Source organism: Lentzea albida (assembly GCF_900111005.1).
Taxonomy (GTDB): Bacteria; Actinomycetota; Actinomycetes; order Mycobacteriales; family Pseudonocardiaceae; genus Lentzea; species Lentzea albida.
Map to the genome: position 1 here is coordinate 1 of NZ_FOFV01000010.1, position 57671 is coordinate 57671.

Annotated in this window: 48 protein-coding genes and 1 pseudogene (1 of these 49 running past the window's edge); 29 read left to right on the plus strand and 20 right to left on the minus strand. The window is 70.8% G+C overall.

Annotation, left to right across the window (positions count from 1 at the left end):
• Window positions 1-154 precede the first annotated feature (154 nt).
• Window positions 155-1507: a gamma-glutamyltransferase family protein gene (locus BMY74_RS23890; protein WP_089919721.1), complete on the plus strand. Its 1353-nt coding sequence runs from the start codon at window positions 155-157 to the stop codon at window positions 1505-1507.
• A 64-nt stretch (window positions 1508-1571) separates the two neighbouring features.
• On the plus strand, window positions 1572-2756 hold the full coding sequence (locus tag BMY74_RS23895; RefSeq protein ID WP_245786323.1) for an MFS transporter: 1185 nt from the start codon (window positions 1572-1574) through the stop codon (window positions 2754-2756).
• Window positions 2757-2937: 181 nt separating this feature from the next.
• On the opposite strand, the gene BMY74_RS23900 is transcribed toward BMY74_RS23895, so the two are convergent.
• On the minus strand, window positions 2938-3300 hold the full coding sequence (locus tag BMY74_RS23900; RefSeq protein WP_089919723.1) for a hypothetical protein: 363 nt from the start codon (window positions 3298-3300) through the stop codon (window positions 2938-2940).
• 38 nt (window positions 3301-3338) lie between these two features.
• Between BMY74_RS23900 and BMY74_RS45180 the strand changes: the two genes are divergently transcribed.
• From BMY74_RS45180 to BMY74_RS23905, 3 genes are all read left to right on the plus strand, one after another.
• Complete coding sequence (locus BMY74_RS45180) at window positions 3339-3515, plus strand: hypothetical protein (RefSeq protein ID WP_177229890.1); 177 nt, start codon at window positions 3339-3341, stop codon at window positions 3513-3515.
• A 341-nt stretch (window positions 3516-3856) separates the two neighbouring features.
• On the plus strand, window positions 3857-4771 hold the full coding sequence (locus BMY74_RS44300; protein WP_143091688.1) for a hypothetical protein: 915 nt from the start codon (window positions 3857-3859) through the stop codon (window positions 4769-4771).
• Complete coding sequence (locus BMY74_RS23905; protein WP_218159718.1) at window positions 4768-5313, plus strand: histidine phosphatase family protein; 546 nt, start codon at window positions 4768-4770, stop codon at window positions 5311-5313. Before BMY74_RS44300 ends, BMY74_RS23905 begins: the two co-directional genes overlap by 4 nt.
• Here BMY74_RS23905 and BMY74_RS23910 read toward each other — a convergent pair.
• On the minus strand, window positions 5300-6454 hold the full coding sequence (locus tag BMY74_RS23910; RefSeq protein ID WP_089919725.1) for a metallophosphoesterase: 1155 nt from the start codon (window positions 6452-6454) through the stop codon (window positions 5300-5302). The genes BMY74_RS23905 and BMY74_RS23910 overlap by 14 nt on opposite strands.
• Window positions 6455-6643: 189 nt before the next feature.
• On the opposite strand from BMY74_RS23910, the gene BMY74_RS23915 reads away from it, so the two are divergent.
• The 3 genes from BMY74_RS23915 (at window position 6644) to BMY74_RS23925 (ending at window position 11473) form a co-directional block, all read left to right on the plus strand.
• Window positions 6644-7033: a hypothetical protein gene (locus BMY74_RS23915; RefSeq protein ID WP_089919727.1), complete on the plus strand. Its 390-nt coding sequence runs from the start codon at window positions 6644-6646 to the stop codon at window positions 7031-7033.
• A gap of 73 nt (window positions 7034-7106) precedes the next feature.
• Complete coding sequence (locus BMY74_RS45185; RefSeq protein ID WP_089919729.1) at window positions 7107-8360, plus strand: PIN-like domain-containing protein; 1254 nt, start codon at window positions 7107-7109, stop codon at window positions 8358-8360.
• Between the two features lie 107 nt (window positions 8361-8467).
• Window positions 8468-11473 (plus strand): amidohydrolase family protein, encoded by a 3006-nt coding sequence (locus BMY74_RS23925; protein ID WP_089919731.1) that lies wholly within the window; start codon window positions 8468-8470, stop codon window positions 11471-11473.
• Here the strand turns inward: BMY74_RS23925 and BMY74_RS23930 are convergent.
• The 5 genes from BMY74_RS23930 to BMY74_RS23950 form a co-directional block, all read right to left on the minus strand.
• Complete coding sequence (locus BMY74_RS23930; RefSeq protein WP_089919733.1) at window positions 11467-12342, minus strand: dioxygenase family protein; 876 nt, start codon at window positions 12340-12342, stop codon at window positions 11467-11469. The genes BMY74_RS23925 and BMY74_RS23930 overlap by 7 nt on opposite strands.
• The gene (locus tag BMY74_RS23935; protein WP_089919735.1) at window positions 12339-13343 is read right to left on the minus strand and encodes a maleylacetate reductase; all 1005 of its coding nucleotides are present in this window, start codon (window positions 13341-13343) and stop codon (window positions 12339-12341) included. Before BMY74_RS23935 ends, BMY74_RS23930 begins: the two co-directional genes overlap by 4 nt.
• Entirely contained in the window at window positions 13340-15100 is a 1761-nt protein-coding gene (locus tag BMY74_RS23940) for an FAD-dependent oxidoreductase (RefSeq protein WP_089920232.1), read from the minus strand. The genes BMY74_RS23935 and BMY74_RS23940 overlap by 4 nt, the downstream gene beginning before the upstream one ends.
• Before the next feature lie 72 nt (window positions 15101-15172).
• Window positions 15173-16060 carry an AraC family transcriptional regulator gene (locus BMY74_RS23945; protein WP_177229891.1) on the minus strand — a complete coding sequence of 296 codons (888 nt, stop codon included), beginning with the start codon at window positions 16058-16060 and terminating at the stop codon, window positions 15173-15175.
• Between the two features lie 368 nt (window positions 16061-16428).
• Window positions 16429-16863 carry an NUDIX hydrolase gene (locus tag BMY74_RS23950; RefSeq protein WP_089919738.1) on the minus strand — a complete coding sequence of 145 codons (435 nt, stop codon included), beginning with the start codon at window positions 16861-16863 and terminating at the stop codon, window positions 16429-16431.
• Window positions 16864-16917: 54 nt separating this feature from the next.
• On the opposite strand from BMY74_RS23950, the gene BMY74_RS23955 reads away from it, so the two are divergent.
• Window positions 16918-17853, plus strand: a complete 936-nt coding sequence (locus tag BMY74_RS23955; RefSeq protein ID WP_089919739.1) for a phosphotransferase — start codon at window positions 16918-16920, stop codon at window positions 17851-17853.
• Here BMY74_RS23955 and BMY74_RS23960 read toward each other — a convergent pair.
• The 3 genes from BMY74_RS23960 to metH form a co-directional block, all read right to left on the minus strand.
• On the minus strand, window positions 17844-19766 hold the full coding sequence (locus tag BMY74_RS23960; protein ID WP_089919741.1) for a putative bifunctional diguanylate cyclase/phosphodiesterase: 1923 nt from the start codon (window positions 19764-19766) through the stop codon (window positions 17844-17846). The two genes, BMY74_RS23955 and BMY74_RS23960, sit on opposite strands and share 10 nt — an antisense overlap.
• The gene (locus tag BMY74_RS23965; protein WP_089919743.1) at window positions 19763-20797 is read right to left on the minus strand and encodes a sugar ABC transporter substrate-binding protein; all 1035 of its coding nucleotides are present in this window, start codon (window positions 20795-20797) and stop codon (window positions 19763-19765) included. Before BMY74_RS23965 ends, BMY74_RS23960 begins: the two co-directional genes overlap by 4 nt.
• Window positions 20798-20922: 125 nt before the next feature.
• Window positions 20923-24495, minus strand: a complete 3573-nt coding sequence (gene metH, locus BMY74_RS23970) for a methionine synthase (RefSeq protein WP_177229892.1) — start codon at window positions 24493-24495, stop codon at window positions 20923-20925.
• 160 nt (window positions 24496-24655) lie between these two features.
• Here metH and BMY74_RS23975 point away from each other — a divergent pair, with 160 nt between their 5' ends.
• From BMY74_RS23975 to BMY74_RS24005, 7 genes are all read left to right on the plus strand, one after another.
• Entirely contained in the window at window positions 24656-25486 is an 831-nt protein-coding gene (locus tag BMY74_RS23975) for a patatin-like phospholipase family protein (RefSeq protein ID WP_245786324.1), read from the plus strand.
• Between the two features lie 162 nt (window positions 25487-25648).
• The gene (locus BMY74_RS23980) at window positions 25649-27319 is read left to right on the plus strand and encodes a glycosyl hydrolase family 8 (protein WP_089920238.1); all 1671 of its coding nucleotides are present in this window, start codon (window positions 25649-25651) and stop codon (window positions 27317-27319) included.
• 51 nt (window positions 27320-27370) lie between these two features.
• Window positions 27371-28666: a serine hydrolase domain-containing protein gene (locus BMY74_RS23985; RefSeq protein WP_089920240.1), complete on the plus strand. Its 1296-nt coding sequence runs from the start codon at window positions 27371-27373 to the stop codon at window positions 28664-28666.
• Between the two features lie 7 nt (window positions 28667-28673).
• Window positions 28674-29366 (plus strand): MerR family transcriptional regulator, encoded by a 693-nt coding sequence (locus BMY74_RS23990; RefSeq protein WP_089919747.1) that lies wholly within the window; start codon window positions 28674-28676, stop codon window positions 29364-29366.
• A gap of 155 nt (window positions 29367-29521) precedes the next feature.
• Window positions 29522-30406 (plus strand): DUF5829 family protein, encoded by an 885-nt coding sequence (locus tag BMY74_RS23995; protein ID WP_177229893.1) that lies wholly within the window; start codon window positions 29522-29524, stop codon window positions 30404-30406.
• Window positions 30407-30435: 29 nt separating this feature from the next.
• The gene (locus tag BMY74_RS45190; RefSeq protein WP_245786325.1) at window positions 30436-33075 is read left to right on the plus strand and encodes a helix-turn-helix transcriptional regulator; all 2640 of its coding nucleotides are present in this window, start codon (window positions 30436-30438) and stop codon (window positions 33073-33075) included.
• Between the two features lie 63 nt (window positions 33076-33138).
• Complete coding sequence (locus tag BMY74_RS24005; RefSeq protein WP_089919751.1) at window positions 33139-34128, plus strand: alpha/beta fold hydrolase; 990 nt, start codon at window positions 33139-33141, stop codon at window positions 34126-34128.
• On the opposite strand, the pseudogene BMY74_RS24010 reads toward BMY74_RS24005, so the two are convergent.
• Both BMY74_RS24010 and BMY74_RS24015 read right to left on the minus strand, forming a co-directional pair.
• Window positions 34115-35534, minus strand: a pseudogene (locus tag BMY74_RS24010) (amidohydrolase family protein). The gene BMY74_RS24005 and the pseudogene BMY74_RS24010 sit on opposite strands and share 14 nt — an antisense overlap.
• Before the next feature lie 42 nt (window positions 35535-35576).
• The gene (locus BMY74_RS24015) at window positions 35577-36632 is read right to left on the minus strand and encodes a sugar ABC transporter substrate-binding protein (protein ID WP_089919753.1); all 1056 of its coding nucleotides are present in this window, start codon (window positions 36630-36632) and stop codon (window positions 35577-35579) included.
• Between the two features lie 139 nt (window positions 36633-36771).
• Between BMY74_RS24015 and BMY74_RS24020 the strand changes: the two genes are divergently transcribed.
• On the plus strand, window positions 36772-38748 hold the full coding sequence (locus BMY74_RS24020; RefSeq protein WP_089919756.1) for a putative bifunctional diguanylate cyclase/phosphodiesterase: 1977 nt from the start codon (window positions 36772-36774) through the stop codon (window positions 38746-38748).
• Window positions 38749-38803: 55 nt separating this feature from the next.
• On the opposite strand, the gene BMY74_RS24025 is transcribed toward BMY74_RS24020, so the two are convergent.
• The gene (locus BMY74_RS24025; RefSeq protein ID WP_089919758.1) at window positions 38804-40135 is read right to left on the minus strand and encodes a M28 family peptidase; all 1332 of its coding nucleotides are present in this window, start codon (window positions 40133-40135) and stop codon (window positions 38804-38806) included.
• A 53-nt stretch (window positions 40136-40188) separates the two neighbouring features.
• Window positions 40189-41208, minus strand: coding sequence for a YbaB/EbfC family nucleoid-associated protein (locus BMY74_RS24030; RefSeq protein ID WP_089919760.1), 1020 nt, complete (start codon window positions 41206-41208; stop codon window positions 40189-40191).
• Window positions 41209-41424: 216 nt separating this feature from the next.
• On the opposite strand from BMY74_RS24030, the gene BMY74_RS24035 reads away from it, so the two are divergent.
• Window positions 41425-41871 (plus strand): GNAT family N-acetyltransferase, encoded by a 447-nt coding sequence (locus BMY74_RS24035; RefSeq protein WP_089919762.1) that lies wholly within the window; start codon window positions 41425-41427, stop codon window positions 41869-41871.
• On the opposite strand, the gene BMY74_RS24040 is transcribed toward BMY74_RS24035, so the two are convergent.
• Together BMY74_RS24040 and BMY74_RS24045 are read right to left on the minus strand one after the other, a co-directional pair.
• A complete protein-coding gene (locus tag BMY74_RS24040; protein ID WP_089919765.1) occupies window positions 41825-42133 on the minus strand; it encodes a hypothetical protein in 309 nt (102 codons plus the stop codon). The genes BMY74_RS24035 and BMY74_RS24040 overlap by 47 nt on opposite strands.
• Before the next feature lie 15 nt (window positions 42134-42148).
• A complete protein-coding gene (locus tag BMY74_RS24045; RefSeq protein ID WP_089919767.1) occupies window positions 42149-42721 on the minus strand; it encodes a PadR family transcriptional regulator in 573 nt (190 codons plus the stop codon).
• Window positions 42722-42778: 57 nt separating this feature from the next.
• On the opposite strand from BMY74_RS24045, the gene BMY74_RS24050 reads away from it, so the two are divergent.
• Window positions 42779-43174 (plus strand): nuclear transport factor 2 family protein, encoded by a 396-nt coding sequence (locus BMY74_RS24050; protein ID WP_089919769.1) that lies wholly within the window; start codon window positions 42779-42781, stop codon window positions 43172-43174.
• Here BMY74_RS24050 and BMY74_RS24055 read toward each other — a convergent pair.
• On the minus strand, window positions 43164-43886 hold the full coding sequence (locus tag BMY74_RS24055) for a class I SAM-dependent DNA methyltransferase (protein ID WP_089919770.1): 723 nt from the start codon (window positions 43884-43886) through the stop codon (window positions 43164-43166). The two genes, BMY74_RS24050 and BMY74_RS24055, sit on opposite strands and share 11 nt — an antisense overlap.
• A 10-nt stretch (window positions 43887-43896) precedes the next feature.
• Window positions 43897-44379: a nucleotidyltransferase domain-containing protein gene (locus BMY74_RS24060; RefSeq protein ID WP_089919772.1), complete on the minus strand. Its 483-nt coding sequence runs from the start codon at window positions 44377-44379 to the stop codon at window positions 43897-43899.
• A gap of 189 nt (window positions 44380-44568) precedes the next feature.
• Between BMY74_RS24060 and add the strand changes: the two genes are divergently transcribed.
• From add to BMY74_RS24085, 5 genes are all read left to right on the plus strand, one after another.
• Window positions 44569-45564 (plus strand): adenosine deaminase, encoded by a 996-nt coding sequence (gene add / locus BMY74_RS24065; protein WP_089919775.1) that lies wholly within the window; start codon window positions 44569-44571, stop codon window positions 45562-45564.
• A gap of 61 nt (window positions 45565-45625) precedes the next feature.
• Entirely contained in the window at window positions 45626-46534 is a 909-nt protein-coding gene (locus BMY74_RS24070) for a helix-turn-helix transcriptional regulator (protein ID WP_089919777.1), read from the plus strand.
• A 70-nt stretch (window positions 46535-46604) separates the two neighbouring features.
• Window positions 46605-46973 (plus strand): STAS domain-containing protein, encoded by a 369-nt coding sequence (locus BMY74_RS24075; protein WP_177229894.1) that lies wholly within the window; start codon window positions 46605-46607, stop codon window positions 46971-46973.
• Window positions 46974-46984: 11 nt separating this feature from the next.
• Window positions 46985-48250 carry a tannase/feruloyl esterase family alpha/beta hydrolase gene (locus BMY74_RS24080; protein ID WP_089919781.1) on the plus strand — a complete coding sequence of 422 codons (1266 nt, stop codon included), beginning with the start codon at window positions 46985-46987 and terminating at the stop codon, window positions 48248-48250.
• Between the two features lie 349 nt (window positions 48251-48599).
• Window positions 48600-49106 carry an O-acetyl-ADP-ribose deacetylase gene (locus tag BMY74_RS24085; RefSeq protein ID WP_218159734.1) on the plus strand — a complete coding sequence of 169 codons (507 nt, stop codon included), beginning with the start codon at window positions 48600-48602 and terminating at the stop codon, window positions 49104-49106.
• Here the strand turns inward: BMY74_RS24085 and BMY74_RS24090 are convergent.
• The gene (locus BMY74_RS24090; protein ID WP_089919783.1) at window positions 49082-49636 is read right to left on the minus strand and encodes a hypothetical protein; all 555 of its coding nucleotides are present in this window, start codon (window positions 49634-49636) and stop codon (window positions 49082-49084) included. The two genes, BMY74_RS24085 and BMY74_RS24090, sit on opposite strands and share 25 nt — an antisense overlap.
• Window positions 49633-50622, minus strand: coding sequence for a LacI family DNA-binding transcriptional regulator (locus BMY74_RS24095; protein WP_089920249.1), 990 nt, complete (start codon window positions 50620-50622; stop codon window positions 49633-49635). The genes BMY74_RS24090 and BMY74_RS24095 overlap by 4 nt, the downstream gene beginning before the upstream one ends.
• Before the next feature lie 125 nt (window positions 50623-50747).
• Between BMY74_RS24095 and BMY74_RS24100 the strand changes: the two genes are divergently transcribed.
• The 5 genes in view from BMY74_RS24100 to BMY74_RS24120 are tightly spaced (at most 7 nt apart) and all read left to right on the plus strand, a layout consistent with a single transcriptional unit that may run on beyond the window.
• Window positions 50748-51788, plus strand: a complete 1041-nt coding sequence (locus BMY74_RS24100; protein ID WP_089919785.1) for an ABC transporter substrate-binding protein — start codon at window positions 50748-50750, stop codon at window positions 51786-51788.
• The gene (locus BMY74_RS24105; protein WP_089919787.1) at window positions 51778-53304 is read left to right on the plus strand and encodes a sugar ABC transporter ATP-binding protein; all 1527 of its coding nucleotides are present in this window, start codon (window positions 51778-51780) and stop codon (window positions 53302-53304) included. Before BMY74_RS24100 ends, BMY74_RS24105 begins: the two co-directional genes overlap by 11 nt.
• Window positions 53261-54232 (plus strand): ABC transporter permease, encoded by a 972-nt coding sequence (locus tag BMY74_RS24110; protein ID WP_089919789.1) that lies wholly within the window; start codon window positions 53261-53263, stop codon window positions 54230-54232. The genes BMY74_RS24105 and BMY74_RS24110 overlap by 44 nt, the downstream gene beginning before the upstream one ends.
• Window positions 54229-55197, plus strand: a complete 969-nt coding sequence (locus BMY74_RS24115; RefSeq protein WP_089919792.1) for an ABC transporter permease — start codon at window positions 54229-54231, stop codon at window positions 55195-55197. Before BMY74_RS24110 ends, BMY74_RS24115 begins: the two co-directional genes overlap by 4 nt.
• A gap of 7 nt (window positions 55198-55204) precedes the next feature.
• Window positions 55205-57671, plus strand: the 5' portion of a protein-coding gene (locus tag BMY74_RS24120; RefSeq protein WP_089919795.1) for an AbfB domain-containing protein. It continues 248 nt past the right edge of the window; 2467 of the gene's 2715 nt are visible here — the first part of the coding sequence; its start codon is at window positions 55205-55207; its stop codon lies beyond the right edge, outside the window.

The following is a 57671-nucleotide window of genomic DNA, read 5'->3' on the forward strand; positions in this document are numbered from 1 at the left end:
CCACCACCACCACCACCACCACCACCCCGCCCGGCCACCCCGCCCGGCCGCCGACCCCGGCCCGTCACCACCGCCGCACCCCCGCGCGGGCCGGGTGGCCGCCCCCTCCCGCGCAGGTCTACCGTTGTTCGCCTTCCCTTCATGGAGGTAGACCGTGCGAGGCGCGATCGCGGCGGGCCACCCGCTCACCGCACAGGCGGGCGCGGCGATGCTGCGCGCCGGTGGGAACGCCGTGGACGCGGCCGTCGCGGCAATGCTCACGTCGTGCGTCACCGAACCGCTGCTGACCGGGCTCGGGTCGGCCGGGTACATGATGATCGCGCCGGCGGGGGAAACGCCTGTGCTGCTGGACTTCTCGGCCGTGGCGCCGGGGCGCGGGCGCACAGGCGACCGGGCCCCGCTCGACCCCATCACCGTCCACTTCGGAGACGCGCAGCAGGAGTTCCACGTGGGACCGTCGTCGGTCGCCGCGTTCGGGATGCCCGCCGGCGCGGCGAAAGCCACCGCCTACGGGCGGGCGCCGTTGCACGAGCTGGTGGCCGCCGCGGTCACGCACGCCCGTGAAGGCCATCGGGTGAACCGGTACCAGGCGTACGTCACGTCGTTGCTGCTGCCGCTCGCCCGCAGCGCGAAGCTCAACGCCCTCGACGAAGGTGAGCTCCTCGTGCAGCCCGAGCTCGCCGAGGCCCTCGAACGGCTCGGCACCGACGGCGCGGAGCCGTTCTACCGGGGCGACATCGCGGCAGCGGTCACCGACTGGATCGGCCGCAACGGCGGTGACCTCACGCGAGAAGACCTCGCAGCTTACGAAGCCGTTCAACGCGAGCCGTTGCACGTGCGGCATCGCGGCCGTGACATCCACACGAACCCGCCGCCCGCAGCTGGTGGGGCGTTGCTGACGCAGATGCTCGAAGCGTTGCCGGACGACCCCTCACAGCAGGACCTCCTCCGGGCGCTGGCCACGCCGAAGGCGCACCTGAACCGGCTCGGCTCCACCACGCACATCTCCGTGCTCGACGCGGACGGCACCGCGTGCAGCGTCACGACCACGAACGGCGCGGGGTCCGGGATCTCGATCGCCGGGGTGCACCTGAACAACATGATGGGGGAGGAGGACCTGTCGCCCGACGGGTTCTTCAGCCACGCGCCCGGTGACCGGCTGCCGTCGATGATGGCGCCGACGGTCGTCACGAACGACGGCCAGGCGGAGCTCGTGCTCGGCAGCGCCGGGTCGAGCCGGATCTGCGGCGCGATCCTGCAGGTGCTGGTGAACGTCCTGGACCGCGGCATGGCCGCCCAGGAGGCCGTCGACGCGCCCCGCATGCACCTGAGCGGCGACCACCTCCACGTCGAGCCGGGAATTCGACCGGAAAGTGAATTGCCGGTCACGCGGTTCCGTGCGCCGAACATGTTCTTCGGCGGCTGCCAGGTGGTCGAAATGACCGGATCCGGGCTGCTCAGGGGTGGTGCAGATCACCGTCGTGACGGTGCGATCGTCGTCGTGTGAGATGTTGCCCGCATAATGGGATATCGAGTTTCCTGATTCACGGGTCAACGCGCACGATGAACGGGTGACGGCACTCAGCGAGAGAAGATCCTCGCCGCTCCTGTCCCGTACGTTCCTCCAACTCTCCGTCATCAGCGTCGTGTCCGGCGTGTCGATGGCGTTCGCCCTGCCGTTCGGTTCCTTGTTCCTGACGCAGGAGATCAAGGTCTCGCCGTTCCAGCTCGGCTTCTTCCTGATCGTGAGCCCGCTCGCGCAGGTCGTGGCGAGCACGGTCATGGGCAGGCTCTCGGACGGCCGGGTGCAGCGCCGGTACCTGCTCGCCGCAGGTGGTGTCGCGGGCGCGGTCGGGTACGGCCTGTTCGCCGTGCTGCGCGACTACTGGTTCCTGCTCGGGACGTCCGTGGTGTTCATCGCGCTCACGGGGGCGTTGCTGCCGCAGCTCTTCGCGTACGGCCGGCAGGTCTCCCGGGGACCGTCGATGGTCGTCAGCGTTCTGCGGACGCTGCTGTCGGTCGCGTGGGTCGCCGGTCCGCCGGTGGCCGCGCTGCTCGTCGCGAAGACGGGGTGGGTCGGTCTCTTCGCCTCCACCGCGATCCTCCAGCTCGGGGTCGCCGCCCTCGCCCTCGCGCTTCCGGTTCCTCCCGCCCGGACCGAGGAGGAGGCGGCGGAGGAGGAAGAGGCCGCGGGACCCGCGCGCGGCAACATGGTGGTCGTGTCGGCGGCTTTCCTGTTCCTGCAAGGAGCTGTGGCACTCGCGGTGAGTGGCCTGCCGCTGTTCATCACGACCGAGCTGCGCGGCACGGCCGGGGACGCCGGGCTCGCGATGGGCCTGTGCGCGGCGCTGGAGATCCCGATGATGCTGTGGTTCGGCTCGCTGGCGAACCGGATGTCGCAGCACCGGCTCGTGGTCATCGGCGCGGTGATCTCGTTGAGCTACCACGGTTTGATGCTGTTCACCGACTCCGTCTGGCACGTCATGGCCGCGCAGGTCCTGCACGCCACGGTCATCTCGCTGATCATGGGCGTCGGCATCACGTACTTCCAGAGCCTCGACCCCGGCCGGCCCGGCCACGCGACGACGATGTTCAGCAACACCCAGATCGTCGGCGGCATGGTCGCGGGCGCGTTGCTCGGCGTCTCGCAGGGACTGGGTTTCCGCTGGGTCTACGGCTTCAGCCTGGCGATGTGCGTGTGCGGGCTGGTGCTGCTGCTGGTCGCGGGCAGGCTCACCGCACCGTCGAGGCGGTGATCCTCGGCTGCTCGCCGGCGCGTGGAGCTCTCGACGGACATCGAACCCGACCTGTCGTTGCTGACGAAGAACACCGCGCCACCGCCCGGCGTGCCCCCGCGGGCGGGGTTGGCGCCCCGGCCGACGGCCTTGTTGTTCCTCATCAGGCTGTTGAGCACGACCCACGACGCGCCGATGCTGCTCAACGCCCCGCCGTTGGAGCAGACACCGCCCTCGAACGTGCTGTCCGTGACGTGGACGGGCACGTCGTCGGCTGCCGAGGCCACGCGGATCGCGGCGCCGCACTCCCGTCGGTCTCGTCGCCGGTCGAGTCGCCGTCGGCGAGGGTGATGTTCTGGACCACCAGCCGCGGCCCGCCCTGGTCGAGCACGCGGTGCTGTCCCCTGCCGCTCAACGTGATCAGCCCACCGCCGTCGAGGACGGCCTGCGACGTGCAGCTCGCAGGCGTGCCGGTGCCGATGACGCGGGCGTGCCTCGAGGTGTCCTCCGCGGCGGCCTCGGCCGGGACCGCGGCGGTGCCCGCCGGGGTGCCGAACTTCGCCACGGGCGGGGGGAGCGGCGCTGCTCGGTGCCGGAGTCACGATGGTGAGGGTCTGGGACCTCGACGTGACCGGTGTCCGCGGCGCGGCGGCGGGGGAACCGGGGATCGCCGTGCCGCAGCCCGCCACGAGGACGGCGAGCAGCACGACGGCCGGTCTGGCGGAGGGCATGGCGGGCACCCGAGGGCGTGCCAGGACGGCTTGGCCACCACCGTTCTGACCGGTGGGATCGCGCGGTGCAACGGCGTCGACACGCCGGTTCCGCCGCCCGGAAGCGCCGCGATACCAAGGCGTTCCGCAGGTGTTTCCTCCTCGTGACACGGGGGACCGTGACAAGATCGGGGTGTGCGCGCTCCCACGATCGGTGCCCGCAGGTGCGGGACGGTGCTTAGCCTGACTCACGAGTCAGTTATCGGCGCCCGCCCGGACCACCGAGAATGACGCTGTGTGGACGAAATAGGCCGTTGACGGTCACGGTGTGCGTTCCGTTGAGTGCAAACGACCCGATCGTGAAAGAACCACACGTTCGAGTGGCCCTGTGCTCCTGGCACACTGCGCTCCGTGCCCACCCAGTTCCCCGACGAACCACCGACCGAGCGCCACTTCGCGCCCGACCCGGCGTTGATGCAGGCAGCCCGCGCCAGGGGAGCCGCGCGCTGGGCCGCGGCCGGCGACCAGCGCGCGCCGCAGGAGAAGCCGCCGGGCGGCCCGATCAAGCCGCGCACCGCCGCCATCGTCGCGATCGCCGCCCTGCTCGTGCTGGCGACGGTCGCGGTCGTGACGTTCGACGGCGGTTCGGGTGAGGGGAACACGAACGTCGCGCAGCCCTCGCACAGCTACGTCCCCGGCCTGATCACCCCGCCGGAGGAACTGCCGGAGGAGTCCACGTCGCACAGCCTCGACCCGACGCTGGCCTCGTCCGCCCTGGGCCTGATGCCCACGAGCACGCAGAACGCCGTGCCACCGCCCGCCGGTGACACGGGCAGGGCCCCCGGTGGCGCCAAGTCGTTCACGACGGGGCCCGGCTGCGGCGGCTACACCAGCGTCGGTTCGTACCGCGACGGCCGCAAGGGCTGGGTCGACCACGGCGACGGCCGATGCGGCACGTCGTTCGTGTCGATCCCGATGTCGGGCGACGCCCGCCGCGACGACGCCACGGCCTACGGCATGTGGACGTTCGCGGTCACCGGCACTTGCGAGGTCTCCGTGCACGTGCCGAACGGCAGCCTGGAACAGGTCGGGGGTAACCCGACCGTGTACTACGTGTTCGACCGCAACGGTGTCGGCGGCACCCCGATGGCGTCGTTCGCGATCAAGCAGGTCGACAAGCGCGGCCAGTGGGTCGTCGCCGGGAAGTTCAAGGCCAGCGGAAACCTGACCGTCCAGCTGCTCAGCCGAGGTCAGGACTGGAACGGCTCCGGACCGACCTACGCCCATCACGCCGCCAGCGCGGTCAAGGCAGACTGCACGGCGTGACGAGAGAACTGCACCTGGTCCGCCACGGCGAAGCGACGAAGGACGGGTCCCGGCTGACGGCGCGCGGCCGCAAGCAGGCCGAGGCGGTCGCGGAACGGTTGCGGGGCAAGGGTTTCGCGGCCGTGCACCACGGACCGGCGGCGCGTGCCGCGGAGACCGCGGCGATCATCGCCGGCGTGCTGCGCGTGCCCTGCCGGGTCGAGGCGGCGGCGGACGACTACGTGCCGCACTTCGTCCCCGACCACGACGAGTTCTTCGACCGGTTCCCCGAGTCGGAGCGCACGCGCGGCCCGGCACTCGCGCACGAGGCCGAGACGCGGTTCGCGCGCCCCGGCGACGGCCCGGTGCTGGTCGTGACCCACGCGTTCCTGATCGGCTGGCTCGTGCGGGACGCGCTCGACGCCCCGCCCGAGAGCTGGCTGACGCTGAACCACGACAACGCGGCCCTCACGGTCATCCGCTACACGACCGGCGAGTCACCCCGCCTGATCAGGTTCAACGACAGCGGCCATCTTCCGGGCGAACAGCTCAGCTCGACCTGAGGGTGAGCAGTGTGATCTCGCTCGGCGCGAAGACGCGCATCGGCGGGCCCCAGAAGCCGGAGCCGCGGCTCGTGTAGAGCTGGGTGCGGTCGCTGTGCCTCGACAGGCCCGCGACCACCGGCTGCTGCAGCCGCACCAGGTAGTGGAACGGCCAGATCTGCCCACCGTGCGTGTGCCCGGACAGCTGCAGGTCCACGCCCGCCTCGACGGCCTTGCGGATCTCCGACGGCTGGTGCGCGAGCAGCACGACCGGCGCGGTGGGGTCGGCGCCGCGCAGGGCGTGGCCGAGGTCCGCGGCGTGGCCGGGCTCGCCGGAGTGGCTCGCCGTGATGTCGTCGGTGCCCGCGAACACGAGCTTGGCGCCCCCGCGTTCGAGCGTCTCGTGCTCGTTGCGCAGCGCCTTCCAGCCGAGACGGGTCATGAGGTCGACCCAGCCCTGGCCGTTCGAGTAGTACTCGTGGTTGCCGGTGATGTAGAAGCGGTGCTCGGTGTTGACGTCGCCGAGCGGCCTGGCCTGCTCGAGGCGCTGTTCGGCGGTGCCGTCCGCGATGTCACCGACGTGCACGGCGACGTCGGCGTTGAGGCCGTTGACGGCGTCGACCATGCCGCGCGACCACTTGGCGCGGTTGATGGCGCCGTAGTGCGTGTCGGTGATGACGGCGACGGTCAGGCCGTCGAACGCCGGGTCGAGCCTCGGGAGGGTCACGTCCTGCCGCTTGATCCGCGGCACGCGCATGGCCTCGTACACGCCGTAGACCGTCACGGTGACGATGAGGACCGCGAGCAGCACGGCGATGAAACGGGAGCGGAACGGGTTCTCGACGCCCGCGAGCGCCATGCCGAGCCGGACGACGTCGGAGATCAGCGTCCACACGAACGCGATCCACACGAAGCCGAGCAGGAACTGGGAGATCCGCGCCGCGCGGTCGCTACCGCGCTGGGTGAACAGCACGATCATCGTGATGGCCGCGGCGGCGAACACGACCGCGGCGATCGGCCGCACCGGATCGGGCCACTCCGCGCTGGCGGCGAAGAGCCCCTCGAACGGCACCCAGAACAGCAGTGTCGTCACGGTGAGGAGGACGAGCGTGAACACCACCCGCCGAACCGTGACGCGGGGCCGGGTAGCGGTGGTCGTCATGCCTGCATCCTCCTGGGCCGAGAAGTCTCAACCCATCTCAACGCACAAACCATCCAGTTTGTTCGCGTCGGCTCCGGTAGACCTCCGTCACAGGCGTTCTCCCAGTTGGGGAGCAACCGCGTGAGCGCTCGGGAGTCCTCTTAACAACACCGGAACAACCGGCTGACCCGACGACCTAGAGTGAGCGACATGATCTTCTACACCGACGAGGAGAGCCGCACGCTGCGCACCGCCGTGTACGGCGCGATGCTGCTGGTCTCCCACGCCGACCCCGGCCCCGTGCTGGAGGAACGCTTCGCCGGCCTGCGCGCGCTCACGCACCTGTCGCCCGACCTGCGCGGCGTGATGGGCGCGGCCCGCCCGTCCGTGCCCGCCGGCACCGACGAGGAGATCGAGCCCGTCATCCTGGAGGCGCTGCGCTCCTCGATGAAGGTCCTCGCGGCCAAGTCGCCGGAAGACGCCAAGGACTTCCCGCGCGCCGTGCTGGCGATCTGCCGCGAGGTCGCCGAGGCCGACGGTGTCGTCGTCGACGCTGAAGACGCGATGGTGGCCCGCATCGAGGGCGCGCTGGCTCTGTAGGCCGTGTGGGCCGTTCGAATGAACGGCCCACATATCGCTAACGGGCCGATGGCACGGGCACGATCATTCCGGCATGAACGGCTTGTACGACGGGGAGTTCGCCGGATACAAGATCGCCTCGCCCGAGGAGCTCGACGGGGCGTTGCGGGAGGCGGTGGTCGCCGTCGACGCGAACGTGCTGCTGGACCTGTACAGGTTCAGCCCGCAGACGTCGAGCGACCTGATCAAGACCTTCACCAGCCTGGGAGACCGGCTCGTCGTGCCGCACCAGGCGTTGCGCGAGTTCTGGCGGCACCGCCAGCGGGCGCAGGGGAGCCCGCGCGGCGCCACGAAGGCCGCGACCGACGCCCTCGCCAAGTCGGGCCGGTCCATGAACGACTGCCTGACCACGTGGGCCAAGGCCGTGGGCGTCAACAACAGCGAGCTCGCCGAGCTCACCGGTCAGGTGAACGAGCTCGTGAACGGCCTGCAGCAAAAGCTCCAGCAGGTGCTCGCGCACGCCGACGCGGACCGCACCGGCGACCCGATCCTCGAGCAGCTGGAAGAGCTCCTGCGCGGGCGGGTCACCGCGCCGCTGGCCGACGACGAGCACGTGGACTGCGTCGCCGAGGCCAACCGGCGCATCGACGCCGAGATCCCGCCGGGTTACAAGGACGCGGGCAAGCAGGAGGACGACTCGGCCGATGGCGGCGCGGGCGACTACCTCGTCTGGTACCAGGCCACCCGCTACGCGCAGGAGAAGGAACGCGACCTGCTCATCGTCACCCGGGACGAGAAGGAGGACTGGTGGTGGCGGCAGGGCGCGGAGTTCATCGGCCCGCGGCCCGAACTGTCCCTCGAGTACAGCGACCTCACCGGCCGCCGGCTGTTCCTCATGCGGCCGACCGACCTGCTGGCCCGCGCGTCCGTGCTGGAGGTGGACGTCGACCAGGACTCGTCCGCCGACGCGGGGCGGGTCGCCGAGGACGAGGACACCGCCGAGGAACCGACCGCGGAGTGGACGCTGGAAGCGTTGTCCGCGCTGCTGGACCAGCTCGACGAACAGGCCCCGGTGCAGGCGGAGGCGCTCCGGCTCGCCACCCCGGACCGGCGCGGCCGGGTCAGCCGCGAGGAGGTGTACGCGCTGGGCGACTACGCGGACGACCGCATGCTGCGCGGCTTCACCCGCCCGTACCGCCGGCTGACGGCGAGCCTGCAGGCCAGGGGGCTGATCCCGGCGGGCGTTCCGCAGATCTTCGTCGCCCGCTATCCCGACGGGGTCAAGACCTCGTACTTCAGCGTGCCCGACGAGGTGCCGCCGTTGCTGGACGCGCTCGCGCGATCTTGAGACCGGCGTCCCACCTGGTGGGTGCTGGTCCGAATGGCGGCTGTGCGCGGATTTCGCGGTGCCAGGGTGGATCTCCTAGGGGATCGACACCGGGGGAGTGTGCCGCCATGGAACTGTCGCGCCGCGAACTGCTGACCCGCACCGGCCAGGCCGCCGCCGTCGCCACCACCGCGTCCGCGCTCACGATCGGCACCGCCGCGGCGGAGTCCGGCGAGCGCGTGAAACTGACGCAGGGCACCAACATCTCGGTGTCGCGGTCTCGGGACGGCAAGTGGCTCGCCATCGACCTCGTCACCGCGATCTGGGTCTTACCGGCGAGTGGCGGCGAAGCGCGCAAGCTCACCGACGAGCTGCAGGACGCCACGCTGCCGTCGTTCGGGCCCGGCGGCCAGATCGCGTTCCAGTCCTATCGGGACGGCAACTACCACGTGTACGTGATCGGCCTCGACGGGCGCGGGCTGAGGCAGCTGACGTCGGGGAGGTACGACCACCGCGAGCCCGCCTTCTCGCCGGACGGCAAGCGGCTCGCGTTCGTCAGCGACCGGGCGGGCAGTTACGGCGTGCACGTGCTGGAGCTGTCCAGCGGCACGATCACGCAGCTGACCGGCGTGCCGGACGAGGCCGCGGCGCCGCAGTGGTCTGCTGACGGCAAGCGGATCATCTTCACCGTCGGCAACGCGGCGGTGGACGTGGTCTCGGTGGACGGCAAGCGTGAACGGCTCGTCACGGCGCCGGCGGGCACGCAGTTCTTCGGCGCCGCGTTCGGGCCCGGTGACCAGCCGAGCTACACGCGGATCAAGCCGGGACAGGCGGAACTGGTCCTCGGCACGACCGCGGTGGTCACCGGGCAGGACGTGTTCGGGTTCGCGCCGCTCTGGGACGGCGACAGCGTCCTCTACACCGCCGACGGCAGGATCCGCCTGCTCGCGAACGGGTCCACTGCGGACATCCCGTTCAGCGCCGTCGTCCCGGTGACCACCCGGCGCCGGCCGCACCGCACCCGCAACCTCACCGGCGGCCCTGTCAAGGGAATCGCGAGCCCCGTCGTGTCGGGGGACGGGAAGATCGCCTTCCGGGCGTTGAACGCGCTGTACCTGCTGAGCGGCGGCAAGGCGGTGAAGCTCACCGGCGGGAGGTACTTCGACTCCGACCCCGACTTCTCGCCCGATGGCAAGAAGATCGTGTACGCCAGCGACCGCACGGGCGTCGCGCAGCTGTGGCTGCGCGACCTCGCTTCGGGTGAGGACGAGCTGTACGCACCGGCTCCGCACGCGCAGATCACGCCGCGCTTCTCCCCGGACGGCACCAGGGTCGCCTACCTCGACCAGGACGGCCAGGTGTGGGTCACCGACCGGCAGACGCGCCGGCAGCTCACGCCGACGCTGTTCCAGCCGGGCCGCCCGACCTGGTCGAAGGACGGCGGCACCGTCGCGCTCGCCGCCGTGAAGCCGTTCTCGCGGCGCTTCCGCGAGGGCACCAGCCAGATCCTCAGCGTGGACCTCGCCAGTGGCGAGCTGAAGTACACCGAGCCGATGCCGTTCCGCTCGATCGCCACCCGCGGCGACGACGGCCCCGTGTGGTCGCCGGACGGCAGGCTCGTCGCGTTCGTCGTCGAGAGCGTCGCGTGGGTCGTCCCGGTCGACGCGAAGGGCACCTTCCAGGGCGAGCCGCGCCAGGTCACGCACGAGGTCACCGACTCGCTGGCCTGGCACGGCAGCGACGCGCTGGTGTACCTGAACAACGGCCGCCTGCGGAAGTCCACTCTGGACGGCGGGGTCACGACGATCCGCCACGGCCTGACCTGGCGCAGGCCGAAAGCGCCCGAGCGCAGGGTGATCCACGTCGGCGCCTACTGGGACGGCGAGGCGCACGAGCTCAAGCGCGACGCCGACATCGTCGTGGAGAACGGCAAGGTCGAGGAGATCCGGCCGCACCGCGGCAAGGCCGACGTCGACGCGTCGGGACTGACCGCGATCCCCGGCCTCATCGACGCCCACAACCACTGGCACCTGCGCGGCCGCCAGTGGGGCGCGCGGCAGGGCAACGCGTGGCTCGCGTACGGCATCACGACCGTTCGCTCACCCGGCGACCCGGTCTACCAGATGGTCGAGACCAGGGAGGCGCTGGCGGCGGGAACCCTGACGGGGCCGAGGTTCTACGCGACCGGTGAAGCCGTCGACGGCTCCCGCGTCTACTACAACTTCATGCGGCCGACGCTGGGCAAGGCCCAGCTGGACCTCGAACTGCGCCGCGCCCACGAGCTCGGCTACGACATGCTCAAGACCTACGTCCGCCTGCCCGTGGAGCTGCAACGCGCCGCCGTCCGGCGGTCCCGGGTGCCGCTGTCGAGCCACTACCACTACCCGGCCGCCCTCTTCGGCATGGACGGCCAGGAACACGTCGGCGCCACCAACCGCCTCGGCTACTCCCACACGATCACCCGCACGGGCAGGGCCTACCAGGACGTGGTGGCGATCTTCACCGCTTCCGGCATGTCGATGACGCCCACGCTCTTCCAGTCACGCGCCCTGTACGACACCGACAAGTCGCTGGTCACCGACGAACGGACCCGCGTGCTCTACCCGCCGTGGGAGTACGAGCGGTACGTGGCCGACGCCGACACCCAGGGCACCCCGGCCGCCACCGCGTCGCGCTCCGTCCTGCGGGGATGGGTCGAGTTCGCGCTGGCGGTGCACCGCGGCGGCGGGTTCGTCATCACCGGTACCGACGCACCGCTCGACAGCCCCGCCACCGCCACCCACCAGAACCTGCGCGCGCTCGTCGAGTACGGCTTCACCCCGCGGGAAGCACTCATGACCGCGACCCGCAACCCGGCACGCTGGCTGGGCCTGCCGCTCGGCGCGATCAAGGCGGGCGCGCCCGCCGACATCGCGTTCGTGGACGGGAACCCGTTGGCGGACGTCAAGGCCGCGGCCAACGTCCGGCAGGTCATGGTCGGTGGGGTGCTGCACGTCGTTCCCGACCTGCTCGCGCCCTACCGGCAGCCGCAGGTGCCGGCGACGACGGCGGCGCTCGACCCCTTCCCGTCCGCGGAGAACCGGCACTGGTGGCACGAACCGGAGTGGGCCGAGCGGGTCTGCTGCGATCACTGAGCGGGGGCCAGCACGATGTCGAAACGGGAGCGCGCCCACGGCTTGTCGCCGAGGGCCCTCCCGTCCGGCGCCGGCGCTCCCGCCGGCTGCTCCTCGAACCGCTTGACCAGCGACTCCTTGACCCCGAACACCGAGTCGCCGATCTCCAGCTGCGGGTCGCCCTCCACGAAGACGTGGGTGACGAGCGTGCGGAGACCTGGAGCGGACACCATGAAGTGCAGGTGGGCGGCGCGCACCGGGGAGCGGCCGACGGCGTCGAGCAACGCGCCGACCGGGCCGTCGTGCGGGATCGGGTACGGCGTCGGGGTCGTGCCCCAGAAGGAGAACTCCCCGTTCTCGCCGGAGAACAGGTGGCCGCGGCCCGCCACGCGCGAGTCGGTGTACTGCACGTCGTAGAAGCCGTCCTCGTCGGCCTCCCACACCTCGATCCGCGCGCCCGGCACCGGGTCGCCCGCCGTGTCGCGGACGGTTCCCTCGACCCAGCAGGGGGTTCCGGACGCGCCGCCGGTGATGTCCCCGCCGAGGCCCACCTCCGGCGACTCCTCCACGAAGAACGGGCCGAAGACCGTTGCCTCCGTGGCGTTCTCATAGGCCTCGTTGTTCACGGCGATGGTCTGCATCGACGCGCCCAGCACGTCGGACAGCAGGATGAACTCCTGCCGCTTCTCGTCGGTGATGTGCCCGACGGCGGTCAGGAACTCGATCGCCCGCGTCCACTCGGCCTCGGTCAGGCGCGTCTCGCGGATGAACGCGTGCAGGTGCCGGGTGAGCGCCTCCATCAGCTCCTTGAGCCGCGGGTCCGGGGTGCGCGCGAACGACGCGATGACCTCCTCGGTGAGCTGTTCCTCGATGCGGTGCTGGGAGGTCATGCGACAAGCCCCTTCTGGGCAGCGGTGAGCAGGGAGATCAGGTCGTCCTCGGTGACGGGGCGGGGGTTCGACGGCGGCACGGAGGGCAGCACGAGACGGGCTGCCTCGTGGACGTCGGGCACGCCACGGAGTTGATGTGAGGCACCGATCTCGTCGTACAGGTCGATGAGCTCGCCACCCAGCGCCTCCGTGATCCTGGCGGCCGCCTCGGGAACCGCGGAGGCGTTGAACGCGAGCACGTGCGGCAGGATCGCCGTGTGCGTGGCGGCGTGCGGGAGGTCGTAGGCGCCGCCCAGCACGTGGCAGATCTTGTGGTGCAGGCCGGAACCCGCCGACGCGAACGCCACGGCGGCCAGGTAGGTGCCGTGGAGCATCGACTCCCGGCCCTCGGCGTCGCCGATCCGGCGCAGGCCGCGGCTCAGCGCGCGCACGCCTTCCAGCGCCAGCGCCTGGTTGATCGGGTCGGCGCGCGGTGCCCACATCGAGTCCACGCAGTGCGCCAGCGCGTTGCAGCCCGAGGCGACGGCCAGGTCCCGTGGCATCGACGCCGTCAGCTCGGTGTCGTAGACGACGGTCGCGGGCAGCACCCGGTCGTCGACGCCGGTGGTCTTGCGGGACGCCTCGGTCAGGCCCCACACGTTCGTCGCCTCCGAACCGGCGTACGTCGTGGGCACGGCGACGATCGGCAGCCCGGTGGTCAGCGCGACCGCCTTGGCCAGCCCGGTCGTGGAGCCGCCTCCGACGCTCACCAGCAGGTCCGCGCCGGACTCCGCGGCCAGCGCGCGGGCCCGTTCGGCGTTCTCCACCGGCACGTGCGGCGCCACGTCGGTGCAGTGCGCGGCAACGTCGATCTTCGCCGTCACCTCGGTGGGCCTCCTGGAGACCAGCAGCACCCGGTGCGCACCGAGGCGCTCCACCTCCGCCGCCAGGTCGTCCGCGGCCGTGCCGGTGCCGAACCGCACCCGCTGGCCGAGTGTGACGTGCTCGAAACGCGAGGTCACGCGTTCTCCTCCCGGCTCAGCACCGTCGTCAGGACGGACATCAGCTCGGCCTCGGGATCGGCCGGCAGGGTGGCGCCGCGCCAGGCGACGTGCTTGTCCGGCCGCACCAGCACCGCGCCGTCCTCGTCCACACCGGACAGTCGCGACCAGTCGAAGTAGAGGTCGGTGACCTCGCGTCCGGGGCCGATGACGACGGTCCGCAGCGGCACGCCGAGCCGGTCGGCCGCCTTCTGCGCCGCGTCGGCCCACGGCTCGCCGGTGATCCCCGTCAGCAGCGTGAACTGCCCGTACGGCACCAGGTCGTGGGTCGAGACCTTGCTCCTGCTGTCGCCGACCCACGCGTGCGGCAGCCGTGCTCCCGGCCAGGTCGACGGTTCGTAGTACAGCTCCGGATCCCGCTGCGGTGCCGGGCGTTCCGTCCCGTCCGGGACCACGGCGCTGGAGGTGTAGGACTGGCCCATCTCCACGCCGTGCGCGTTGAACTCGTAGTTCTTGAGCTCCATCGCTTCGCGCACCGCCGCGCGCTTGGCCGCACCCGCGAGGCCGCCGGCCTTGCGCTCCTCGATCCGCGCGTCCATCTCGGCGGCGGACTGCGAGGCGTCGAGCCCGAGCGCCTCGAACAACGCGCCGAACTCGCGCGCGGACTTGTTCGCCCGCGTGACGATCTGCCGTGCCACGGGCGCGCGTTCGTCGGAGTAGGTCTCCAGCAGCTGCGGCCCCGCCTGTCCGTTGAGGACCGCCGCGAGCTTCCACGCCAGGTTGTACGAGTCCTGGATCGAGGTGTTGGAACCGAGCCCGTTGCTCGGCGGGTGCCGGTGCACGGCGTCCCCGGCGCAGAACACCCGGCCGTGGTGCAGGCGCGTCGCGTACATGTCGTTGTTGCCCCACAACGAGATCCCGGTGATCTCGGCGTCGAGCGCCGGGTCACCGACGAGGTTGCGGACGATCTGCAGCGCGTCGTCCTCGGTCACCTCGGGCACGCCCTGGCTGAGGTCGAAACCCCACACGATCAGCCACTCGTTCCACGGCCGGACCATTCGCACGAGCCCGGCGCCGATCCCGCCGACGTTCGCGCCCGGCTGGATGACCCAGTACAGCACCGACGGGCGGTGCCGGGTGAGGTCGGAGAGGTCGGCCTTGAACGTGATGTTCATGGACCCGGCGACGTCCATCCGCCCCTCGTAGGGCAGGCCCACGTCGGCGGCCACCGCGGACCGCGCGCCGTCCGCGCCGATCAGGTACTTCGCCCGGATCTGGTACTCGGACCCGGTCAGCCGGTCGAGCACCCGCACGGTCACGCCGTCGGAGTCCTGCTCGTGGCCCAGGTACTCGGTGCTGAACTGCGTGCGCGTGCCCCGCTCGACGGCGTTGCGGACGAGGATCGGCTCCAGGTAGTTCTGCGGGATGTCGCAGTTGAGCGACGGCGACGCGAGCACGTGGTCGGCGTGCCGCGCCGGGTGGTTGCCCCACGTGAGGATGCGGCCGATCTCCTCGCCGGTGATGGAGGTGCAGAACACCGTGTCGCCGATCAGGTGGTGCGGTGTGGCGTCGGCGAGCACCTGGTCCTCGACACCGACGTCGCGGAGGATCTCCATCGTGCGCTGGTTGGTGATGTGTGCGCGAGGGGTGTTCGCGGTCCACCGGTACTTGGTGATCATGATGTTCGGAACGCCCAGGGTGGACAGGAACAGCGCTGCGGAGGCCCCGGCCGGGCCCGACCCGATGATCACCACATCGGTCTCGACGATCGTCACCATGCCGGACACCGTGACAGCCGCTCCGGTGCCGGGAGGGGCGCGCGTGCGCATGGGGCGGAAACAGGCAAAAACTCAGGACCGCAGCGCCGCCCGGTCCTGCCGGGGAGTGGTGCCGAAGCGCGCCCGGTAGGTGCGCGAGAAGTGCGCCTGCGACACGAACCCGGTCCGCGCGGCCACCTCGGCCAGCGGGATCGGCTCGCCGAGCAGCCGCCGTGCCGCGTCGAGCCGTGCGTGGAGGATCGCCTGCGGCACGCTCTGCCCCGACTTCGCGAACAACCGTGACAGGTGGCGGTCCGAGTACCCGATGGCCTCGGCGATCCGCTGCGCGCACAACTCCTGCTCGTGCAGGTGGGCCTCGATGAAGGCGTGGGCGGCGGCCAGGTCCGCGCTGGGGGAGCGGGTGCCCAGCACCGCGTCCAGCAACGCCGTGGCGGTGCGTTCGAGCCCCTCCCAGTCGGCGGGCCCGCGCAACGCGCCCGCCAGCGCCGCCACCAACGCCCGTGCGTGCGCGTCATCCCGGAAGCTGAACGTTCGCGGCCGTACCGGACCACGCCGCGGCGCCTTGAGCACGAGCTCGGTCAGCCCGGCGGAGAACTCGCGGCGGAACGGCCGGTCACCGTCCAGCACCAGGGCCTGGCCGGGGACGACCAGCTCACTGCCGCCCCGGTGCTCGAGGCGGCTCTCGCCGGCGAGCATGAAGTAGACGACCACCCCGTCGGCGGGGTGCTCGGCGATCTGCCGGACGTCGCGTTCGACGGCGTGCGGCGACCCGCTGACGCGCGCCACGTGCAGGCGGGGGAGCGCGAGGTTGACCTCGGTGCCCTCGAACGGCCGGTCGGCCTCGACCCGCAGCCCCACCAACGCGCGGGCGTTGTGCTCCTCCCACCCGGCGAGCCTGCGGGCGCCGGGCAGGTCGTGCGTCCGGAACCTGGTGAGGCCGGGCGGGTGCACGAGTGCCATTCGTTCACGGTAACCCGGCGGCGGAGGTGCGGCGGGTGGGTGCGGTGTGCCGGGCGGGTCTGGTGTGGCTGGGTGGCGGTGCGGCCGGGTGGGTGTGGCTGGGTTGCGTGTGGTGTGGCTGGGGAGGTGGTGTGCCGTGCGGGTGCGGTGCGGCGGCGGTGCGTGTGCCCGGCGGAGGTGGGGCGGGCGGGTCCGGTGTGGCGACCGGCTGCGGTGTGGGTGGGTGGCGGCGAGGCGGGCGGGTCCGCTGTGCCGGACGTGCGCGGTGCGGCTGGCGGTCGCCGTCTGCCGGATCGATGCGATGTGGCGGGCGGCCCGCGTGAAAACGGAGCGCGCTCCCGCGGTGCGCGCCGACGCCGGAACCGCACCTACCAGCCGAGCACGCCCAGCGACTCCCCGGCCAGGTGCCCCGCGATCCCCGCCGCCGAGTACCCGATGATGTCCGTCGGCAGCGCGTCCACCCCGAACCACCCCAGCTCCGAGCACTTCTCCGGCTCGCGGTTCACCGGCTCGCCGCTCCACCGCCGCACCTCGAAGTACAGCCCGAGCCGCGGCTCCACCCCGGACCCGTTGGCGTGCACCGTGTGCACGTGCCGCAGGTCGGCGTGCTCGATCACCACGCCGATCTCCTCCAGCGCCTCGCGCGCGGCGGCGTCGAGCACCGACTCGCCCGCGTCGAGCTTGCCGGACGGCAGGTGCCACCGGCCGTCGAAGCGGGGGTCGGTGTCGCGGCGGCGGCTGAGCAGCACCTCGTCGTCGCGGACGAGCATCACGTGGACGTCGATCAGGTGGCGGTCGGCCATGGGGCCACCGTAAATGATCTGCGATCGGCCCCGCCGTCGTGACACGATCGTGCCATGACAGCCTTCGCGACCCCTGAAGACATCGCCGCACGCACCGAGGCGGCCAAGGAGGCCGCTGTGGCGGCGGGTCGCGAGCTCGGCCTGGAGATCGGCGAGGGCGCGGTGCTCTACGAACTGTTCTCCGTCGTCGTGCACCTCGCGCCCTCGACGGTCGTGGCGCGCGTCCCGACCGTCCTGCCGCACACCACGACCCCCGAGTCGCTGGCCCGGCGCCAGCAGCAGGAGCTCGACGTCGCGCAGTGGCTGCACGACCAGGGCACCCCGGTGATCCCGCCGAGCTCCCTCGTGCCCCGCGAACCGGTGCGGCGTGACGGTTTCTCCATCACTTTCTGGCCGTTCACCGACGAGGACAAGTCGCAGGAACCCGACTACGTCAAGAACTCCGAGCTGACCGCGGACCTGCACAAGGCGCTGGAGGACTACCCCGGCGAGCTCGACTTCCTGTCGTCGGCCGAACCCCGGTTCGTGCGCGAGGGCCTCGAACGGCTCGAAGGCCTGGACATCGTCACGTCCGAGGACCTGCGCAGGGCACGCGCCGAGTGGGAGGTCCTGGAACCGCTCGTCAGCTCCGAAGCGGCGTTCCGGCAGCGGTTCCCGGGCATCGGCCTGCAGCCGATCCACGGGGACTCGCCGCCCGCCAACATCTTCGCGAGCACGAAAGGCCCGCTGTTCTCCGACTTCGAGCTCATCACGTACGGGCCGGTCGAGTGGGACCTCGGTGGCCTCGGACCGGAGTACGAAGCCGCCTACAACCGGGGCGCTCGCAAGAACGGGCTGCGCGAGCTCGACAGGGACGTGCTCCGGTTCGTCAACGCCGTTGGCGCCATCCGGGTCATCGCGTACCTGTCGGTCGCGGACCAGTTGCCCGCCATGGTCGACTTCATGCAGCCGTTCATCGACCAGTGGCGGGACACCGACGTCTACGCGTGAGCCGCGGCCCGATCTCCGAGCCAGGACACGACTTCCTCGGCGGGCAGCGGCTCGCTGAGGAAGTACCCCTGCACCACGTCGCACCCGGCCTCGGCCAGCGCCGTCCAGGTGTCCTGGTCCTCCACGCCCTCCGCGACGGCCTGCAGCCCGAAGTTGCGGGCCAGCGCCACCAGGGCGTGCACGATCGCTGAGTCGCCGGCGTCGGTGCACATGTGCGTGACGAACGACCGGTCAAGCTTCATTTCGTGCACCCGCATGCTGCGCAGGTACGAGATCGACGAGTAGCCGGTGCCGAAGTCGTCGATCGAGAGCCGCACGCCCAGGTCCGTCAGGCCGCGCAGCACCTCCACCGCGCGTTCCGGGTCCGAGATGATGGCGCTCTCGGTGATCTCCAGCGTCAGCAGGCGGGCCGGCAGGCCGTGGCGCTTGATCAGGTCGGCCACGTCGCCGGGGAACTCGGTGTGGTGCAGGCAGGCCGCGCCCACGTTCACCGACACCGGCACCTCCCAGCCCGCGTCCGACCAGGTGCGGCACTGGCGCAGCGCCGCGTCGATCACGTACCGGGTCAGCGGCTCGATGAGGCCGTTCTCCTCGGCGATCGGGATGAACTCGTCGGGGCGCACCAGACCGCGTGTCGGGTGCTGCCAGCGGGCCAGCGCCTCCACGCCGCACACGGCGCCCGTGTTCGCCAGCGCCTTGGGCTGGTACTGCAGGAACAGCTCACCGCGGTCGATCGCGTGCCGCAGCTCCGTGACGGCCGTCAGGTGCGCGGCGCCCCGCTCGTGCAGGCGGGCGTCGTACACGGCCACGCCGGACTTCTCGCGCTTGGCCGCGTACATCGCTATGTCCGCGTGCCGCAGCAGTTCGTGGCCGTCGCCCGAGTCCGCCGGGCACAGGGCGACGCCGACGCTGCCCGCTATCTCGAGCTCCAGGCCCTCCAGCGTCACCGGCATCGCGAGCGCCTGGAGGATCTTCTCCGCGACCATCGTCGCGTTCTCCGCTGAGCCGACGCCGGGCAGCAGCACCGCGAACTCGTCGCCGCCCAGCCGCGCCACCAGGTCCGTGTCGCGCACCGCCCACGACAGGCGGTTCGCCACCTGGCGCAGCAGCAGGTCGCCGGTGTGGTGCCCGAGGGAGTCGTTGACCTCCTTGAACCTGTCGAGGTCCACGATCAGCAACGCCAGCGGCTCGTCCTTCTTGCGCGCCTTGTCGACGGCCACCTCCATCCGCCGCGCGAGCAGCGTCCGGTTCGCGAGGCCGGTCAGGGCGTCGTGGTGCGCCTCGTGCTCGTTCTTGGCGGCCTGGCGCAGGATCATGCGGCGCTGGCCGAGCAGCACCATGCCGAACACCGCCACGAGCGCCGCGTCCAGCACGAACACCACGATCTGCGCGATCCGCAGCCGTGCGTTGCGCTCGTCGGCCGCGCGCAGGTACTCGTTGTTGTCGAGGCGCTTCGCGCTGATCGCCGCGGTGATCTGGCGCCGCAGCGACGAGTGCGCCAGCCCCGCCTGGTCCGCCTGCAGCGGGTCGGTGCCGGCGACGACCTTGCGCAGGAGGTCCGTCGTCTGGTCGTAGAGCGGCAACAGGCGCGTGGCCACGGCCGCGTCGGACGGGGTCGCCTCGGTGCGCAGCCACTCGAGCTCGGCGCGCGCGGAGCCGAGCGAGTTCGCGAGCGGCTGGACGGTCTGCTCGGTCCGCGCGACCTGCAGGTCGCGCAGCGCGTTGTCGGAGACGGTGATGTGCTCCAGCACGCGGGACCACCGCTCGCTGGTCTCGTTGACCTGCCGCACGTGCGCGGTCGTGGCCCGCGCGTCGACGCTGCTCCACAGCGCCAGTCCCGCCAGGACCAGCAGTCCGGCCGTCAGCCCCACCGTCGCCACCCGTGCGGTGGCGCGGCCCTCCCCGAACTTCACCGTGCCTGCTCCAACGGTCGCACCCAGCTCGCCGGATCTTCGACGAAGCTGTCGATCTGAGGCTGGAAGAAGTCCCTGCGGGCCTTCTCCGACTCCTGCCGGTGCAGGATCGCGTCCAGGTTCGCGGTGGTCACCGTGAGCCCGGGCGTCTCGACCCAGCCCTGCGGCAGCGCCGCGCCGCCCTTCGCGTGCCGTGCGAGCAGCCAGCCCGCGACGGCGCCCTTGAGGTAGTGCTCGGGCGAGACCGTCGCGACCATCGCGCCGTCCCGCACCGCCTGCAACGTCCTCGGGTCGACCCCGAACCCGCCCACCAGCCACCTCGCCGACTTCTCGGTCCTCAGCGCGGCGAGGCTGACCCCGTCGCAGTCGCCCGTACCAACGAACGCGAGGGCGTCGGGATTCGCCGCCACGAGTCGTCTCCACGCGTCCCGATTCGCGGCGTCGTCACGTTGCGTGTCGAACGGCCCCAGCACCACTACTCCCGGTAGCTTTTCGGCGAATCGACCGCGGATTCCGTCCGCCCGGTCGTCGAACCCGGCGAGTCCCGGAACTGTGTTTCCCAACACAACTGTTCCGGTCGCGTCCGAAGGCAATCGGCGCATCAGCTCGTCAGCCAGTTTTTCGCCGAGTTCGTAGTTGTCGTTACCGATGTGGAGTTTGACGCCGGAACTCGCGGTGAGGCGCATGTCGACACCGATGACGGCGACGTGCCGGGAGAGCGCCTCACCGATGGACGGCGCCATCAGCGCCGGCTCGGAGGTCGCCACGGCGATTCCGCCATTCGCTGCGAGCGTCAAATCCCGGAACAACTCGACTTCCTTGTGCCCGTCCTGGCCGGGTGGACCCGTGACCGTCGCGCTGACCCCGCCGATGCGGCCGACGCCCTCGTGGAAACCGCTGGTCATCTCCTGGGCGAAGGAGCCACCCGTGCGCTTGACCACGAAACCGACGTGCGGCAACGCCTCGGACCCGGCAGCACCACCACAGCCTGCCAGCAGCACCAGACCCAGCACCAGTGCCGCAGCGCGCATTGACGACCTCGGGCTCGTTCGACCTACGGGTGATCGATCTCCAGATCGGCCGATGCTACAGCGCGTGGTGCAGAACCGGATGAGGGCCACCGCCACCGGCAAGCGCTTTCAGCGAGCGGAAACCGTCAGGCGGGCTCGTACCCGAGGTTCGGGCGCAGCCACTGCTCGACCTCCGCGAGCGGCTTGCCGTACCGGTTCGCGTAGTCCTCGACCTGGTCGCGGCCGAGGCGCCCCACCGTGAAGTACTTCGCCTCGGGGTGCTGGAAGATCAGGCCGCTGACACTGGCCGCCGGGTTCATCGCGAACGATTCGGTGAGCCCGACTCCGATCTCCTCCGCGCCCAGCAGGTCGAACAACTCCCGCTTCACCGTGTGGTCGGGGCAGGCCGGATAACCGAGCGCGGGGCGGATCCCGCGGAACTTCTCGGCGTGCAGGTCGGCCAGTTCCGGCTGGGCGTCCGGCTCGAACCAGTCGCGCCGCGCCCGCAGGTGGATCCACTCGGCGAAGGCCTCGGCGAGCCTGTCCGCCAGCGCCTTCACCATGATGGCGCGGTAGTCGTCGTTGAGCGCCTCGTACTTCGCGGCGAGCTTCTCGGCGCCGAGGATCGTCACCGCGAACCCGCCGATGTGATCGCCCTCGGGGGCCACGTAGTCGGAGAGGCAGCGGTTCGGGCGCGACAGCGGCTTCTGCGTCTGCTGGCGCAGCATCGGAATGCGCACGCCGTTGTCGAGCAGGATGTCGTCGCCGTCGGAATGCGCGGGCCAGTAACCGTAAACGCCCTTCGCCTCGAACAGCTCACCGGCGACGATTTCGTCGAGCAACGCCGTCGCGTCGTCGTAGAGTTCGCGTGCCACGGGCTGGTCCAGGATCGCCGGGAACTTCCCTTTGAGTTCCCAGGCGAGGAACAGGAACGTCCAGTCGATGAACTCGCGCAGTTCGGCCAGAGAAGGCGTCAGCACGCGCGTTCCGGTGAATGCCGGCGTCGGCAATTCGGAGAAGTCGACCTTTTCCGAGTTCGCGCGCGCGACTTCGAGCTCCAGCAACGGCACCGACTTGCGGTTCTCGTGCTGTTCGCGGAGCCGGGCCTGCTCGGCGCGGTTGGTGCGGTTCAGCTCGTGCGACCGGCGGTCGTCGAGCAGGTCGGACACGACGCCGACGACCCGGGAGGCATCGAGGACGTGGACGACCGGCTCGTCGAAGACCGGGGCGATCTTCACGGCGGTGTGCTGGCGCGAGGTCGTCGCGCCACCGATCAGCAGCGGCAGCTTCAGGCCGCGGCGCTGCATCTCCTCGGCGACCGAGACCATCTCGTCCAGGGACGGCGTGATCAGCCCGGACAGGCCGATGGCGTCGGCGTGCTCCTTGATGGCGGTGTCGAGGATCTTCGCGGCGGGGACCATCACGCCGAGGTCGATCACCTCGTAGTTGTTGCAGCCCAGCACGACGCCGACGATGTTCTTGCCGATGTCGTGGACGTCGCCCTTGACCGTGGCGAGCACGACCTTGCCGTTGCCGCCCGCCGTGGCCTTCGGCTCGGCGTCCATGAACGGCTCCAGGTACGCGACCGCTCGTTTCATCACGCGGGCGCTCTTCACGACCTGGGGCAGGAACATCTTGCCCGCGCCGAACAGGTCGCCGACGACCTTCATGCCGTCCATCAGCGGGCCCTCGATGACGTCGAGGGGCCGGGGGAGGGCCTGGCGGGCCTCCTCGGTGTCCTCCTCGACGAAGTCGACGACGCCGTGCAGGATCGCGTGCTCCAGCCGCTTGGCGACCGGGGCCTCGCGCCACGACAGGTCCACGACCCGCTTCTGGCCGGGGCCCTTGACGGTCTCGGCGTGCGCGACGAGGCGGTCGGTCGCGTCCTCGCGGCGGTCGAAGATGACGTCCTCGACCAGTTCCAGCAGCTCGGGCTGGATGTCCTGGTAGACGACGAGCTGACCCGCGTTGACGATGCCCATGTCGAGGCCCGCCCTGACGGCGTGGAACAGGAACGCCGAGTGCATGGCCTCGCGGACGACGTCGTTGCCGCGGAAGGAGAACGACAGGTTCGAGATGCCACCGCTGATGCGGACCCCGGGACATCGCTCCTTGATCCGCGGCAGGGCGTCGATGAACGCCTTCGCGTAGCCGTTGTGCTCCTCGATGCCGGTGGCGACCGCGAGCACGTTCGGGTCGAAGATGATGTCCTCGGCGGGGAATCCGGCCTGCTGCGTGAGCAGGTCGTAGGCGCGGGCGCAGATCTCGACCTTGCGGTCGGTCGTGTCGGCCTGGCCCTGCTCGTCGAACGCCATCACGACGACACCGGCGCCGTAGTCGCGGATCGTGCGGGCCTGCCGCAGGAAGGGCTCCTCGCCCTCCTTGAGGCTGATCGAGTTGACCACGCCCTTGCCCTGCACGCACCGCAGCCCGGCCTCCAGCACGGTCCAGCGGGAGCTGTCGATCATCACCGGGATGCGCGCGATCTCCGGCTCGGTCGCGATGAGGTTCAGGAACGTCGTCATCGCCTGCTCGCCGTCGAGCAGGTCGGCGTCCATGTTGACGTCGAGCAGGTTCGCGCCGCCGCGCACCTGCTCGAGCGCCACGTCCAGCGCGGCCTGGTGGTTGTCGGCCTCGATGAGCCTGCGGAACTTGGCGGAGCCGGTGACGTTGGTGCGCTCGCCGATCATCACGAACCCGGTGTCCGGGCCGATCTCGAACGTCTCCAGCCCGCTGTAGCGGGTGGTGTGGCGCGGCTTCACCACGTCGCGCTTCGTCTCGCCCTTCACGGCGTCCGCGATGGCCTTGATGTGCGCGGGGGAGGTGCCGCAGCAGCCGCCGACGACGTTGACGATGCCCTTGCCCGCGAAGTCCTTCAGCAGGGCGGCGGTCTCGTCCGGGGTCTGGTCGTAGCCGCCGAAGGCGTTGGGCAGGCCCGCGTTGGGGTGGCAGGCGACGTAGGTGTCCGCGAGCCGCGCCAGGTCCGTGACGTGCGGGCGCATCTCCTCGGCGCCCAGCGAGCAGTTCACGCCGACGACGAGCGGCTCGGCGTGCGCGATCGAGTCCCAGAACGCCTCGACGGTCTGGCCCGACAGCGTGCGGCCGGACAGGTCGACGATCGTCACGGAGATCCACAGCGGCAGGTCGGGAGCGACCTCGCGGGCGGCGGCGATGGCGGCCTTGCAGTTCAGCGTGTCGAAGATCGTCTCGATCAGCAGCAGGTCGACGCCACCCTCGTGCAACGCCGAGATCTGCTCCGCGTACGAGGCCTTGACCTGCTCGAACGTGACGGCGCGGAACGCGGGGTCCTCGACCTTGGGCGACAGGCTGAGCGTGACGTTGAGCGGGCCGACGGAGCCCGCGACGAACCTCCCGCCGAACTCGTCGGCGGCCTGGCGGGCGAGGCGTGCGCCGGCGAGGTTCATCTCGCGGACGCGGCCCTCCAGCCCGTAGTCGGCCTGGCCGATCGACGTGGCGGTGAACGTGTTGGTGGTCGTGATGTCCGCGCCCGCGGCGAGGTACTGCCGGTGCACGTCGAGCACCAGGTCGGGGCGGGTGAGGTTGAGCAGGTCCGGGTCGCCCGCGACGTCGGGCACGTGGCCTTCGTACTCGTCGCCGTAGTAGTCGGACGGGGAGAGCTTCGCCTGCTGGAACATCGTGCCCCAGGCGCCGTCCAGCACAGCGATCCGCTGGTCCAGCAGGGACTTGAGTCCACTCACGCGCGCTCCCGAAGACGTCGGAAGCGCCCTTTGTTCGTGGTGGAACGAAGCCGAGCGTGGCAGGCGTGCGAGCCCGTTGCAGCGCTTCTCGGTTTCGCGGTCAAGGCTACCAACTCCGACCACGGGCCAGGAACTCGTCCCACTCCATAGGATGGTCCTCGTGACAGGACGACGCGCGTTGGTGCTGGGTGGCGGTGGTGTCACCGGAATCGCCTGGGAGACCGGGATTCTGCACGGACTGGCCGAACAGGGGGTCGACCTGAGCGACGCCGACCTGTTCGTCGGGACGTCCGCGGGGTCCGTGGTGGCGACGGAGTTGGCGGGAGGTGCGCCGCTCGCGGACCTCTACGCGGGGCAGTTGCTGCCGCCGGACGGCGAGATCCCGGCCCGTCTCACGCCCTGGATGCTCGTCCGGTACGCGCTTTCCTACGTGATGCCGGGAACCCCGGCGGCCAAGCGGGCGAGGCTCGGGCGGGCGGCTCTGAAGGCCCGCACGCCGTCCGAGGAGTCGCGGCTCGCCGTGTTCGACAGTCGGCTGTCCACCAAGGACTGGCCGGAGCGTCCCCTCAAGGTCACGGCCGTGGACGCCGCGACCGGGAAGTTCGTGGCGTTCGACCGGGACAGCGGGGTGCCCCTCGTGAAGGCGGTCGCGTCGAGTTGCGCGGTGCCGCTGGTGTGGCCGCCGGTCAGCATCAACGGCAGCAGGTACATGGACGGCGGGATGCGGTCCGTGGCGAACGTCGACCTCGCGGCCGGGTACGAGCGGGTCGTGGTGGTCGCGCCGCTGACCAGGTCGGCCAACCTGGCGGCGACCCCGGGCGCGCAGGCCGCGAAGCTCGGGGTGCCGTCGATCGTGATCAGCCCGGACAGCACCGCGCTGGCCGCGATCGGCACGAACCTGCTGGACCCGGCCCGCCGCAAGCCCGCCGCGGAGGCAGGGCGCGTGCAGGCCGCGTCGGTGGCGGAGGCCGTGCGGGAGGTGTGGTCGTAGGTCCTGGCCGGTCGGGCAGGACTCACCGCCGGCCGCCGGTGCCGTAACCGGTTCCGGTCCAGATGACTGGTCCACACCTCTTGTCCGCCGTTGACCACCCGCCTAGGGTCGCCGCCATCCGGCCTTCAGGCAGGTTTGTTAACCAATTGGGTGGAGGTGGTCGTGGACAGACGATCGGTGTGGGCGGCGGTGAGCGCGGCCGGACTCGTGGCTGGTCTCCTGGTGGCGGGGACGACCAGCGCGACGGCCGCGGACCCCCTGGTCTCCCAGGGCAAAGCGGTGACGGCGTCCTCGGTCGAGGGAGCCGGGCTGGAGGCGGCGAAGGCCGTCGACGGCAGCACGACGACCCGGTGGGCGTCCCTGGAGGGGCGCGACCAGGAGTGGATCCGCGTCGACCTTGGCACCTCGCACACCGTCAGCCGGGTGCGCCTGAGCTGGGAGGCCGCGTACGGCAGGGCCTACCGCGTGCAGACCTCCTCCGACGACTCGGCGTGGACGGACGTGTTCTCGACCAGCACCGGTGACGGCGGCGTCGACGACCTGACCGTGTCGGGTTCCGGCAGGTACGTGCGCGTCCTCGGCACCGCTCGCGGCACGGAGTGGGGCTACTCGCTGTGGGAGCTCGAGGTCTACGGCGTGGCGGGCGGCACCCCGCCGACCACGACCACCCCGCCGTCGAACGGCCTCGGCTACGCGTTCGGCAGCCGCAAGACGCCCTACGCGTCCGGTGTGCTGCGCCCGTCCGGCAGCACGTCGACCTTGGACGCGCAGGTCGTGGACTACTACCAGCGCTGGAAGTCCGCGTTCGTGCGCCAGAACTGCGGCAACGGCTGGTCGCAGATCATCTCGCCGGACGCCGACCACCCGTACGTCGCCGAGGCGCAGGGGTACGGCATGGTCGTCGTGGCCACGATGGCCGGCGCCGACCCGGACGCCCGCAGGATCTTCGACGGCCTGGTGAAGTGGAAGATCGACCACCCGTCGTCGATCAACCCGGACCTCCTCGCGGCGGAGCAGGACGTGAACTGCCGCAGCGTCAACGGTGGTGACGGCGCCACCGACGGCGACATGGACGTGGCCTACGGGCTGCTGCTCGCCGACCGCCAGTGGGGCAGCACCGGCACGTACAACTACAAGCAGCTCGCGGTCCGGCACATCAACGCCATCAAGGCGAGCGAGGTCAACCCGCAGACCAACCTGCTCAAGCTGGGCGACTGGTCCAGCGCGGGCGACCAGTACTACTACCTGTCGCGGTCGTCGGACTGGATGGTCGACCACTTCCGGGCGTTCCGGAAGGCGACGGGCGACGGCGCGTGGGACACGATCCGCACCGCGCACCAGAACCTCATCACCACGCTGCAGCAGAACCACGCGCCGTCGACGGGCCTGCTGCCGGACTTCGTGGAGAACACGAACTCCTCGCCGCGCCCGCCCGCCGGGCAGGTGCTGGAGAGCGCCAACGACGGCAAGTACTACTGGAACGCCTGCCGCGTGCCGTGGCGCATCGGCGCGGACGCGGTGACCAGCGGCGACTCCTCGTCGCTCACGGCCGCCCGCAAGCTCAACACGTGGGTCAAGGCCAAGACAGGCGGCAACCCCAACAACATCGCGATCGGCTACCAGCTGAACGGCACGCAGATCTCCGGTGGCAGTGCCGCCGCGTTCTTCGCGCCGTTCGCGGTGGTGGCGGCGACCGATCCGGGCAGCCAGGCGTGGCTGGACGCGTTGTGGAACAAGATGCTGCAGACGCCGGTGGACGGCGGCAGCTACTTCTCCGCGAGCATCCAGCTACAGGTGATGATCACGGTGACCGGCAACCACTGGGTGCCGTAGCCGAAATCCGGGGTTGACCTTGACCCTGGGTCAAGGTTCGAGGCTGTGGTCATGGACAACGACTTCCTCGCCACGACCACAGCCCGCTTCGCCGTCCCCGGTGCCGCCGTCGGCGTCTTCCACGACGGGGAGGAGCGCTTCTTCAGCCACGGCGTCACCAGTCTCGAGAACCCGTTGCCGGTCGACGAGGACACGCTGTTCCTCCTCGGCTCGGTCACCAAGACCTACACCGCCACCGCGATCATGCGCCTGGTCGTCGATGGGCGGGTCGCGCTGGACTCGCCGGTGCGCGAGCACGTGCCGGAGCTGCGGCTGGCGGACGGCCGCGAGTGCACCGTTCGTCAGCTGCTCAACCACACGTCGGGCCTCGACTGGGGCACGATGGTGAGCACCGGTGAGGGCGACGACGCCCTGCGCAGGCACGTCGAGGAGCTCGCCACCCTCAAGCTGGTCGGCGAGGCCGGGGAACGTCCGTCGTACAGCCAGGCGGGCTTCAACCTGGCGGGGCGCATCATCGAGAACGTCACCGGGCAGACCTACGAGCAGGCGATCACGACGTTGCTGCTGGAGCCGCTCGGCCTGCGGAACACGCACTTCGACCGGGACGCCGTGATGACGCGCCGGTTCGCCGTCGGGCACGAGAAGGGGGAGGTCGCGCGGCCGTGGCGGCACTGGCGCGCCAACAACCCCGGCGGCGGCATCGCGGCGTCGGTCGCGGACGTGCTGCGGTGGGCGCGGTTCCACCTGGGGGACAACGGACTCGAGGAGATGCGGCGGCCCACGGCGGTGCTGCGCGGCAGCAACCTCGGTGACGCGATCGGGGTCTGCTGGTTCCTGCGCGAGATCGACGGCGTGCAGACGATCGGGCACGGTGGTTCGTCCAACGGGCAGTTCGCGGAGCTGCTGATCGTGCCGTCGCGGAACTTCGCGGTGGTGTCCGTCGCGAACCAGGGACCGGACGGGATCCCGTTCAACCAGGCGGTGGTGCGCCGGGCGCTGGAGAGCTGCCTCGGTGTGGTGGACCGCGACCCGGAACCGTTGCCGTACAACGCTTCCGCCGCCTCGGAGGTCGCGGGCGGGTACGCGAACGACGCGATGGTGATGACCATCGGCGACACCGGGTCGGGACTGGTGCTGGAGGTGCTGATCCGGCCGGAGATCCGGGAGTCGGCGGAGGTCGAGCTGCCCGCCGACCACGCGCCGTTCCCGATGGGGCTGCTACCGCGCGACGAGTACGTGCTCACGTCCGGTGCCTTCAGCGGGCAGCGCGGGTTCTTCAGCAGGGACGCGTCCGGCGCGGTCGTCGGTGTCGATCTCGCCGGACGGACGTTCGGCCGGGTGCGATGATGCCGCTGTGATCACGATCGGCCAGCTCGCCCGGTACGCCGGCGTGACCGTCAAGGCGGTGCGGCACTACCACAAGGTGGGGCTGCTCGTGGAGCCCGAGCGCGACCACTCCGGCTATCGGCGCTACACCGCCCGGGACGCCGTCGACCTGGTCAAGATCCGCACGCTCGCCGAGGCCGGGGTGCCGCTCGCCCGCGTGAAGGACCTCCTCGTGGCGGGGGAGGAGGAGTTCGCCGCGGCGATCAGCGAGATCGACGAGGCGCTGCGCCGCCGCGAGGAGGAGATCCGGCTGGCACGGGAGCGGGTGGTGCGGTTGCGCGCCGGGAACTCGCTGTTCGTGACGCCCGAGGTCGCCTCCATGCTGGAGACCTTGCGGGACATGGGGGTCAGCGAGCGCGGGGTGCGGGTGGAACACGAGGTCTGGGTGCTGATGCGGACCGTCGCGCCCGACGAGGCCGCGGTGTGGCTCGCGGACAAGGTCGACGCGCTCGCCGACCCCGAGTTCCGGCAGATCTACCTGGCCCACGACGAGGCGTTCGACTACGCGCCCGACGACCCGCGGTTGCCCGCGCTGGCCGCGCGGACGGCCGCGTGGCTCGCGAGGTGCCCGGAGGTGCCCGCGGCGGACCCGGAGATCAGCGCGCTGGCGCTGGAGGCGGCGGGCGCCTCCTCACCGGCGTGGGACGCGTTGCGTCGGTAGTAGGGGCACGGTGGTGACGGCGTGGGCGCCGATCCTGCGGATCGCGCCTGCCGGCGGTGACGGCCTGGAGAACCGTCCACCGTTCGGTGTCGAACACGAAGACCCTTCATCTGACTCGAGTCCCGCTTGAGCGGTCCGCCCTACGATGCGGATCCATGGGGATCCGACCGGTGACGTGCGTGGTCTTGGCCGTGGTTCTGGCGGTGTCGGGTGCGGGTCCGGCCCAGGCGGGAGGGCGGCAGTTGTTGTACTACAACCACGCCTGGGGCACGCTCGACCGCGCCACGGCGGACGCCGTCGCGCACTCACCGTACGTCAGGGACTTCGCGGACTTCGAGGTGCGCACCACCACGGGCGCTGACGGCAAGACCTGGACCGGGCGCTACCTGCGCGGTCGCGAGACCTACCTCGAGATCTTCGGCAACGGGGACGTGCCGGGCTCGGACGGCGAACCCGGATCCGCCGGTCTCGGGCTCTCGACCGAGCACGACGGTGACATCGAGAAGCTCAAGACCCGGCTGCGCGGCGCCGGCGCGCACCCGATCGACTTCCTGCAGACCCGCGACTTCGGCGACGGCAGGCCCGTGCCGTGGTTCGACTCGGTGTACCTGGCCGAGACCTACCAGCGGTTCGGCGCCTGGGCCATGGAGTACCGCGACGAGTACCTCAACGACCCGCGCGGCAAGGTGGGGCCCGCGAAGTTCCCCGGCGACGTCACGCGCGAGCGGTACATGCCGGACGAGTACCGGAACCGGCTGATGCGCGACGTCACGTTCGTCCACCTCGCCATCACCGCCGCCGACATGACCCACACCCTGCCGCTGCTGCGGGCGGGCGGGTTCTCGCTGCGGACCGAGGGCCGCACGGTCGTCGCGACGTGCGGTGGCACCACGCTGCGGATCGACGAGGCCCCGGTCGAGCGGATCGGGCTCAAGCGCGCCGAGTTCGAGCTGAACCGCCCCGTCGACCTCCACGTCGAGCGGCTGGGCACGTCGACGCTGGTCGTGGGGCCGGGCAAGCACGCCGTCTGGACTTTCTGACACCCTGGTCCGCAGGACGGACGAACGGGGTGCCGGTGTCGCTGGTCGGGCGGGATCGTGAGCGGGAACGGCTGACCGCGCTCGCGGAGACGGGCGGTGCGCTGCAGGTCGTCGGCGAGCCCGGCGTCGGCAAGTCGGCGCTGCTGTCCTGCGTGGACGGTCACCGGGTCGTCGGCGTCGAGGCCGAGGCGGAGTTCCCCTACGCCGGACTGCACCAGGTGCTGCACCCGTTCCTGTCCGGTCCCCGGCGTGCGCTCGACGTCGTGTTCGGACTCGCCGACGGCCCCGTGCCGCCGGTCCACCTGGTCGGTCTCGCGGCGCTGGAGGTGCTGACGGAGGCGCGGGCCGTCGTGCTGGTCGACGACGCGCACCGGCTCGACCGGGAGAGCCGGGACGTCCTCGGTTTCGTGGCGCGCCGGCTCACCGCGGGCGCACTGATCGCGACGGCCTCCCGTGCTCTGTTCGCCGGTGTGCCGACGTTGTCCCTGGAGCCCTTGGCGGCCGGTGACGCCGTCGCCGTGCTCGACGCCGTCGCCCCCGGCCTGGACGCCGAACGGCGCTCGTGGGTGCTGGCCCAGGCCGCCGGCAACCCGTTGGCGCTGGTGGAGCTCCCGTTCGGCGGCAACACCCTGGCGGAGACCTTCGCCGCGCGCGTCTCGGCCCTGCCCGCTCCCGTGCGCTCGGCGCTGCTGGTGCTGGCCCTGGGCGGTGCGTCCGGCACGGACCTCGCTCCCGCCGTCGAGGCGAGGCTGGTGAACCGGGACGGCGCGTTCCGGCACCCGCTGATCAGGTCCGCGGTCGTCGGCGCGGCGGGTGCCGGTGAGCTGCGCGAAACCCACCGCCGTCTCGCCTTCGCGACCGGCGAGGCCGACCGCCGCGCGTGGCACCTGGCGGGCGCCGCCACCGGCCCCGACGAGAACGTGGCCTGCCTGCTGGAGAAGACGGCCGACCGCGCGTTGCGGCGAGGTGGTGCGTCGGCGGCGGTGAGCGCGCTGGAACGGTCGGCCGCGCTCGGAGTCCCCGGCGAACGCCCCCGGCGGCTCCTGCGAGCGGCCGAACTCGCCTGCGAGGCGGGCCGCCGCGACGACGTGGAGCGGATCCTGCTGTCCGCGCGCGGCCTGGACCTCGACGACCGCGAGCGGGCGCTCGTGACGTGGCTGCCGACGGCGTTCGACGACGGCGTGGGCGTGGCGGGCGCGGGCGAACTGGTGGGCCTGGCCGAGTCCGTGGTGGCGGGCGGCGACGTCGAGCTCGGAATGCGGATCTTCTGGAGCGTCGCGATGCGCTGCTTCTGGGTGGAGCCGGGGGCGGCCGTGCGGGAGCGGATCGCGGCGGTGGCGCGCAGGCTGCCGATCGAGGCGGGCGACCCGCGCATGCTGGCGATGATGGCGTACGTGTGCCCGGTGCAGCAGGGGGACGCGGTGGTGGCGGGGCTGCGCGCGGCTTGGGGTGGCGGCTCGGCCGGGTCGGGTGGGGCTGACGACTGGGCTGGGCTGCAGGCGGCGTCGGGCGAGGGCGGCTCGGCAGGGTCGGGCGTGGTGGCGGGTGGGGCTGACGGCTCGGCCGGGCCGCCGGCGTCTTCCGGCCTGGCCGGTCCAGCGGGCTTCCCCCGCCCCGACGACCCCGCCACCCTCCGGCTGCTCGGCAGCGCCGCCCTCCAGGTGGGCGCGTTCGCCGACTCCGTCCGGTTCTCCCACGCCGCCCAGCGCGGCTTCCGCGCCGAGGGCCGGTTCGCGCTCCTCGCCCGCGCCCTGGCCGTCGAGGCCTGGAGCCGCACCCGGCTCGGCGACATCGCCGCCGCCGAACCCGTCGCCGCCGAGGCCGTCCGCCTCGCCGAGGAGACCGGCCAGCCCTACATGCACGGCCTGGCGGTCGCCGTGCAGGCCGAGATCGCCGCCCTGCACGGCGACCACGAGCAGTCCTCGCGCCTCGCCGCTACCGCCGAACGCATCGGCCTGGCGGCAGGTGCCCGCCCCGTCCTCGCCACCGTGCAGCTCGCGAGGAGCCTGGCCGCGCTGGGCGAGGGCCGCTACGCCGACGCGTTCGCCGCCGTCCGCCGCGTCCACGACCCCGTCGACCCCGCCTACCAGCTGGCGCTGCGCCGGTACGTGCTGCCCGAACTGGTCGAGGCCGCGACCCGCAGCGGAAACACCGACGAGGCCCGCAAACTCGTCGAGGAACTCGACACCGCCACCAGCTCACCCGCCCTGGCCGCGGGCCTGAGGTACGCGCGGGCACTCCTCGCGCACGACGACGAGGCCGAGGCGCTGTTCGACGTCGCCCTCAACGCCGAAAGCTCGCCCTGGGACCGTGCGCGCGTGCAGCTGGCATTCGGGGCGTGGCTGCGCCGGCAGCGGCGTGCGGCTCAGGCGAGGCCGCACCTGAAGGCGGCCGCGGAGGCGTTCGAGGCGTTCGGGACCAGGGACTGGGCGGAACGGGCGCGCGAGGAGCTGCGGGCGTCGGGTGAGTCCCGAGGTGGCAACGGCGAGCTCACCGAGCACGAACTGACCATCGCGCGGATGGCGGCGGACGGGCTGACCAACAAGGAGATCGGGGAGCGGCTGCACCTGTCGCACCGGACGGTGAGCACGCACCTGCACCGCATCTTCCCGAAGCTGGGCGTGACGGCGCGGGGGGAGCTGAGGGAGGCGCTCGAACCACGTCCATGACGTACCGAGCCACCGTCACCTGACGCTCGCGACCCCCGCCACCCCGCCCCTACCGTCGCCGACATGATCAGCAGGCGACAGTTCTCCCAGGCCCTGGCCGTGGCCGGCCTCGCGACCACCGCGACGACCACCGCGAGCACCGCCCACGCCTCCACCCCCGCCTGGGGCGGGCTCAAGCAGGTCAGGGCCGGCCTGCTCGACGTCGGCTACGCGGAGCTCGGTCCCGCGGACGGTCCCGTCACGATCCTGCTGCACGGCTGGCCGTACGACATCCACAGCTTCGTCGACGTGGCACCGGCCCTGGCCGCGAAGGGCCACCGCGTGCTCATCCCGTACCTCAGGGGCTACGGCCCCACCCGCTTCCTGCACGCGCACACGAAGCGCAACGGCCAGCAGTCCGCCATCGCCGCCGACCTGATCGCGTTCATGGACGCCCTGAAGGTCCGCAAGGCGACCCTGGCGGGGTTCGACTGGGGTGCGCGGACGGCCTGCGTCACGGCGGCGTTGTGGCCGGAGCGGGTGAGGGCGCTCGTGTCGGTCAGCGGCTACCTGGTCGTCAACCTGGAGCAGAACCAGCAACCGCTGTCGCCGCAGGCGGAACTCGGCTGGTGGTACCAGTACTACTTCGCGACGGACCGCGGGGTGAAGGGCTACGAGCAGAACTCCTACGAGTTCAACAAGCTCATCTGGAAGCTCGCCTCGCCGCAGTGGGACTTCGACGAGGCCACGTACGCGCGGAGCGCCACGGCGTGGAAGAACCCCGACCACGTGGCGATCGTCGTCCACAACTACCGCTGGCGCCTGCAGCTCGCGCAGGGCGAGCACCGCTACGACGGGCTCGAGCGCGCGCTGCAGGCCAAGCCGGTGATCAGCGTTCCGGCGATCACCGTCGCGAGCGACTTCGACGGGCCGAACAAGGACGGCGCGGCGTACCGGAAGCAGTTCAGCGGCCGCTACGAGCACCGGGTCCTCGACGGCATCGGGCACAACGTGCCGCAGGAGGCCCCGGTGGCGTTCACCGAGGCCGTCCTCGACGTCGTCAAGGGGGCGTGAGGATCCCGCCGGCCGCCGTGCGGATGCGCAGTGAGGACACCCGCGCGTCCCGCACGATCCGGTCCACGTCGTAGGCCACCAGGCGGCCGCCGCGCTTGACGATCCGGCCGTCCGAGAACACCGTGTCGACGTTGGCCGCGGTCGCCGCCTGCACGAGGGTCGTCTCGACCAACCCGCCCGGTGCGAGGTTGATGTCGTTGGCGCGCACCAGGAGGACGTCCGCGCGCTTGCCGACGGTGATCGACCCGGTGACGTCGCCCAGCCCCAGCGCGGGCGCCGTTCAGCGTCGCCATCCTCAGCACCTCGGCGAAGCCCACCTCGGGCAGACCCGCGGAAGGCGTGCCGGCCCAGGGGATCCCGGTGTTCCAGACGAGCCTCATCGACTCGAACACGTCCGACGGCGCGATCGAGGTGGCGTCCGACGACAGCGACACCGGCACCCCGGCCCTGCGGAACCGCAGCAACGCGTCCCGCGGGTCGCCGGCCGACCCCAGCCGGAACTCCGAGTGCGGGGACCACGAGAACGCGGTCCCGGTCCGCGCCATGACCTCCATGTCGCTGTCCAGCGCCGTGACGTAGTGGCACAACAGGGTTTTCGGCCCGAGCCAGCCCCGCCGCTCGTAGTCCGCCGCGTCCACGATCCGGGGCGGCGACTGGCCCGCGTGGATCGCGACGGGCAGACCGCGCGCCATCACCGCGTCCATGTCCGCGAAGAACGCCGGCTCGTCGCTCTGCGACAGACCGCGCACGCACACACCGAGGCGCACCAACCCGTCGAACGCCGTGCCGCCCGCGAAGTACTGCTGCCGCACGCGATCCACGTCGGAGAAGTCCATCGGTGCGTTCCGCGGCATCTGGTCGACGTGGCCGTAGGAGAACCGTGCACGCAGCAGACCGTCGCGGTGCGCACGCAGTTCGGCGTCGGCATGCGCGGGGGAGCGGGTGTTGTTGGACCAGTTGTGCACCGTCGTGACACCCGCGTTCGCCAGCTCCGCGAGCCCCAGCAGCACGGAACGGTAGACGTCCAAAGGTTCGTACAGCGTGGAAGTGGCGCGCTTCGCGGCGAAGTACGGGAACCCGTCGGCCACGAAGTTGCGGCCCAGCGCGCTCCACAGGTGGAAGTGGGTGTTGACGAAGCCGGGCAGGACGATCATGTCCGAGGCGTCGACGACCTGCGCGCCCCGGGCGTTCAGGTCGCGCCCGATCGCGGCGATCGTGCCGTCGTCGATCAGGACGTCGGCACGCGGTAGGACCCCGAGCGCGGGGTCCACGGTGACGACGGCGCCGTTGCGGATCAGGAAGCGCCGGCGACGGGCGTCCGCGGTCTCGGCGCTCGCGACGCCTCCCGTGGCGGACGCGGCCAGTGCCACACCGAGAGATTTGGTGAGGGTCCGTCGGTTGATCATGCGGCCTCCAGAGGCAGGGGAGTGCCGCCATGCTCACCCGGTTCAGCGCGCCTGGTCCAGTGGCCTCAGGTACTTCATCGCGTTCGCGGTGAGCGCCTCCATCTGCGGCCGCGCCGCCTCCAGCCGGCTCGCCTCGCTCGCCTGGCGGCGGATGACCTCGTCCACGTTGGACGCCTGCACCAGCAGTCCCGGCGCGACGAACCAGCCCTCCGGCAGGCTCCTGCCGCTCTTGGCGTGCTGGGCGAGCATCCACCCGGCCACCGCGCCCTTCAGGAAGTGCTCGGCGGAGATCGTCGCGACGAGGTGGCCGTCCTTGACGCCCCGCAACGCCTTGGGGTCGATGCTGAACGCCCCGGCGAGCCACCGCGCGTTCTTCTCCGCGTGCACGGCGGCGAGGGTGACCGCGTCGACGTCACCGGCGCCCAGCAACGCGAGGGCGTCCTGGTTCGCGTCGGCCAGCCGCCGCCACGTCGCGAGGTTCGCCGCCTCGTCGCGGCCGGTGTCGAGCGGGCCGATCACCTGCAGCTTCGGCAACCGCTCGGCGAGGCGGGCGCGCATCCCGAGCACGCGCTGGTCGAGCGCGGGCATGGCGGGGGAGTTGCTGCCGATCACGACCTTGCCCGCGGCGTCCGGCGGCAACCGGTCGGCCGTCGCGTCCGCGAGCAGCGCGCCCAGTTCGAAGCCGTCGTTCTCGATCATGAGCTTCACGCCGCTGCCCGGAGCGACCTGACCGCCCGCCACCGCCATCACCGGGACGCCCTGCTCGACCACCCGCGCCATCGGCTCGGCCACGAGCTCCGGCGCGACCGCCGACACCCCGATGCCGCCCTTGGCGCGCGTGGCGAGGTCCTCGAGCAGTTCGACCTGCTTGAGGCCGTCGTGCGTGTTCGGTCCGGTGACCTCCGCGGTGACACCTCCCGCGATCGCCGCGCCGGCGCGGAACCCCTCGCTCATCTCCTTCGAGAAGTCGCGGCTGTTGTTCTGCGCCAGGAACCCGATTGTGGGCGGGTCATCGGACGTCTCGGTGGTCCCGCAGCCCGTCACCCCCGTCACCGCGAGCAAAACCGCAGGCAGGACGGCACGGACGGTGCGGACCATGAACGAGCCCCATCAGTTGGTCGTGGAAAGCCGACAAGGCTAGTGCACATCGGACCGTGGTGTCGGCTTGCGCGGAATCCTTTGGCTGCGTACCAATAGCACCTTCCCCCGAAGCGATGTCCACGTGAGGCGCCCGTAGATGCTGTCCAACTGGGTCGAAGCCCGGACGACCGTGCAGACGACCGTCGTCAGCCTGACGGTCGGCCTCGCCGCGTTGGCCGGCCTCGCGCTGTGGACGAGCCTCAGCATGCAACAAGCCGCAACGCACCTGCACGAGCTCAACGAGATGAGCGACCACTGGGGTCTCGTCGTCCAGAACGTCGACGTGGCCGACCACGCCCTCACCGACTACGTCCGGTCCGGGACGAAGGTGATGCGCGAGCCCGTCGCGAACGCCGCCGGTGCCGCCGACGAGAGCCTGCGCTGGTTGCGGGACAACGGTGGTCCCGCCGACGTCCGCGCCGCCACGATCGTGGGCGACCTCTACCGCGACTACAGCGGTCTGCTGCGCGAGACGGTCGCGGCGGGGGACCGCGACGACCCCACGACGTCGTTGCAGAAGGCGTACCAGGCCGAACTGACGCTGGTGTCGTTGCGCAAACAACTGTCCACCGTCGTGCAGCTCAACCGCCTGGAGACGACCGAGTACCTGCGCGCCGCGGAAGTGCGCAACGGCAACCTCCGCCTCGCCGCCCTGATCGCGTTCGCCGTCGACCTGGGACTGGTCGCGCTGTGCGGCGTGGTCCTGCTCGGCCACCGCCGCCAGATCCTGCGCCAGGCCGCCAGGAGCGAGCACGAGGCGCTGCACGACGCGCTGACCGGTCTCGCCAACCGCACGTTGCTCACCCAGCACACCGAGCAGGCCATCCGCCGCAGCAACCAGACCGGCGACCCGCTCGGCCTGTTCCTGATCGACCTCAACCGCTTCAAGCCGATCAACGACACCCTCGGCCACGCGTTCGGCGACAAGCTGCTGCAACTCGTCGCCAACCGGCTGACCGGCGCCGTCCGCGAGATCGACACGGTGGCGAGGCTCGGCGGCGACGAGTTCGCGGTCCTGCTGCCGTCGGTGTGCACGTCGGCGAACGCCCTGGTCGTCGCCGAACGCGTGCACCGCGCGCTGGCCGAGGCCGCCACCGTCGACGGGCTCGAGGTCGACGTCGGCTGCAGCATCGGCGTGGCGCTGTACCCGACCGACTCGGCCGACGCGCACGAACTGCTCAAGCACGCCGACCTCGCCATGTACGCGGCCAAGCGCGCCCGGCTCGGCACGTCCGTCTACGAGGCGGTCCTCGACCAGCACAGCGCCGCCCAGCTGACCGTGATCAGCGACCTGCGGCGCGCCCTCGACCAGAGCGAGCTCGTCCTGCACTACCAGCCGAAGGCCGACCTGCGCACCGGCGAGGTCTGCGGCGCCGAGGTCCTGTGCCGCTGGCAGCACCCGCGCGACGGCCTGCTGGGACCGGACAGGTTCATCCCGGCCGCCGAGGAGACCGGCCTGATCGAACCGCTCACGCAGTACGTGCTCGACCACGCGCTGGCCCAGTGCCGCACGTGGCACCTCACCGGCTGGGACGTCCCGGTCTCGGTCAACGTCGGCGCCCAGTGCCTGCACGACAGGACGTTCCCCGACCAGGTAGCCGCACTGCTCGAGCACCACGGCCGCCCTGTGGACGTGCTGACGCTCGAGATCACCGAGAGCGCGATCATCGCCGACCCGCACCGCGCGTGCGACGTGCTGACGCGGCTGCGGGAACTCGGCGTGCGGCTGTCGATCGACGACTTCGGCACCGGCTACTCGTCCATCGCCTACCTGCGCACGATGCCGGTGCACGAGATGAAGATCGACCGCTCGTTCACGACGAACATGCGCACGGACGCCTCCAGCGGCGCGATCACCCGCTCGTTGCTGGGACTCGCGCACAACCTGGAGCTGGAGGTCGTGGCCGAGGGCGTCGAGGACGAGGAGACGTGGTCCGTCCTCGCCGCCCTGGGGTGCGACATCGTGCAGGGGTACTGCCTGAGCAAGCCGCTGCCGGCGGACGAGTTCGGGACGTGGCTGCGGGACAGGGTGCCGAACGGGGTGTCGAACGGGGTGGGAGCGCCGGCTCCGTGAAGGGCGGGCCGGGGACACGCCGCCCCGACCCGCAATCCCGGCCCGGCCCGCCGCCCTACCGTTGCGTCGCCAGCCGGTACGCCGCCGCCCCGATCAGCTCCAGCGACACCTGCAACCTCTCCGGGCTGATGTTGTCCCGGATCGTGTCCTCCGGCGTGTGGTAGATCGGCTCCAGCTGCGCCGGCCCGCCCTCCCCGCGCCAGCTGAAGTTGGCCGACGCCATGCCCTTCTCGTGGAACGGCACGTGGTCGCTCGACCCGCGCGCCACGGGCCCGTGCACCCGCGGGTCGTAGCCGAGCCGTTGCGCGGCGGCGCGGACCGCGGCCGTCGTCGCGTTGTCGGCGCCGTCGACGGACAGCAGCCAGTACGCCGTCGCCGGGTCGTGGCTGGTGGCGACCATGTCGTTCTGGAACACGCCCTTGATCCGCGCGATCTCTTCCGGCGGGAGTTGCGAGACGTAGTGCCGCGACCCGAGCAGGCCCTGTTCCTCCGAGCCCCACAGCGCGAACCGCAACGCCTTGTGCGTCGGCAGGTGGCGCAGCACGCGCGCGAGTTCCAGGGCCAGCACCGTGCCGCTGCCGTCGTCGTTGGCGCCCGGCGAGCCCGGCACGGTGTCGTAGTGCGCGGTGACCATCACGACCCCGTTGTCGCGCCACGGGAACGTCGCCGGGCGGTCCGCGATCACGTTGTAGGACGTCAGGTTCGGGTGGTGGACCGTGCTGATCGTCAGCTCGCCGGTGCCCTGGGCGCGCAGCTTCTCGGTGTGCACCTGGGCCAGGCCGATCACGGGCACGGCGACGTCGCGGTCGAGGGTGGGGGAGAAGGCGCTGGACTTGCTCGCCGTGGCGGAGATCCGGCCGAGGACGACCGCCACGGCACCGCGCTCGATCGCCGCGTGCGTGGGGGCGGAGCCGGTCGGGGCGTTGACGTAGAACGCGATCTTGCCGGTCAGGTCCGGCAGCTGGCCGTCGACGACCTCGACGAACGGGGCCTTGACCGTCACACCGAGCTTGCCGAAGCGGGACGCGCCCGCCTGCCACGTGCCGTTGACTTCGGCGAGGTACTTGTCCGGCACGGTGAACGGCTGCGTCGTCACCTGGCACCGCAACGCCTTCAGCTCGCGCACCAGGAAGTCGCGCGCCCGGTGCTCGGACGCGGTGCCACCGATGCGCGGACCGATCCGCTCGCTCAGGACTTTGAGGTGCTCGAGCGCCTTGCGCGCCCGAACCCTTGCCGCCACGGGGAAGTCGCCGAGGTCCAGGTCCGGCAGGTGCGAGGCGCCGGGCCGCTGGTCTCCTGCCGCCAGTGCGCTCGCGGGGTTGGCCACCACGGCGGCCACTCCGGCCGCCGCCGCGAAGAAGTCACGTCTGCGCAAGTCGTCCCCCATCTCCCGAAGTCCTGAGGCGAACGTAGGCAGGGCGGCGGGCGCGCGACAACCGACTAGTGGCTGGCTTTCACCCTGTGGTCGTCGGAGTGTTCGAGGACGAGGTCCTGCACCTGCCTGCGCGCGTGTGCCCGCGCTTTCTGCACACAGGCCATCAGTTGTGCCGCGAGCACTTCGGGGGCGAGCTCGCGGACCTCCGGGCTCAGCGCGATGCCGGTCGTGAGGCCGTTCGAGTCCACCGTGACGCTGACGCCGCCGCGGGTGGCCTCGCCGGTGACCGCCGCGAGCAGCGTGACGAGGTCGAGGTAGCGGCGCTGCTCGCGTTCGGCGGCCGCGTCCCTGCGCTCCTCCCACCACGCGATCCGGCGGCGCAGCAAGGCCTGCGTGGCCGCCGGGTCGGACACCGGGACCGTCCACGAACCGGACGCCGTGTGCAGTGCGATCGCTTGCGCGTGGGCCGTGACGCGGAGGATTCGCGCGAACGAGACCCCGGCGTCGACCCGGGACCTGTGCCGCGTGGTCCAGTCGACGCGGTCGGTGCCGATCACCAGACGCGTGCCGCCGTCCGCCAGCACCAGGGGGAACGCCGTCGAGCCGAGTTCCAGGACGGGCGAGGAGAGCAGCGAGCGGTGGGCCAGCCGGGCGAGTGCGCTCGCCGACCCCGCGCCGAGCACCCCGGCCGCGCACAACGCCTTCACCGCGATCGCCGCGCCCGGACTGAGCCGCAGCGCGATGCCCGATCCCGGCAGCACACCGAGCACGAGCTGCGCGCCCGTCATCAACGTCGTCGCGGGCAGCCAGGAGTGCGGGTCGCTCAACCCGTTGCGGCGCAACCACGTCAGCAGAGCCCACGCGCACGCCGCCGCGGCCACGGCCGGGATCGCCGACCACCACGGCATGACCTGCTGCCCGGCGGAGGTCATCCCGGCGAGCACGACGCAGACGATCCCGATCGCGACGGGCAGCACACCGGCGGAGAGGAGCAGCAACGTCCTGGTGCGGCGCCAGCGCGAGGCCAGCGCGTGCACGACCTGCGGATCGTTGATCAGAGGGATGGCGTGGGGGATGAGAGTCATTTCGGGCGCCCCTCGTCAGCTCTCCGCTCATCACGTGGTTGTGACGTGCGGGCCGACCAGACTTCCCGGCTCACCTGCCCGTAAATATGCCGTAAATGTCCAGATCAGGCAAGCCTTGTCCACTGTGGACGGCACGAGCGCGGGCCGTGGACGACCGCCGATCCGTTGTGGCGAAATGCTTTCGCGCGAATCGAACGAACTTGGTTCAATGCGGCGGTGATCTCGTACAGCACCGATCTCAGCGACCTGACCGAGGCCGACCTGGCCGGGTTCTTCGTCGGCTGGCCCAAGCCTCCGACACCCGCACAGCACCTCGCCGTGCTGCGCGGGAGCTACCGCGTGGTGATCGCCCGCTCGGACGGCGAGGTCGCCGGCTTCGTGAACATGATCAGCGACGGCGTGCTGACCGCGTTCATCCCGTGGCTGGAGGTGCGGCCGTCGTTCCAGGGACAGGGCGTCGGCACCGAGCTGATGCGCCGGATCGTGGCCGAGGCCGGGCACATGTACTCGATCGACCTCGCGTGCGACGACGAGCTGCGGCCGTTCTACGAACGCCTCGGCATGATCGCGTTCACGGGGATGGGGCTGCGCAACCGCGACGCGATCCAGACGCGGTCTAGATGCCTTCGAGGTCCAGGGTCTGCTGGTGCGGGCCGCCGGTGAACGAGCTCGTGAGCAGACCGGCGGAACGGCACCGCCCGCACGTCACCGGGGAGGTCGTCGCCTTGAACCGGGTGAAGTCCCAGCTGCCCGTGCCGACGTGGCAGCCCGGTCCGGGCACCTCCAGCCCGAGCCAGCCCTGCAACCGCACGGCGTGCACGACGTCGGACCCGTCGAGGTACCCGTTGAGCCGCCCGGCGAACCGGTTGCGCGCTTCCGCCGCGGGCGCGCTCAGTGCCTCCTGCAAGACCGAGATGCCGTTCATGGACCCGATTCAACCTCACCCGGCCGCGTCGAGTCGCGCACCACGCCGCTCCAGCGCGGTGAGGCTCCGCGCACACCACCGGACGTTGTCCCGCTCGAACGACAGGCCGCGCAACAACGTCAGGTACGGCCCGACCCGTTCGGCGGTGGCGAGGAACTCCTCTTCCGACCGCCCGTCGAGGAGCCTGGCACGCAAGCGTTCGTAGCGCTCGACCTTCGCCTCGGCCCACTGCTTGCGCTCCCGGATCGAGGCCTTCACCGCCTCGGCGTCGCCGGAGTCCACCGCCAGCACGGCCACCAGCAGTTCGTCCCGGATCGCCGTCGGCTTGTGCCGCGCGGCAGTGAACGCCGTCAGCTCCTCGAGCCCGGCGGTGGTCAGGGAGAACAGCCGCTTGGTCGGCCGGCGCTCCTGCTCGACCGTCCGCGCGGTGATCAGCCCGTCCGCCTCCATCCGGTCGAGCTCGCGGTAGAGCTGCTGCGGCGTGCAGATCCAGAAGTTCGCCACGGACGCGTCGAACACCTTGGCCAGGTCGTAGCCGGACGACTCACCGTCGAGCAGGGCGGCCATCACGGCGTTGCGCAGCGACATAGCAGCAGGTTACGGTGCCATCACCTAGTCAACAAGTTGAGTATGTGAGGGTGTGCCGTGAACGCATTCCGCAAGGCAGTCGAGGCGCGGGACACCGAGGCGATGGCGGCGTGCCTGGCCGACGACGTGGTGTTCACCAGCCCCGTCGCCTTCGCCCCGTACCCCGGCAAGCCGCTCACCGCGGCGATCCTGCGCGGCGTCATGCGGGTGTTCGAGAACTTCCGCTACGAGCGCGAGATCATCGACGGCCCCGACCACGCACTGGTGTTCCGCACCGAGGTCAACGGCAAGGAGGTCCAGGGCTGCGACTTCCTGCACCTCGACGAGAACGGGCTGATCGACGAGTTCACCGTCATGGTGCGCCCGCTGTCCGGCGCCCAGGCCCTGTCCGAGGCGATGGCCGCCCAGTTCGAGCAGATCCAGGCCGAGGCCCTGGAGGAGCTCAGCTCCTGATCTCGTACACGCTCACGTGCCGCTTGCTGTCCGCGGTGAACGGCTCGCCCTCCCACCCGCCGTACCTCGCGCGCAACCGCAGTCCCGCGATCCGTGCCATCAGGTCGAACTCGGACGGGTAGCTCAGCCGCTGCCGGATCGGGCCGAACCGGATGCCGTCGGCGCCGATGTGCACGTGGTTCTCGTCGAGCATCTGCGTCACCGGGTCGTAGCGGTTGACGTCGAGCCGGACGTGGTCGACCTCGACGGCCTCCACGTCGACGAAGTCGTGCCGCTGCCGCGCCGCCCAGCTCGGCAGGCCGCACTCCACGACGAACACGCCGTCCGGGGTGAGGTGGCGTGCCGCGTTCTCGAAGCAGCGGACCTGGTCGTCCTGGGTGAGCAGGTTCGAGATCGTGTTGTAGACCAGGTACACCAGCGGATACGTGCGGCCCGTGCCGGCCACGGACATGTCGCCCATGGTCACGTCGACGTCCGTGCCACCGGGTTTCTCGCGCAGGCGCGCCACCATGTGCGGGGACAGCTCGACGCCGTCGACCGCGACGCCGCATTCCCGCAGTGGCAACGCGATCCGGCCGGTGCCGATCGCGAACTCGAGCGCTCTGTCGCCGAACGACGCGAGGAAGCGGACGGTCTCGTCCTCGTCGCCGCGGGGGTGGTCGTCGTAGGTCTTCGCCGTTTCGGGACTGAAACTCGGGTTGAATCCCTTCACGACCCCGACGCTAGACCTCGTGGCCAGTGAATTTCCGGCGCAACAGCGCCAGGTCGTGCAGGTCCCGCTCACGCGGCTCGTAGCCCTGGTGGAAGTGCAGCTGCTGCTCGACCGACAGGCACCGCACCCTCGTGCCCAGAACGGTGCCGGTGACGAAGCACGAGGCGGGGTAGTGGAACGGCTCGCCGGGCGTCAGTGAGGACTGCTCGGCGCTGCCGTCCTCGGCGTAACGCAACGGGTGCAGGTCGATCTCGCGTCCGCGGGGATCGGTGACCACGAACCGGACCGGGCGCCACGAGAGGGTCTCGGCGAATCCGAGCGCGGCCAGCGCCGCGAGCACCCGCGGTTCCTGCTCCTCGCGGTGCATGAGGTCGAGGTCGCCGTGCGGGCGGGTCTGCTCGCCCACCAGGGCGTCGACGCCCCAACCGCCGCCGATGCAGACGTCGAAGCGTTCAAGTGCAGCCAAGATCTCCAGCACGTCCTCACCGGTCACGCCGCACAGCGTGCAGGGGAAGGGGAAAAGCCGCCACCGCGTTTCTCGCGCCGCTGCTAGCTTGGGGTCGTGCCGGACTTCAAGCTGCCGCTCTACGGCGCTGACACCGAACGCGGCGACCTCGCTCCCTGAGTCGTCCCGCTCCTCCGCCGCACCTCATCACCGTCGCAGCCCACAGGGAGCTTCGCCATGCGTTCGTTCGTCCACGCCCTGCCCAAGGTCGAGTTGCACGTCCACCTCGTGGGCTCGGCCGGCCTCGACACCGTGCTGGAACTCGCCCGCCGCCACCCGGAGGCCGGTGTGCCCGCCGAGCGCGCCGAACTGGAGCGGTTCTACGCGTTCCGCGACTTCGACCACTTCCTCAAGGTGTACTGGGCGGTCCAGTCGATGCTGAAGGACCGTGAGGACATCCACGCCCTCGTCGTCGGCCTGGCCCGCGAACTGGCACGCCAGAACGTCCGGTACGCCGAGGTCACCGTGACACCGCACAACCACCTGACGGACGGCATGTCCGGTGACGACCTCCTGGCAGGCCTCGAGTCAGGACGTGCCGCCGCCGCGGCGCTGGGCGTCGAACTGGCCTGGTGCTTCGACATCCCGGGCGAGAAGGGTCTCGTGGCCGGCCGGGAGACGCTGGCGTTCGCGCTGTCCGAACGCCCCGGCGGCCTCGTCTCGTTCGGCCTGGGCGGCCCCGAGGAAGGCGTCGGCCGTGCCCAGTTCGCCCCTTTCTTCGACGCCGCAAGGGAAGCGGGCCTGCACAGCGTCCCCCACGCGGGGGAGACCACCGGCCCGGAGACCGTCTGGTCGGCGTTGCTCGACCTGGGCGCCGAGCGGATCGGCCACGGCACGAGCTGCGTGCGGGATCCCGCGCTGGTGGAACATCTGGCGCTCAAAGGGATTCCCCTGGAGGTTTGTCCCACGTCCAACGTCCGCACCCGTCAGGTGGCGTCCGTCGAGGTGCATCCGGTGCGGCAGATGCTCGACGCCGGCGTCGTGGTCACCCTGAACACCGACGACCCTCCGTTCTTCGGCGCCACGCTGGAAGGCGAGTACCTGGCGGTGGCGACGGCGCTGGACCTCGGGCCCGCGGAGGTCGCGAGGCTGGCCGAGAACGCCGTGCTGGCGTCGTTCCTCCCGGACAGCCGCAAAACCTCGCTGCGGGAGGAGATCCAGCGACTGGTCTGACCGGCGGAACCAGTCGTTTGGGTGGTGGACACCGGCCGGTGGGGCGGGGATCGTGCAGCCTGTGGAGCAGGTCGTCGAGGTCACGGACTTGGACGCGGCCAACGAGTTGTTAAGCGCTGCATACGGACCGATGCGCCTCAACGGGGGCATCGAGCACCCGCGCATGCGGATGTCGTCGCAGGTGCACGACCAGGTCCGGTTCGACGAGGTGCGCGGGCACATCGGCCTCGAGGTCGCCGTCGATCCCATGCGCAGCTACGTGTTCGGGCACACGGACTCCGGGATGGTCTACTACGGCTCCGGCGGGGAGGACCGCTTCTGGTTGCCCGGCGACGCCTTCCTGTGCGCCCCGCCCGACAGCCCGTTCGTCGGCGCGATCCGCGACCCGGGTCTGTCGACCGTCACGCTGACCCAGTCGGTGGTCGACGAGGTGGCCGACGACGTGAGCTTCTCCGGTTTCCGGCCTGTGTCACCCGAAGCAGGGGCGGTCTGGTGGTCCACGTGCGTGCACCTGCGCGACGAGGTGCTGCCCCTGTTCGGTGACAACCCGCTGGTGCGCGCGAACGCCAACCACCTGCTGGTGTCCGCCACGCTCGCCGCCTTCCCCAACACCACCCTCACCCCGCCGACGTCCGCCGACCGGCGTGACGCGCACCCGGCGAGCCTGCGTCGTGCCATCGCGTTCATCGAGGACAACGCCGCGACGGACATCTCCGCCGCCGACATAGCCCGTGCCGCCCGCGTGTCCATCCGCGCGTCACAACTGGCGTTCCGCCGCCATCTCGGCACGACACCCATGGCCTACCTGCGTGCCGTGCGGCTGTCCTGCGCCCACGCGGACCTGAAGGCGGGCAAGGGTTCCGTTACTTCGATAGCGGCTAGATGGGGTTATGCCCGCCCGAGTGTGTTCGCCGCCCAGTACCGGGCCACCTACGGCGTGTCGCCGTCGCGGACCCTGCGGTCGTGCTGACTTCGTTTTCCCGGTAGCGCCTTCGCTTCCGCTGCTATCGGTGACGCCCGAGGGTGCGGTGAGGTGGTTCATGACCGCCTGTGAGACCAGCCCGTTCGCGGTGCGGACGCAACGCTCCGGCACCCGCTTCGTCGCCACCTGCCGCGGTGAGATGGACATGACGACCTGCGACCTGTTCTTCGCGGCCGTGCTGCCCGGCATCACCGACACCACCACCGACCGCGTCTCGATCGACATGGCCGAGGTGACGTTCCTGTCGGCGGGAGGCCTGCGCACGCTGCTCGTCCTGCTCTGCGCCGCCCACCACAACGGCAAGTCGTTCTCCGTGCACGACACCCAGCCGCAGGTCCGCCGAGTGCTCGACCTGTTCGGCTTCACCACGTTCAAAGCGAGCCTTGTGTGGGAGGCAACCATGTCGCCGAAGGGCCACCACAACTAGCTTGACCAGCTATGTTGCTTCCGCTGGTGCTGGTACTCGCGCTGACCCCGCCGACGTCCGCGATGGCGGTCCCCGGCGCCGAACACCAGGAGTCGGTGAGGCTCGCCGACCTGACCACGACGGGTCTCGTGGCGACCGGCCACACCGACCCGGCGGACTGGGCGGGCCTCACGAGCACCGCGCTGCCCGTCCCCGCCGCCGTGCCGGGAACCCAGATCGACGGCTACTTCCCGGACACCTCGCGCACCAACACGAACCACGGCTGGCACGACTCCCAGTTCGTGATCAGGCTGCCCGAGCGCTGGAACGGCGGCCTCGTCGTGACGGGCTCACCGGGCGTGCGCGAGCAGTACGCCAACGACAGGGCCATCTCCGACTGGGTCCTCTCCCGCGGCTACGCCTTCGCCGCCACCGACAAGGGCAACACCGGCGCGCAGTTCTACCGCGACGGCCGCGCGATGGAGGAGTGGAACCACCGCTTCACCCAACTGACGATCGCGGCCAAGTCCGTTGTCGCCCAACGCTACGGCCGCGCCCCCGAACGCACCATCGCCACCGGCATCTCCAACGGCGGCTACCTCGTCCGCTGGCAACTGGAGAACCGCGCGCACCTCTACGACGGCGGCGTCGACTGGGAGGGCACGCTCTGGACCTCGGCGGGCCCGAATCCCCTGACCTTCCTGCCGCCGGTCCTGCGTGCTTACCCGAGGTACCTGGCCGGGGAGCCGGGCGCGCACGAGGAAATGGTGGCGGCGGGCTTCCCCGCAGGCACGGAGTTCTTGTGGGACTACCACTACCGCTACTACTGGGACCTCACGCAACGCATCTACCGCGAGGAGTTCGACCCTTCCTTCGACGGCGCCCTGGAGGCGGGCGTGCCGTTCTGCGTGTCGGGTTCGGTCGCGTGCGACGCGGACTACTCGTACGCCTCGCGGCGTCGTGTTGCCGGGCCTGCTGTTTCTCGGGTTGCGTTGACGGGCAAGGTGAAGCGGCCTTTGCTGACGGTGCACGGGACGTACGACGTGTTGCTGCCCATCAGCCAGGATTCTGATGTGTACGCGGGGATGACGCCCGATCGGCTGCACCGGTACTACCGGGTGGAGCAGGGGACGCACGTCGACGGGCTGGTGGACGCCTACCCGGATCGGTTGCGGCCCCTTGCGCCCTGTCATCGGGAGGCGTTCCTGGCTCTGGAGCGGTGGTTGGACGGGGTGGAGCCGCCTCGGTCGGCGACGCTGGCGCGGCCGGCCGACGTGAGCACGTGCCCGCTGGGGTGAGCGTTCGTCGGGCGGCGAGGGGGGCTCCGCCCACTCTGGAAGGCTCGCTGTCACACCACCTCTCGCGCTCGCCCCGGCCGCGGTCGGCGACGTTGGCGCGGCCGGGCGAGCTGGGCAGGTGCCCGCTGGGTGAGCGTGCGTGGGTGGCGAGAGGCTTGCACCCACCTTGGAGGGCTTGCTGCCACACCACGTCTCGCGCCCGCTGGGGTGAGCGTTCGTGGGGCGGCGAGGGGGGCTCCGCCCACCCCGAAAGGCTCGCTGCCACACCACCTCTCGCGCTCGCCCCGGCCGCGGTCGGCGACGCTGGCACGGCCGGCCGATGTGAGCACGTGCCCGCTCGCGTGATCCAATCGTGGACGTGGCCACCATCGAGTACGTCCTCGGCGACATCACCGAGCAGGAAGTCGACGTCATCGTGAACGCCGCCAACTCCTCCCTCCTGGGCGGGGGAGGGGTGGACGGCGCCATCCACCGCAAGGGCGGCCCGGAGATCCTGGCGGAATGCCGCAAGCTGCGGGCGGGCCACTACGGCGGTGGCCTCAAGACCGGCCAGGCCGTCGCCACGACGGCAGGCCGGCTCCGCGCCCGCCACGTCGTCCACACCGTCGGCCCCGTCTGGTCGGCCACCGAGGACCGCTCCGCGCTCCTCGCCGACTGCCACCGCAACTCGCTGGACCTCGCGGCGGAACTGGGCGCCCGCACCATCGCGTTCCCCGCGATCTCCACCGGCATCTACCGCTGGCCGGTCGAGGACGCCGCCCGGATCGCCCACGAGGCCGTCCAGGACACCGAGCTGGACCTGATCAGGTTCGTCCTGTTCGACCAGCGGACCTACGACGCCTTCGCCCGCCCGTAGTCCGCGATCTCCATCGCCCACCGGTATACCTCGGCGGTATCCCCGAGCTCAGCGGGCAACGAAGCTGGCACCAGCCTGCTGTTCACAGCGCTCAACAGGTCGTACAACCCGAGATCGGCCCACTCCCACAACATGCTGTCGAAGTTGTACGCGCGCATCAGCGACGCGATCCGCTCCCGGATCGAGTCGATCAGGTCCTGGGACAGGCCGGCGGAGTGCAGCCGCGCACAGGTCGCAGCCGAGGCCTCCGCGCTGAAGGCCGTGTCCAGGAACGGCTCCAGCAGGTTGCCCCACACGTCGAAGCGCACGACGTCCGGGATCCCGTGGCGCAGGCAGAACTCGGCGAGTCCGGAGGAGTCGCCGTGCGACAGGAACAACGTCTCGCCCACCACGGTCCGGATCTCGGGCCGGCCCGAGACCGAAACATCGCGGACAGCGGACGCGGGCAGGATGCCGTGCGGGTGCACGCTGGCCCAAGGGAACTCGTAGGCCGCGAACACGATGTGGTCCGGGCCGAACGTCACCGTCACCGCGCCACGGTGCTTTCCCTGACCTGGAGGGAGAACGGCGTCTCCACGTCGTCGAGGAGTTCCCCGGACTCGACCCGCCGGTGCAGCAGGTCCACCGCGGCATGGGCGATGGCGGACTTGTCCGGCGCGATCGAGGTCAGGGACGGGGAGCTGTAAACGCTTTCCTCGTTGTTGTCGAAGCCAACGACGGCGAGGTCGGCCGGCACGCGCACGAGGCGTTCGGCCGCGGCCCGCATGGCGCCGATGGCCAGGAGGTCGTTGAAGCAGAACACCGCGTCCGGCCGGGTGGGCAGGTCGAGCAACGACCTCATCGCGGCGGCGCCGTCCGCGCGGTGGTAGTTCAGGGCCGGCACGACGAGGTCGTCGTCGAACGGCAGTGAGGCCTCGGCCAGGGCCCGCCGGTAGCCCTCGAGGCGGAGGGCGGCCGTGCCTCGGTGGGGGTGGGCGCCGATCGCGGCTATCCGTTCGTGGCCCAACGAGATGAGGTGGCGGACGGCGGCCTGGGCGGCTGCCACGTTGTCGATGCCGACGCGGGAGATCGGGACGTCGACGGCGTGCTCACCGAGCAGGACGGCGGGCACGGACAGCTGGAAGTCGTCCACCTGCAGCGCCTCGGGGCTGAGGATCGCGGCGTCGACCAGGTGCGGGCCGAGCGACGTCAGCGCCGCGCGCTCGCCTGCCAGGGTGCCGAACGTCTGCTCGATCAGCACGTTCCACTCGTGCTCCTGGGCAGCGGCGATGACGAGGCTCGCCAGCTCCGCGAAGTAGGGGATCGAGAGCTCGGGCAGGACCAGAGCGATGAAGCCGGTGCGGCCGCGGCGCAGGTTGCGGGCCCCGAGGTTCGGCCGGTAGCCGGTCGCCTCGAGGGCCTCCTCGACGCGCCGGCGGTTGTCCGGCTTCACGAACGAGTAGCCGTTGACCACGTTCGACACGGTCTTGACCGACACGCCCGCGAGCCGGGCGACGTCCTTGAGCGTGGCCAACAGAGCCTCCACAAAAAGTACCGGGAAAAATACCGGGACGGACTCGGGTCTTTACATCGTTGGAACAACGATGCAAATCTAACGCCACACAGCGCGTCCACGTACAGCCCCGTGTGTAGGAGCCAACGATGTCTCGCATCCTGTTCATCGCCGTCGCAGCCTTGCTCGTGACGGGATGCACCAGCCGAGAAACCCCGACCACCGCGTCCAGCGAAGGTCCTGCCGCGTCCGCCGCGCAGAACCAAAGTGCTGGTCCCGGCTGTGCTCGGAGCAAGACCGGGTACCCCCAGATCGACCTCAAGGGTGCTGTGGTCGGCTTCTCCCAGTCGGAGAAGGAGGCCAACCCGTTCCGCACCGCGGAGACCCAGTCGATCAGGGACGAGGCCGCGAAGCGCGGTGCCGAACTGCTGTACACGAACGCGCAGAGCGACCTGAACAAGCAGATCAGCGACATCAAGTCGCTGATCGACCGCGGGGCGAAGCTGCTGATCGTGGCGCCGCTCAACTCGGACGGCCTGCAGCCGGCGTTCGACGCGGCCAAGGCCAAGCAGGTGCCGGTCGTGACGATCGACCGCAAGGTGTCGTCGCAGCCGTGCACGGACTACCTGACGTTCATCGGCTCCGACTTCGTCGAGCAGGGCAAGCGGGCCGCCCAGCAGATGATCAAAGCGACCGGTGGCAACGGCAAGGTCGCTATCCTGCTCGGGGCGTCGGGCAACAACGTCACCGTCGACCGCACCAAGGGCTTCAAGGACGGCATCGCCGGCACGCCGGGCCTCACCGTCGTCGCGGAGCAGACCGGTGAGTTCGACAGGTCCAAGGGCCAGGCCGTGATGGAGCAGCTCATCCAGAGCAACCCGGACATCACCGCCGTCTACGCCGAGAACGACGAGATGGGCGTCGGCGCCGTCACCGCGCTCAAGGCCGCGGGCAAGCAGCCCGGCAAGGACGTCAAGATCGTGTCCGTCGACGGCACGCGCAACGCCGTGCAGCTCATCGCCGACGGCAGCTACACCGCGGTCGTCGAGTCCAACCCGCGCTTCGGCCCGCTCGCGTTCGACACGCTGGAGAAGTTCGGCAAGGGCGACGAGATCCCGAACACCATCGTGATCTCCGACGACGAGTACGACTCCACGAACGCCGCGCAGAAGCTCGCCAATGCCTACTGACATGCCTTCCACTCCGGTGATCGAGGTCGCCGGCGTCACCAAGACGTTCGCCGGTGTCCGCGCCCTCAGCGACGTCGACTTCACCCTTCAGCGCGGGGAGATCCACGCGCTGGTGGGGGAGAACGGCGCCGGCAAGTCGACGCTGATCAAGGTGCTGACCGGCATCCACACCACGGATGCCGGTCGGGTCACCCGCAACGGGAACATCTCCACGATCTACCAGGAGGTGAACCTCGTCCCGCTGATGAGCGTGTCCGCGAACATGTTCCTCGGCCGCGAGCCGCGGAACAGGTTCGGCCTCATCGACCGGGCCCGCCGGGACGCCGACGCCGCGGAGCTGTTGCGCGGCTACGGCATCACGGCGGACGTGAGCAGTCCACTCGGGACGCTCGCGGTCGGTGAGCAGCAGATGGTCGCGCTCGCGCGGGCCGTCGACGCGAACGCGGACGTCGTGATCATGGACGAGCCCACGTCGTCGCTGGAGCCGCGCGAGGTCGAGACGCTGCTCGGTGTCGTGCGGAAGCTGCACGAGCAGGGGATCGCGATCATCTACGTCAGCCACCGGATGGACGAGCTCTACCGGATCTGCGACACCGTCACGGTGCTGCGGGACGGGGTGAACGTGCACAGCGGCCCCCTGAAGGAACTCCCGCGCATCGAGCTGGTCTCGCTGATGCTCGGCAGGTCCGTCAAGGAGATCGAGAGCCACGGCACCACGGCGTTCGGCGAGGACCACCACGCCGACGCCGAACCGGTGCTCCAGGCGACAGGTCTCACGAGCAGGCCGCGCATCGACGGCGTCAGCGTCACGATCCGGCCCGGCGAGGTCGTCGGCCTCGCCGGCCTGCTCGGGTCGGGTCGCACGGAGACCGCGAAAGCGATCATCGGCGCGCTCCCGGTCGACGGCGGCACGGTCCTCGTCGCGGGAAACCCGGTGGCGCGCACCGTGAAGGCGTCGACCAGGGCCGGCATCAGCATGCTCGCCGAGGACCGCAAGACCGAGGGCATCATCCCGAACCTCTCCGTGCGCGAGAACATCGTGCTGGCCGCGCTGCCGAGGCTCAGCCGGTTCGGTGTGACCAGCCGGTCCAAACAGGACCGGATCGTGGACGCGTTCATCAAGCGGCTGCGCATCAAGGTGTCCAGCCCGGAACAGAAGGTCGCGGAGCTCTCCGGCGGCAACCAGCAGAAGGTGTTGCTGGCCAGGTGGCTCTGCACCGAACCGAAGATCCTGCTCCTCGACGAACCGACGCGCGGCATCGACGTCGGCGCCAAGGCAGAGGTGCAGGCGCTGATCGACGAACTCGCGCGGGAGGGCCTGGCGGTGCTGCTGATCAGCTCCGAGCTGGACGAACTGCTCGACGGCGCCGACCGTCTCGTCGTGCTGCGCGACGGCTCGGTCGCCGGCGAGTTGGAAGGAGACCAGCTCACCCGTGAGCACGTGCTCAAGGCGATCGCGGCGGAGGTGACGGATGACTCAGGCGACCACGCAGGCAGCCCCCAGCACAGCCGTTAGTGCCGCGGCCGCGCGGACGCGGTGGTTGCAGGACAACGGTGTCTACGTCGCCGTTGGCGTGCTCCTGCTGTTCAACGCGGTGTTCACCGCCAACTTCCTGACGGTCGGCAACTTCACGACCCAGCTCGTGCAGGCCGCGCCGGTGCTCATCGTCGCGCTCGGCATGGCACTGGTGATCGGTACCGAGGGCGTCGACCTGAGCGTCGGCGCGGTGATGGCGCTGGCCGCCGCCATCATCCCGCTCTACCTGGGCGCCGGGTGGCTCATGGCGATCACCATGGCGCTCGTCGTAGGGGTGCTCGCGGGAGCGTTCAACGGGTTCCTCGTCGCCAAGGTCGGCATCCAGCCGATCGTCGCCACCCTCGCCCTGCTGGTGGGCGGGCGCGGCCTGGCCCTGGTGATCGCGAACGGCCAGCTCGTCCAGCTGCGGGACCCGACGTTCCTGTCGCTCGGCACCGACGACGTGTTCGGCATCCCGATCAGCGTGCTGATCGCGGGGGTGCTGGCACTCGTCATCGCCGCCGTCACGAACCGCACCACCTTCGGCCGCCAGCTCGTCGCGATCGGCGGCAACCGCAAGGCGGCCACGCTCGCGGGACTTCCGGTCACCCGCGTGCTGATCGGCGTCTACGCGATCACCGGTGTGCTGGCCGCGATCGCCGGCGTCCTCGCCACCTCGCGGCTCGCCGCGAGCGACCCCGCCGACATGGGCCTGCTGATGGAGCTGTCCGCGATCACCGCGGTGGTCGTCGGCGGGACCCCGTTGACCGGCGGCAAGGTGCGGGTGCTCGGCACGGTGTTCGGCGTGATCCTGATGCAGCTCGTCAGGGCCACCCTGATCAAGCACAACCTGCCGGACTCCATCGCGCAGATGATCCAGGCCGCGATCATCGTCGCCGCCGTGTACGTGGCCCGGGAGCGCCGATGACCGCCACCCTGACCAAGACGACACCGACCATGGCGGCGAGGACGAAGGTCCTGCAACGCCAGGGAGCCGCCGTCGCGCTCGTGCTGGTGGTCGCGGTGTCGTGGCTGGTGTTCCCGCGCTTCGGCAGCCTCGACAACCTGCGCGACCTCGCGTTGCAGGGATCGTTCCTCGCGGTGATCGCGATCGGCATGACGTTCGTGATCATCACGGGCGGCATCGACCTGTCCGTCGGTTCGGTCTACGCGCTGGGCGGCGTGCTCGCGGCCTGGGGCGCGCAGTACGGGTTCCTGGTGGCGTTGCTGCTGCCGCTCGTGGTCTGCGGGCTCATCGGGCTGATCAACGGCCTGCTGATCGCCCGCACGAACATGGCGCCGTTCATCGTCACGCTGGCCTCGTTGCTGTTCGCCCGCGGCCTGCTGCTGGTGATCACCGACGAGGGCGCGACCACCTACAAGATCGCGTCGGACAGCGCGTTCGTCGAACTGGGCCGCGGCACGGTGTTCGGCTTCGGTTACCCGATCTTCATCGCCGCCGCGCTCGCCCTCGTGGGCGGGATGCTGCTCAACCGCACCAACTTCGGCCAGAACGTGTTCGCCACCGGAGGCGCCGAGCAGTCGGCGGTCCTCCTGGGCGTGCCCGTGGCGAAGACCAAGGTGCTCGTCTACACGATGAGCGGCACGCTGGCGGGTCTCGCCGGCGCCCTGACCGCCGCTTATCTCCAGTCGGGCGTCACGGTCATCGGCGTGGGCCTCGAACTGGACGCCATCGCGGTCGTCGTCATCGGCGGCACCCTGCTGACCGGTGGCATGGGAACCGTCCTCGGCACCGTGATCGGCGTGGGCCTGATCAAGGTCATCCAGAACGTCATCAACCAGATCGGCACGCTCGACAGCAACTACCAGTCAGTGGTCAGCGGCGTGTTCCTCCTCATCGTCGTTGTCCTCCAACGGATATTGCGAAGATAGGAGAGCCATGACCAGACGCGTCCTGGGCGTGTTGGTCTCGATCCTCATCACAGCAACCTTCCTGACACCGACGGCGCACGCGGCGGAGTGGGTCCCCAAGACCCCTCCGCTCGCGACACCCTGGACCTCCCAGGTGTCGCCGACGAACGCGTTGCCCGAGTACCCGCGCCCGCAGCTCCAGCGCCCTGAATGGCAGAACCTCAACGGCGTCTGGGAGTTCGCGGGCGCGGCGAACCTCAACAACCCGCCGATCGGCAGGCCGCTGGCCGAAGGCGTCCTCGTGCCGTACCCGATCGAGTCCGCTCTGTCGGGGATCAAGCGGCACGAGGACAACATGTTCTACCGCCGCACCTTCACCGTTCCGTCCACCTGGAACGGTCGCCAGGTCAAGCTGAACTTCGGCGCGGTGACCTGGGAGACGAGGGTCTGGGTCAACGGCAGGCAGGTCGGCACGCACACCGGCGGCTTCGACGCGTTCTCGTTCGACATCACCTCGGCGCTGGTCTCCGGCGCCAACGAGATCGTCGTCGGCGTCACCTCGACGGTCGACGGCAGCCGCTACCCGATCGGCAAGCAGCGCCGGAACCCGAGCGGCATCTTCTACACCGCCGCGTCCGGCATCTGGCAGACGGTGTGGCTGGAACCCGTGCGGGCGGCCAACGTCACGCGACTCGACACCACGCCGAACCTCGGCGCCGGCGCGCTCGACCTGGTCGTGCAGGGCACCGCGGGCCAGTCGGTCACGGCCGAGGTGCTGAGCGGCGGACAGGTGGTCGGCCGGCAGACCGGCACCACCGGAAGGTCGTTGCGGGTGCCGGTGCCGAACGCCCGGCTGTGGTCGCCGGACGACCCGTTCCTCTACGACCTGCGCGTGACGCTCGGCAGCGGTGACTCCGTCACCGGCTACTTCGGCATGCGCTCGCTCGGCAAGGCGGTGGTCGGCGGCGTCATGCGGCCGTTGCTGAACGGGAAGTTCGTCTTCCAGAGCGGCACGCTGGACCAGGGCTACTGGCCGGACGGCATCTACACCGCGCCGACCGACGAGGCCCTGCGGTTCGACCTCGAACGCCAGAAGGCGCTGGGGTTCAACATGGTCCGCAAGCACATCAAGGTCGAACCGGCGCGCTGGTTCTACCACGCGGACCGGCTCGGCCTGATGGTGTGGCAGGACATGCCGTCCGTCGACTCGATCGACGAGGCGCCGAACTCGCACGCGAACTACGAGTCGGAACTGCGCCGGATCGTCGACCAGCTCAAGGGCATCACGTCGATCGTGCAGTGGGTGCCGTTCAACGAGGGCTGGGGCGAGTACGACGCCGGCCGCATCGTGAACCTGATCCGCTCGATCGACAACACCCGCCTGATCAACCACAACTCGGGCTCCAACTGCTGCGTCTCGGACCCCGACCCCGGCAACGGGGACGTGATCGACGACCACCACTACCAGATCTCCGCGAACACCCGGCAGCCCGACGCCAACCGCGTCGCGATGCTCGGTGAGTTCGGTGGTCTGGGCCGCAGGGTCGTCGGGCACGAGTACCAGCCGGGCGCCGGATTCGCCTACGGAGCCCTGTACCCGGACGAGACGTCGTTGACCAAGCGCTACGAGGAGGTCGTCAAGCAGGTCCAGCGGCTGATCCACACCCGCGGCCTGTCCGCGATGGTCTACACCGAACCCTACGACGTCGAGAACGAGGTCAACGGCTTCTACACCTACGACCGGCAGGTGCTGAAGATGACGGAGTCGCGCGTGCGGGCCGTCAACCTCGGGGTGCTCGCGGTGGCCCGGGGCACGTCGGTCAGCCCGGACGACGTGGTGTCGTTGCGCGTCACCACGTCCGGCTACACCGACCGCTACCTGCGCCACCAGTCCTCGCTGGCCCGCACCGACGTGATCGGCACGGACCTGGCCAGGCTGGACGCGACGTTCAACCTGCGTCCCGGACTCGCCGACGCGGCCTGCCTGTCGTTCGAGTCGCGCAACTTCCCCGGCCAGTTCCTGAGGCACAGCAACGGACGCATCCGCATCGACCCGAACAACGGCACGATCGCGGGCGACGCCACGTTCTGCGCGCGGGAGGGCTCCGGCGGCACCGCGCTGGAGTCGTTCAACGTGCGGGGTTCGTTCATCCGCCACTACAACGAGGGCGTGTATCTCGCACGCTCCGGTGGCACGAACCCCTGGGACACCGCGAACTCCTTCGCGGCGGACACCACCTGGGCGGTCGGTACCGGCCTGTGGCGCAGCGGCGCGGACCTGCCGCTCGACCAGGCCCGGTCGTTCCGGGTGACCACGCCCGGCTTCACGGACCGCTACCTGCGGCACCGGGAGTCGTTGGCGCGCACGGACGTCGTGACGAGCACGAGTGACGCGCTGACGAAGGCCGACGCGACGTTCGTGGTGCGCCGCGGGCTCGCCGACCCGACCTGCTACTCGCTCGAGTCGCGCAACATCCCGGGACAGTTCCTGCGGC

Coding starts and splice junctions, on each gene's coding strand:
- BMY74_RS45180 (WP_177229890.1), top strand. CDS start 3,339: ATGGTGAGGGTCTGGGACCTCGACGTGACCGGTGTCCGCGGCGCGGCG.
- BMY74_RS23910 (WP_089919725.1), bottom strand. CDS start 6,454: ATGACGACCACCGCTACCCGGCCCCGCGTCACGGTTCGGCGGGTGGTG.
- BMY74_RS23915 (WP_089919727.1), top strand. CDS start 6,644: ATGATCTTCTACACCGACGAGGAGAGCCGCACGCTGCGCACCGCCGTG.
- BMY74_RS45185 (WP_089919729.1), top strand. CDS start 7,107: ATGAACGGCTTGTACGACGGGGAGTTCGCCGGATACAAGATCGCCTCG.
- BMY74_RS23925 (WP_089919731.1), top strand. CDS start 8,468: ATGGAACTGTCGCGCCGCGAACTGCTGACCCGCACCGGCCAGGCCGCC.
- BMY74_RS23930 (WP_089919733.1), bottom strand. CDS start 12,342: ATGACCTCCCAGCACCGCATCGAGGAACAGCTCACCGAGGAGGTCATC.
- BMY74_RS23940 (WP_089920232.1), bottom strand. CDS start 15,100: ATGGTGACGATCGTCGAGACCGATGTGGTGATCATCGGGTCGGGCCCG.
- BMY74_RS23945 (WP_177229891.1), bottom strand. CDS start 16,060: ATGGCACTCGTGCACCCGCCCGGCCTCACCAGGTTCCGGACGCACGAC.
- BMY74_RS23950 (WP_089919738.1), bottom strand. CDS start 16,863: ATGGCCGACCGCCACCTGATCGACGTCCACGTGATGCTCGTCCGCGAC.
- BMY74_RS23955 (WP_089919739.1), top strand. CDS start 16,918: ATGACAGCCTTCGCGACCCCTGAAGACATCGCCGCACGCACCGAGGCG.
- BMY74_RS23965 (WP_089919743.1), bottom strand. CDS start 20,797: ATGCGCGCTGCGGCACTGGTGCTGGGTCTGGTGCTGCTGGCAGGCTGT.
- BMY74_RS23985 (WP_089920240.1), top strand. CDS start 27,371: ATGGACAACGACTTCCTCGCCACGACCACAGCCCGCTTCGCCGTCCCC.
- BMY74_RS23995 (WP_177229893.1), top strand. CDS start 29,522: ATGGGGATCCGACCGGTGACGTGCGTGGTCTTGGCCGTGGTTCTGGCG.
- BMY74_RS24005 (WP_089919751.1), top strand. CDS start 33,139: ATGATCAGCAGGCGACAGTTCTCCCAGGCCCTGGCCGTGGCCGGCCTC.
- BMY74_RS24015 (WP_089919753.1), bottom strand. CDS start 36,632: ATGGTCCGCACCGTCCGTGCCGTCCTGCCTGCGGTTTTGCTCGCGGTG.
- BMY74_RS24020 (WP_089919756.1), top strand. CDS start 36,772: ATGCTGTCCAACTGGGTCGAAGCCCGGACGACCGTGCAGACGACCGTC.
- BMY74_RS24025 (WP_089919758.1), bottom strand. CDS start 40,135: ATGGGGGACGACTTGCGCAGACGTGACTTCTTCGCGGCGGCGGCCGGA.
- BMY74_RS24030 (WP_089919760.1), bottom strand. CDS start 41,208: ATGACTCTCATCCCCCACGCCATCCCTCTGATCAACGATCCGCAGGTC.
- BMY74_RS24040 (WP_089919765.1), bottom strand. CDS start 42,133: ATGAACGGCATCTCGGTCTTGCAGGAGGCACTGAGCGCGCCCGCGGCG.
- BMY74_RS24045 (WP_089919767.1), bottom strand. CDS start 42,721: ATGTCGCTGCGCAACGCCGTGATGGCCGCCCTGCTCGACGGTGAGTCG.
- add (WP_089919775.1), top strand. CDS start 44,569: ATGCGTTCGTTCGTCCACGCCCTGCCCAAGGTCGAGTTGCACGTCCAC.
- BMY74_RS24075 (WP_177229894.1), top strand. CDS start 46,605: ATGACCGCCTGTGAGACCAGCCCGTTCGCGGTGCGGACGCAACGCTCC.
- BMY74_RS24080 (WP_089919781.1), top strand. CDS start 46,985: ATGTTGCTTCCGCTGGTGCTGGTACTCGCGCTGACCCCGCCGACGTCC.
- BMY74_RS24100 (WP_089919785.1), top strand. CDS start 50,748: ATGTCTCGCATCCTGTTCATCGCCGTCGCAGCCTTGCTCGTGACGGGA.
- BMY74_RS24105 (WP_089919787.1), top strand. CDS start 51,778: ATGCCTACTGACATGCCTTCCACTCCGGTGATCGAGGTCGCCGGCGTC.
- BMY74_RS24110 (WP_089919789.1), top strand. CDS start 53,261: ATGACTCAGGCGACCACGCAGGCAGCCCCCAGCACAGCCGTTAGTGCC.
- BMY74_RS24115 (WP_089919792.1), top strand. CDS start 54,229: ATGACCGCCACCCTGACCAAGACGACACCGACCATGGCGGCGAGGACG.